The 56,533-nt window shown below is 67.2% G+C and carries 48 protein-coding genes and 1 pseudogene (2 of these 49 cut by a window edge); 25 read left to right on the forward strand and 24 right to left on the reverse strand.

What is annotated here, in order from left to right; all coding sequences use genetic code 11:
• The 4 genes from QP457_RS21300 to egtB all read right to left on the reverse strand — a co-directional run.
• A protein-coding gene (locus QP457_RS21300; RefSeq protein ID WP_205406412.1) for a DUF2628 domain-containing protein crosses the window boundary here: on the reverse strand, nt 1–525 show its 5' portion. The gene continues 261 nt to the left of window position 1, outside the view; the window shows 525 of its 786 coding nt (coding positions 1–525); its start codon is at nt 523–525; the stop codon falls past the left edge of the window.
• Between the two features lie 31 nt (nt 526–556).
• Complete coding sequence (locus tag QP457_RS21305) at nt 557–2,632, reverse strand: lytic murein transglycosylase (RefSeq protein ID WP_240196721.1); 2,076 nt, start codon at nt 2,630–2,632, stop codon at nt 557–559.
• Between the two features lie 197 nt (nt 2,633–2,829).
• Nucleotides 2,830–3,807, reverse strand: a complete 978-nt coding sequence (egtD, locus tag QP457_RS21310) for an L-histidine N(alpha)-methyltransferase (RefSeq protein WP_205406411.1) — start codon at nt 3,805–3,807, stop codon at nt 2,830–2,832.
• Nucleotides 3,804–5,075: an ergothioneine biosynthesis protein EgtB gene (gene egtB, locus QP457_RS21315; protein ID WP_180164837.1), complete on the reverse strand. Its 1,272-nt coding sequence runs from the start codon at nt 5,073–5,075 to the stop codon at nt 3,804–3,806. The genes egtD and egtB overlap by 4 nt, the downstream gene beginning before the upstream one ends.
• A 142-nt stretch (nt 5,076–5,217) precedes the next feature.
• Here egtB and QP457_RS21320 point away from each other — a divergent pair, with 142 nt between their 5' ends.
• On the forward strand, nt 5,218–6,519 hold the full coding sequence (locus QP457_RS21320) for a GGDEF domain-containing protein (RefSeq protein ID WP_205406410.1): 1,302 nt from the start codon (nt 5,218–5,220) through the stop codon (nt 6,517–6,519).
• Here QP457_RS21320 and QP457_RS21325 read toward each other — a convergent pair.
• Nucleotides 6,501–6,893 (reverse strand): YchJ family metal-binding protein, encoded by a 393-nt coding sequence (locus tag QP457_RS21325; RefSeq protein ID WP_205406409.1) that lies wholly within the window; start codon nt 6,891–6,893, stop codon nt 6,501–6,503. The two genes, QP457_RS21320 and QP457_RS21325, sit on opposite strands and share 19 nt — an antisense overlap.
• A gap of 72 nt (nt 6,894–6,965) precedes the next feature.
• On the opposite strand from QP457_RS21325, the gene QP457_RS21330 reads away from it, so the two are divergent.
• Nucleotides 6,966–7,745, forward strand: a complete 780-nt coding sequence (locus QP457_RS21330) for a TSUP family transporter (RefSeq protein WP_100554240.1) — start codon at nt 6,966–6,968, stop codon at nt 7,743–7,745.
• A 136-nt stretch (nt 7,746–7,881) separates the two neighbouring features.
• Here the strand turns inward: QP457_RS21330 and QP457_RS21335 are convergent, their stop codons facing one another.
• The 4 genes from QP457_RS21335 to folE all read right to left on the reverse strand — a co-directional run bounded on the left by QP457_RS21335 (nt 7,882) and on the right by folE (nt 14,157).
• Entirely contained in the window at nt 7,882–11,262 is a 3,381-nt protein-coding gene (locus QP457_RS21335) for an ATP-binding protein (protein ID WP_205406408.1), read from the reverse strand.
• A gap of 16 nt (nt 11,263–11,278) precedes the next feature.
• Nucleotides 11,279–11,980 carry a DUF4194 domain-containing protein gene (locus tag QP457_RS21340; protein WP_025875661.1) on the reverse strand — a complete coding sequence of 234 codons (702 nt, stop codon included), beginning with the start codon at nt 11,978–11,980 and terminating at the stop codon, nt 11,279–11,281.
• Nucleotides 11,967–13,436: a DUF3375 domain-containing protein gene (locus tag QP457_RS21345; RefSeq protein WP_180164831.1), complete on the reverse strand. Its 1,470-nt coding sequence runs from the start codon at nt 13,434–13,436 to the stop codon at nt 11,967–11,969. The genes QP457_RS21340 and QP457_RS21345 overlap by 14 nt, the downstream gene beginning before the upstream one ends.
• A 109-nt stretch (nt 13,437–13,545) precedes the next feature.
• Nucleotides 13,546–14,157, reverse strand: a complete 612-nt coding sequence (gene folE / locus QP457_RS21350) for a GTP cyclohydrolase I FolE (RefSeq protein ID WP_089241981.1) — start codon at nt 14,155–14,157, stop codon at nt 13,546–13,548.
• 602 nt (nt 14,158–14,759) lie between these two features.
• On the opposite strand from folE, the gene QP457_RS21355 reads away from it, so the two are divergent.
• The 6 genes from QP457_RS21355 to QP457_RS21380 all read left to right on the forward strand — a co-directional run bounded on the left by QP457_RS21355 (nt 14,760) and on the right by QP457_RS21380 (nt 20,483).
• A complete protein-coding gene (locus tag QP457_RS21355) occupies nt 14,760–15,215 on the forward strand; it encodes a MarR family transcriptional regulator (RefSeq protein WP_025875653.1) in 456 nt (151 codons plus the stop codon).
• 108 nt (nt 15,216–15,323) lie between these two features.
• On the forward strand, nt 15,324–15,533 hold the full coding sequence (locus QP457_RS21360) for a DUF1656 domain-containing protein (RefSeq protein WP_025875651.1): 210 nt from the start codon (nt 15,324–15,326) through the stop codon (nt 15,531–15,533).
• Entirely contained in the window at nt 15,530–16,447 is a 918-nt protein-coding gene (locus QP457_RS21365) for an HlyD family secretion protein (RefSeq protein ID WP_205406407.1), read from the forward strand. Before QP457_RS21360 ends, QP457_RS21365 begins: the two co-directional genes overlap by 4 nt.
• Nucleotides 16,444–17,904, forward strand: a complete 1,461-nt coding sequence (locus tag QP457_RS21370; protein WP_205406406.1) for an efflux transporter outer membrane subunit — start codon at nt 16,444–16,446, stop codon at nt 17,902–17,904. Before QP457_RS21365 ends, QP457_RS21370 begins: the two co-directional genes overlap by 4 nt.
• A gap of 3 nt (nt 17,905–17,907) precedes the next feature.
• On the forward strand, nt 17,908–19,947 hold the full coding sequence (locus tag QP457_RS21375; protein WP_205406405.1) for an FUSC family protein: 2,040 nt from the start codon (nt 17,908–17,910) through the stop codon (nt 19,945–19,947).
• Between the two features lie 137 nt (nt 19,948–20,084).
• Entirely contained in the window at nt 20,085–20,483 is a 399-nt protein-coding gene (locus QP457_RS21380) for a hypothetical protein (RefSeq protein WP_165378499.1), read from the forward strand.
• Between the two features lie 228 nt (nt 20,484–20,711).
• Here QP457_RS21380 and QP457_RS21385 read toward each other — a convergent pair whose 3' ends face one another.
• The 6 genes from QP457_RS21385 to recC form a co-directional block, all read right to left on the reverse strand.
• Nucleotides 20,712–21,626 (reverse strand): IS110 family transposase, encoded by a 915-nt coding sequence (locus tag QP457_RS21385; protein WP_205406424.1) that lies wholly within the window; start codon nt 21,624–21,626, stop codon nt 20,712–20,714.
• A gap of 417 nt (nt 21,627–22,043) precedes the next feature.
• Nucleotides 22,044–22,571, reverse strand: coding sequence for a hypothetical protein (locus QP457_RS21390; RefSeq protein WP_205404590.1), 528 nt, complete (start codon nt 22,569–22,571; stop codon nt 22,044–22,046).
• Nucleotides 22,572–22,687: 116 nt separating this feature from the next.
• Nucleotides 22,688–23,215, reverse strand: coding sequence for a hypothetical protein (locus tag QP457_RS21395; protein WP_205404591.1), 528 nt, complete (start codon nt 23,213–23,215; stop codon nt 22,688–22,690).
• Nucleotides 23,216–23,356: 141 nt separating this feature from the next.
• Nucleotides 23,357–25,237: an exodeoxyribonuclease V subunit alpha gene (recD, locus tag QP457_RS21400; protein WP_205404592.1), complete on the reverse strand. Its 1,881-nt coding sequence runs from the start codon at nt 25,235–25,237 to the stop codon at nt 23,357–23,359.
• Nucleotides 25,234–28,908 carry an exodeoxyribonuclease V subunit beta gene (recB, locus tag QP457_RS21405; protein ID WP_205404593.1) on the reverse strand — a complete coding sequence of 1,225 codons (3,675 nt, stop codon included), beginning with the start codon at nt 28,906–28,908 and terminating at the stop codon, nt 25,234–25,236. Before recB ends, recD begins: the two co-directional genes overlap by 4 nt.
• Nucleotides 28,905–32,246, reverse strand: a complete 3,342-nt coding sequence (gene recC, locus QP457_RS21410; RefSeq protein ID WP_205404594.1) for an exodeoxyribonuclease V subunit gamma — start codon at nt 32,244–32,246, stop codon at nt 28,905–28,907. Before recC ends, recB begins: the two co-directional genes overlap by 4 nt.
• A gap of 194 nt (nt 32,247–32,440) precedes the next feature.
• Between recC and QP457_RS21415 the strand changes: the two genes are divergently transcribed.
• The 6 genes and pseudogenes from QP457_RS21415 (at nt 32,441) to QP457_RS21440 (ending at nt 36,527) form a co-directional block, all read left to right on the forward strand.
• Nucleotides 32,441–33,229 carry an ATP-binding cassette domain-containing protein gene (locus QP457_RS21415; RefSeq protein ID WP_100554252.1) on the forward strand — a complete coding sequence of 263 codons (789 nt, stop codon included), beginning with the start codon at nt 32,441–32,443 and terminating at the stop codon, nt 33,227–33,229.
• The gene (locus QP457_RS21420; RefSeq protein WP_005414955.1) at nt 33,229–33,978 is read left to right on the forward strand and encodes an MlaE family lipid ABC transporter permease subunit; all 750 of its coding nucleotides are present in this window, start codon (nt 33,229–33,231) and stop codon (nt 33,976–33,978) included. The genes QP457_RS21415 and QP457_RS21420 overlap by 1 nt, the downstream gene beginning before the upstream one ends.
• Nucleotides 33,979–34,036: 58 nt before the next feature.
• A pseudogene (gene mlaD, locus QP457_RS21425) lies at nt 34,037–34,501 on the forward strand (outer membrane lipid asymmetry maintenance protein MlaD); the annotation flags it as partial.
• A gap of 56 nt (nt 34,502–34,557) precedes the next feature.
• Nucleotides 34,558–35,220, forward strand: coding sequence for an ABC transporter substrate-binding protein (locus QP457_RS21430; RefSeq protein WP_100554254.1), 663 nt, complete (start codon nt 34,558–34,560; stop codon nt 35,218–35,220).
• Nucleotides 35,210–35,521: an STAS domain-containing protein gene (locus QP457_RS21435; protein WP_180164817.1), complete on the forward strand. Its 312-nt coding sequence runs from the start codon at nt 35,210–35,212 to the stop codon at nt 35,519–35,521. The genes QP457_RS21430 and QP457_RS21435 overlap by 11 nt, the downstream gene beginning before the upstream one ends.
• 1 nt (nt 35,522) lies before the next feature.
• Nucleotides 35,523–36,527, forward strand: a complete 1,005-nt coding sequence (locus QP457_RS21440; RefSeq protein ID WP_205404595.1) for a VacJ family lipoprotein — start codon at nt 35,523–35,525, stop codon at nt 36,525–36,527.
• A 106-nt stretch (nt 36,528–36,633) separates the two neighbouring features.
• On the opposite strand, the gene QP457_RS21445 is transcribed toward QP457_RS21440, so the two are convergent.
• The 3 genes from QP457_RS21445 to rmuC all read right to left on the reverse strand — a co-directional run bounded on the left by QP457_RS21445 (nt 36,634) and on the right by rmuC (nt 39,336).
• Nucleotides 36,634–37,179 (reverse strand): glutathione peroxidase, encoded by a 546-nt coding sequence (locus QP457_RS21445; RefSeq protein ID WP_205404596.1) that lies wholly within the window; start codon nt 37,177–37,179, stop codon nt 36,634–36,636.
• Between the two features lie 126 nt (nt 37,180–37,305).
• Entirely contained in the window at nt 37,306–37,707 is a 402-nt protein-coding gene (locus tag QP457_RS21450; protein WP_180164811.1) for a hypothetical protein, read from the reverse strand.
• A gap of 60 nt (nt 37,708–37,767) precedes the next feature.
• The gene (rmuC, locus tag QP457_RS21455; protein WP_180164809.1) at nt 37,768–39,336 is read right to left on the reverse strand and encodes a DNA recombination protein RmuC; all 1,569 of its coding nucleotides are present in this window, start codon (nt 39,334–39,336) and stop codon (nt 37,768–37,770) included.
• 55 nt (nt 39,337–39,391) lie between these two features.
• Here rmuC and QP457_RS21460 point away from each other — a divergent pair, with 55 nt between their 5' ends.
• Nucleotides 39,392–39,997 carry a glutathione S-transferase N-terminal domain-containing protein gene (locus tag QP457_RS21460; RefSeq protein WP_180164807.1) on the forward strand — a complete coding sequence of 202 codons (606 nt, stop codon included), beginning with the start codon at nt 39,392–39,394 and terminating at the stop codon, nt 39,995–39,997.
• A gap of 292 nt (nt 39,998–40,289) precedes the next feature.
• Here the strand turns inward: QP457_RS21460 and QP457_RS21465 are convergent, their stop codons facing one another.
• A complete protein-coding gene (locus QP457_RS21465; RefSeq protein ID WP_205404597.1) occupies nt 40,290–41,297 on the reverse strand; it encodes a zinc-binding alcohol dehydrogenase family protein in 1,008 nt (335 codons plus the stop codon).
• 90 nt (nt 41,298–41,387) lie between these two features.
• Here QP457_RS21465 and QP457_RS21470 point away from each other — a divergent pair, with 90 nt between their 5' ends.
• Both QP457_RS21470 and leuE read left to right on the forward strand, forming a co-directional pair.
• A complete protein-coding gene (locus QP457_RS21470; RefSeq protein WP_205404598.1) occupies nt 41,388–42,362 on the forward strand; it encodes a LysR family transcriptional regulator in 975 nt (324 codons plus the stop codon).
• A 12-nt stretch (nt 42,363–42,374) separates the two neighbouring features.
• Nucleotides 42,375–43,004, forward strand: a complete 630-nt coding sequence (gene leuE, locus QP457_RS21475) for a leucine efflux protein LeuE (protein WP_165378510.1) — start codon at nt 42,375–42,377, stop codon at nt 43,002–43,004.
• Here leuE and QP457_RS21480 read toward each other — a convergent pair.
• Complete coding sequence (locus QP457_RS21480) at nt 42,942–43,910, reverse strand: LysR family transcriptional regulator (protein ID WP_205404599.1); 969 nt, start codon at nt 43,908–43,910, stop codon at nt 42,942–42,944. The two genes, leuE and QP457_RS21480, sit on opposite strands and share 63 nt — an antisense overlap.
• Before the next feature lie 99 nt (nt 43,911–44,009).
• Between QP457_RS21480 and QP457_RS21485 the strand changes: the two genes are divergently transcribed.
• From QP457_RS21485 to QP457_RS21495, 3 genes are all read left to right on the forward strand, one after another.
• Complete coding sequence (locus QP457_RS21485) at nt 44,010–45,098, forward strand: aldo/keto reductase (protein WP_205404600.1); 1,089 nt, start codon at nt 44,010–44,012, stop codon at nt 45,096–45,098.
• 46 nt (nt 45,099–45,144) lie between these two features.
• Complete coding sequence (locus tag QP457_RS21490) at nt 45,145–45,558, forward strand: hypothetical protein (protein ID WP_205404601.1); 414 nt, start codon at nt 45,145–45,147, stop codon at nt 45,556–45,558.
• A gap of 154 nt (nt 45,559–45,712) precedes the next feature.
• A complete protein-coding gene (locus tag QP457_RS21495) occupies nt 45,713–47,140 on the forward strand; it encodes an amino acid permease (RefSeq protein ID WP_205404602.1) in 1,428 nt (475 codons plus the stop codon).
• A gap of 70 nt (nt 47,141–47,210) precedes the next feature.
• Here the strand turns inward: QP457_RS21495 and QP457_RS21500 are convergent, their stop codons facing one another.
• A complete protein-coding gene (locus QP457_RS21500; protein WP_205404603.1) occupies nt 47,211–48,452 on the reverse strand; it encodes a dipeptidase in 1,242 nt (413 codons plus the stop codon).
• Between the two features lie 157 nt (nt 48,453–48,609).
• Between QP457_RS21500 and QP457_RS21505 the strand changes: the two genes are divergently transcribed.
• Together QP457_RS21505 and QP457_RS21510 are read left to right on the forward strand one after the other, a co-directional pair.
• On the forward strand, nt 48,610–49,428 hold the full coding sequence (locus tag QP457_RS21505; protein WP_205404604.1) for a protein klaA: 819 nt from the start codon (nt 48,610–48,612) through the stop codon (nt 49,426–49,428).
• Entirely contained in the window at nt 49,425–50,291 is an 867-nt protein-coding gene (locus QP457_RS21510; protein WP_205404605.1) for a hypothetical protein, read from the forward strand. Before QP457_RS21505 ends, QP457_RS21510 begins: the two co-directional genes overlap by 4 nt.
• 72 nt (nt 50,292–50,363) lie before the next feature.
• Here the strand turns inward: QP457_RS21510 and QP457_RS21515 are convergent, their stop codons facing one another.
• Nucleotides 50,364–51,533: a class I SAM-dependent rRNA methyltransferase gene (locus tag QP457_RS21515; protein WP_180164790.1), complete on the reverse strand. Its 1,170-nt coding sequence runs from the start codon at nt 51,531–51,533 to the stop codon at nt 50,364–50,366.
• A gap of 351 nt (nt 51,534–51,884) precedes the next feature.
• Here QP457_RS21515 and QP457_RS21520 point away from each other — a divergent pair, with 351 nt between their 5' ends.
• Complete coding sequence (locus QP457_RS21520; RefSeq protein ID WP_025875596.1) at nt 51,885–52,841, forward strand: TerC family protein; 957 nt, start codon at nt 51,885–51,887, stop codon at nt 52,839–52,841.
• 106 nt (nt 52,842–52,947) lie between these two features.
• Complete coding sequence (locus tag QP457_RS21525; protein WP_099819415.1) at nt 52,948–53,718, forward strand: rhomboid family intramembrane serine protease; 771 nt, start codon at nt 52,948–52,950, stop codon at nt 53,716–53,718.
• 149 nt (nt 53,719–53,867) lie between these two features.
• Here QP457_RS21525 and QP457_RS21530 read toward each other — a convergent pair whose 3' ends face one another.
• Nucleotides 53,868–54,983 carry a glycerophosphodiester phosphodiesterase gene (locus QP457_RS21530; protein WP_205404606.1) on the reverse strand — a complete coding sequence of 372 codons (1,116 nt, stop codon included), beginning with the start codon at nt 54,981–54,983 and terminating at the stop codon, nt 53,868–53,870.
• A gap of 222 nt (nt 54,984–55,205) precedes the next feature.
• Here QP457_RS21530 and QP457_RS21535 point away from each other — a divergent pair, with 222 nt between their 5' ends.
• Nucleotides 55,206–56,288, forward strand: a complete 1,083-nt coding sequence (locus QP457_RS21535) for a beta family protein (protein WP_240196453.1) — start codon at nt 55,206–55,208, stop codon at nt 56,286–56,288.
• Here the strand turns inward: QP457_RS21535 and QP457_RS21540 are convergent.
• Nucleotides 56,236–56,533: the 3' portion of a sce7726 family protein gene (locus QP457_RS21540; protein ID WP_205404608.1), read on the reverse strand. 290 nt of this gene lie beyond the right edge of the window; 298 of the gene's 588 nt are visible here — the last part of the coding sequence; the start codon falls outside the window, past its right edge — the gene reads right to left on this strand; it ends in the stop codon at nt 56,236–56,238. The two genes, QP457_RS21535 and QP457_RS21540, sit on opposite strands and share 53 nt — an antisense overlap.

The raw sequence follows: 56,533 nt of genomic DNA on the forward strand, positions 1-56,533 counted from the left end.
GATCGCGCTGGATGCCACCAGCACGCCGACCCAGATGGCGGCCATGCGGTACATCTTCCGGTACATCATCCAGATCACGCCAAACAGGAACCCCGGCCAGTGCCAGGTGCCCGCCGCGTTCGCGGTGCCTTGGTCCAGGCGCCAACGCTTGCGATAGATCGGGAAGTTGCCGCCGACAATGGCTGCATACAGACCCAACTGGCCGGTCAGTCCGGCGCCCAGTGGAATGACATCGGGCGTTGCCGCTGCGGTCGGTGCGCGGTATGGGTCATGGCTGGACGCTGCGGCGACGGCGGTCTCACTGGCAGGCGGTGCTGCCGGGCCGTCGGCGACGCCGTCGGCACCCGACGCTGGCGCTGCAGTCGACTGCAGCGACTGCAGCGGCTGCCAGCCAGCCATGCCCTCGCACCAGAGCAGGGTGTGGCCGGTGATGACGCCGTCCTGCTGCAGCCTCTGCAGGCCAGCCAGGTCCACTGGGCCTTCACTCTTGCCGTGGCGGGCGTAGTACCACTGTGCTTCCTGCATTGAAGATCTTCCTGTGTGGGTGTTGCGCGGTTTACAGGGATGCGCTGGACAGCGTCTGCACCAGCGTGTGGCGATCGCCGGGGGCGATGGTGATCACATCCGGCCCGGCGTTGGCGGCTTCCAGGCAGACGTAGTCGCGCCAACCGTCACCGACATCGGCCATCTTCGCGGCAGCGTCGGCGCCAGGGTTCCATGCCACCAGCGAGCGGCTGCCTTCGGTGCGGATGTCGATGCGGCGCTTGAGCACCGGGTCGCGCAGCACATAGTGCCCGCCGGCCTGGGTGTAGATGCGGTCGCTGCGGCCCGGATCACGCGGATCACGCAGCGACCAGGGGCCCTGCTGGCGGCGTGACTGGGCGTAGTTCTCGAACTTGTCGAGGTAGTCCAGGCCATCGACGCCGTCGACGTCGACCTTGCTGGCGTCACCAACACGGAAGTAGTTATGCAGCGCCTGGGTGATGGCGGCCGGGGCCTTGCCGGTGTTCTCGGTAACCAGCTGCTGGCGCAGTTCACGGCCGATACGGACGGTCATGGTCAGGCGCAGGCCGAGGTTGTCCAACGCGGGTGGGGCCAGGGTCAGTTCGACGCTGCCATCGTCGAGACGGCGCGCCTGCTGCAGTTCCCAGGGCAAGGTGCGCACGAAGCCATGGGCCGGCACGTCATCGCCCTGCCCCTGGCGGCCGAAGTACGGCCAGCACACCGGGCTGCCACCGCGGATGGGCGTAGGCAGTGCCGCGCGCTTGGGCGAGAGCCACATCACATCGGGTTGGCCCTTGGGCACGAACGAGAGCAGTTGGCCGCCGAACACACTGATGGCGGCGGTAGCCTGCGGGGTTTCCACCAGCCAGGCATCGAGTCCCTGGAACTGGCCGCTGCTGACGCCCTTTATCTGTTGCACGCTGGATCGACTCCGGATGGCCGGCGACTGCACGGCACTGTAGTTGGTGGGAAGGCTGAAGCGGGTGGGTGTGGCCGGAACCTTCGCCTGCGGTCCGCTCTGCAGCGCGCGCAGGATGCGCTGGCCGGCGCGACCATCGGCGTCGGCCCAACCGAGCCGGCGCTGCTCGACCTGGATGGCGCGACGGCTGGCGGTACCGATCATGCCATCGGCGGCGCCGATGTCGTGGCCGCGCGCCAGCAGCAGGGTCTGCAGCTGGCGGCGCTCGTCGCGGCCAAGACCGGGATCATCGGTGGGCCAGGCCGTCACCAGTCCATTACCCCCGCGCAGGCGATCGGCCAGGGTGGCGATGGCCAAGGCATAGCTCTCGGCCGCGTTGTAGCTGTAGATCGCGTCGTAGTTGCGGAACACCAGCAGCGCCGGGCCCTTGTTGCCGGCCGGCAGCAGCAGCGCGGCGCGTGCATCGGCGGGCAGGCCGGCCGGCGCCAGCGCGCTGCCGTCCAGGCCGGTCACGCCCAATGCGCGCCAGTCGGCCAGTGCGCGGCGCTGGGTGCGGCCGGCCTGGCTGGCGTTGAAGCCGGTGGGGACGCGGACTTCCATGCCCCAGGGTTCGCCGGTTCGCCAGCCGGCACGCTTCAGATAGTTGGCGGTGGAAGCCAATGCATCGGGAATGCTGCCGACCAGATCGCGGCGGCCATCGCCATCACCATCAACGGCAATGCGTGCGTAGGTGCTGGGCATGAACTGGGTGTGGCCGAAGGCGCCGGCCCAGGAACCGGTCAGACCCTGCGCCTGCAGGTCACCCTTGTCGATGAGCTTGACCAGCGCCAGCAGTTCGCCGCGGAAGAAAGGTTGCCGTCGGCCGGCACAGGACAGCGTGGCCAGCGACTGCAGCAGCGGACGCTTGCCGAACACACGGCCGTAGTCGCTCTCCACACCCCATACGGCGACGATGGTGACTGGATCGACGCCGTACTGCGCCGATACGCGCTGAAGTAGATCGCGGTGCTGCTGCAGCATGGCGCGGCCGTCGTCCACGCGCTGGCGATCGACCAGCGCGGCCAGGTAGTCCCAGATCGGTGTGGTGAACTCCGGCTGCGCGTCGAGCAGCGGCAGCACGGTGGGATCGGGCTGCAGTCCGGCGGTGATGGCCGTGAAACGGTCAGCGGCAATGCCCTGGGTGGCGGCAGTCGTCTGCAGGCCCGCCATGCAGCGGGCGAACGCGGGATCAGCGGTTGCCGCGGCTGTCGGCGGGGCCGCCGCTGGCACGGCAAGCGCGGCGGCGAGGCCGAGCGTGGTCAGAATGGGCATGGCGTACTCCGTGTTGCCGGTGCTGGAGCCATGGTAACGCGGAGGGGCGGCCAGGTTGGTCGTTGCTGCCGGCCAGCGGCCGGCACTACCGGTGGCTACGGTGCGGGGCGCAGCAGGCGCAGGCCGTACGCAGGATGGTCAGCGTTCCAGTGCGCCACCACCTCCAGCCCTGCCTGCTGCAGCAGATGGCCGAAGCTGGCGTCGGTGTACTTGTGGCTGTACTCCACGCGGATCGGTTCGCCCGCGCTGAAGTGGAAGGTGCGGCCGTCGAGATGGACGTCCTGCTCGCGCTGGCTGACCAGGTCGGTTTCGATGCGCAGGCGCGCAGTGCTGTAACGGGCCTGGTGACGGAAGCCGTCGAGATCGAAATCGCTGCCGACCTCGCGGTTGAGGCGCGCCAGCAGGTTCAGGGTGAAGGCGGCGGTGATGCCGTCGGCATCGTTGTAGGCGGCCTCGATCAGTGCCGGGTCCTTGTGCAGGTCGATACCGACCAGCGCCAGGCCGTCCTTGCCCATCGTCTGCCGCATTGCGCGCAGCAGCGCGATCGCGTCCTCATCAGCGAAGTTGCCCAGCGTGGAGCCCGGGAAGAACAGCAGCCGGCGCGCGGCAGGCCGGTCCGGCACGGGAACCTGCACCGGCCGGGTGAAGTCGGCACACACCGGCAGCATTTCCACGTCCGGCAGCGCCGGTGCCAGGTGGTCGATGCTGGACAACAGCGCCGCGCGCGAGATCTCGATGGGGGTATAGGCCACCGGATCCTGCAGAGCGGCCAGCAGGCGGGCGGTCTTGCGGCCGCTGCCACTACCCAGTTCCACCACATGTACGCGCGGCCCCACCGCCTGCGCGATCTGCGGCAGTACCCGATCCAGCAGGGCCAGCTCGGTGCGTGTGGGGTAGTACTCGCGGGTGTGGGTGATCTGCTCGAACAAGCGCGAGCCGCGCGCGTCGTAGAAGTACTTGGAAGGCAACTGGCGTGAGGCGTGCGACAACCCCGCCACGGCGTCGGCAAGGATCTGCTGGCGGCCGGGGGTAAGGTCGGTCAGCGCCTGCAGCGCATCCTGGACGGTACTCATGAAAGATCCCTTGCCAGGCGCATGCCTGAGAACTGCCAACGCGCCGGTGGCATGAAGAAGTTGCGGTAGCTGGCCCGCACATGGCCGCGCGGGGTGGCACAGCTGCCACCGCGCAGCACCCATTGGCCGCACATGAATTTGCCGTTGTATTCGCCGAGGTTGCCGGCGAACGGACGGAAGCCGGGATAAGCACCATAGGCGCTGCTGGTCCATTCCCAGACATCGCCGAACAGCTGGCGGATGCCCCTGCCCTGCCCTGCATGCGGATGCAGCTGGTCGTCATCGGCGAAGTGGCCTTCGACCGGCTGCGTGGCGGCAGCCGCTTCCCATTCGAATTCGGTGGGCAGGCGGGCACCGGCCCAACGCGCGCAGGCATCGGCTTCGTAGTAGCTGAGATGACAGACCGGTGCGTGCGGATCGAGCTGGCGCCAGCCTCCCAGGGTGAACTCGCGCAGCAGGTCGTCATCCCAGTACAGCGGATGCTGCCACTGTTCGGCCTCACGCAGCGCCCACCCCTCGCTCAGCCACCAACGTGGATCGCGGTAGCCACCCGCGTCGATGAAGGCGCGGTATTCGGCGTTGCTGAGCGGACGTTCGGCGAGTGCATGCGCGGGCAGCAGCACGCGATGCACGGGTGACTCATTGTCATAAGCGAATGCTGCGTGCTGCGGCCAGGCGGATGCACCGATACTGACGATGCGTTCGCCCTGTTCGACCCAGCCCTGCGCGCTGGGAGCGCTGACGGCGATGGGCAGGTCATCACGATACGGTGGCTGCAGCGGATTGCACCAGAAGGCGTGCTTGATGTCGGTGAGCAGCAGCTCCTGATGCTGCTGTTCGTGATGCAGCCCCAGCTGCAGGTGCTGCAGGGCGTCGCTGCCCAGGTCGCCGTCGCGCAGCTGTGCCAGCACCTGCTCATCCACGTGCCGGCGGTAAGCGTGCACCTGCTGCAGCGAGGGCCGCGACAGCAGACCGCGCTGTGGCCGTGCGTGGGCGGGGCCGAGACTCTTGTAGTAACTGTTGAACAGATAGTCCCAGGCCGGATCCCAGGGTGTGTAGCCGGGCCGACTGGCGAGGACGAAGCGTTCGAAGAACCAGGTGGTATGGGCCAGGTGCCATTTGGCCGGGCTGGCATCGGCCATGCTCTGCAGCAGGGCGTCTTCGGGGCTGAGCGGTGCGGCCAGCTGCACGCTGCGCCCCCGCACATGGGTGAAGTGGCGGGCGAGGTCATGCTGCGGGGCAGCGACGGCGGCGGGTACGCTGTCCATGCAACCAGCTTCGACCGCGGCCGGTGAGCGCGATGTCATGGCCCGGTGCCATGGTGTTCACATCAGGCGCCATTCAAGAAGGGAACTGCTGCGCCGCTAACGGCAGTGCTGCGGCCGCGTCGTGACCGCGCTGGAATTCCGTGTGGCCCATCATCCGCTCCGACAGCCTGTGCACTATCTGTTCGTGCTGCCCGCCGTACTGGTCGCACTGGTGCTGTGGGTGAGCCTGGAAAGCGATGATGTCGGCCGCGCCGGGCAGCGCATTCTGCCGTGGTTGCTGGCCTGCCTGGGTGCAGGACTGGCGCTGATGTACAACCAGGTGCGCACGTTGTGCCTGTTGCTGTTGGTGGCGCTGGCCTTCGCGGTGCTGCACCAGGATCTGGGGCACTACCTGCGCGATGGGCGGGTAGCGGCGCTGACCCCACTGCGCTTCCATGCGATCTCGACCTGGCTGCCGTTGTTGTTCGCCATCCATGCGTTGTGGCCCGAACGCGGGCGCCGCCGCCAGGACCTGCTGCTGAGGGCCACGATCAGCGGTGTTGCCGTGGCGGTGTTCATCCTTTTGGCCGCACAGCAGCCACAAGGCATGCACGACCTGCTGTCGAACCGGCACTTCCCGTGGCTGCCGAGCGACTGGAACGCGTTGGCGCAGCTGCCTGCCATGCTGTTCCTGCTGGCCACCGTTGCGCTGGGATGGCAGGCGTGGCGCCAGCCGCGGCCGCTGCATACGGCGATGCTGCTGGCCCTGCTGTGCCTGTGGTGGATGCTGCCGCGGATCTTCCTGCAGCCGGTGCTGCTGCCGGCGTTGAGCGTGGCGGCGCTGCTGCTGATGCTGGCCGCGACCCTGCAGGAGTCTTTCCACATGGCATTCGGCGACGAGCTGACCGGCCTGCCCGGGCGCCGTGCGTTCAACGAGACGCTCAAGCGTGCCACCGGCACCTACAGCATCGCGATGATCGACGTGGATCATTTCAAGAAGTTCAACGACACCCACGGCCACGACACCGGCGATGACGTGCTGAAACTGGTGGCGTCACGGTTGTCGCGGGTGGGCGACGGCGGCCGCGCGTTCCGATATGGCGGCGAGGAATTCGCGGTGGTTTTCCTCGATCGCCCGGCATCGGCCTGCGTGGATGCGGTGGAGGCGCTGCGGCAGGGCATCGAGCAGAGCCGGATGCAGCTGCGCGACCGCAGCACCCGCAGCCGTGACGATACGCTCGGCCAGCAGCAGCGCGGGCGCGGCGGTGGCGGTGCGGTGGTGCAGGTGACCGTCAGCATCGGCCTGGCCGATAGCCGCGTCGATCCGCGCCCTGCCGGGGTGGTCAAAGCGGCCGACCGGGCGCTGTATGCGGCCAAGCAGGAAGGCCGCAACCGCGTGTGTGCGCATGGCGGCCAGCGCGTGCTGGCAGTGCGCGGCAGCCACGCTCAGACGGCGTCGAGGTAGTACCAGCGACCTTCGATCCGCAGGAAGCGGCTGTGCTCGGTCATTTTCACTGCGCTGCCGCCGCCGACGCGGTAGCGGGCGGTGAAGCGGACCTCAGCGCTGTCGGTGCCGGTCACCAAGTGATCCTGCACGGTCAGGCCCAGCCACTGGGTACGCTGGCCGGGGGCATCATCGAGCGACAGTTCTGCGGGACGGGTATCCGGATGCCAGGTGGCACGCAGGTAGTCCGGCAGATGGCGCACATAGGCGCTGTAACGCGAGCGCATCAGACGCTCGGCATCGGGCGCGGCGTCGCCGGCATGGAAGCGACCGCAGCAGGCGGCGTAGTCGGCGGCCAGGCCACAGGGACAGGGATCGGGGGCGGTTCGGCTCATGCGGGTATTGTCGCGTGGGCGGGGGCAATGTGACAGGCGTATGCTGTCGCGCCCTCACTTCGATCGATCGCCGTGCTGGAAATGATTCCTCCTGAGTTGTGGTGGCTGGTGGCGATCGCCTTCATTGCCGGCCTGGTCGATGCGGCCGTGGGTGGTGGCGGACTGGTGCAGCTGCCGGGCCTGTTCACGGTGCTGCCGCAGCAGACGCCGGCGATGCTGTTCGGCACCAACAAGTTCAGCTCGATGTTCGGCACCGGCGCGGCGGCGTGGCGTTATGCACGCAACGTTCGCTTCCCGTGGAAGCCGGTGTTGTTCGCCGCCGGTACGGCCTTCGTGTTCTCTTTCCTTGGCGCTACGGCGGTCAGCCTGCTGCCCAAGGACGCCGTGCGGCCACTGGTGCTGGTGCTGCTGGTGGCGATGCTGGCCTACACGTTGTGGAAGAAGGACTTCGGCGCGCTGCACCGGCCCCGCGAGATCGGCCGCAACGAGTTGATGATCGCGCTGGCGATCGGTGCGGCAATCGGATTCTACGATGGCTTCTTCGGGCCCGGCACCGGCAGCTTCCTGATCTTCCTGTTCGTGCGCTTCTTCGGGCTGGACTTCCTGCGTGCGTCGGCAGCGTCGAAGGTGGTGAACCTGGCGACCAACGTGGCGGCGATCTCGTTCTTCGTGCCGACCGGCAACATCCTGTGGCTGTTCGCGCTGCCGATGGCGGCGGCCAACATCATCGGTTCGGTGGTGGGCACGCGGTTGGCGCTGAAGGGCGGCACGCCGTTCATCCGCAAGCTGTTCGTGGGCCTGGTGGTGGTGCTGATCGCGCGGATGGCGTGGGATACGTTCCGTAGTTCGTGAATGAGCGTGATGACGTGGTAGGTGCCAACCTTGGTTGGCACGCTGTTTCCGGTCGCGAAGAGCAGCCGAGCATGGCTCGGCTCTACAGGGGATTGCCGGCCAGCGGCCGGCACTACCAGGATGCCGGCTGAGGCGATCAGGCTTCGGCTTCTTCCGGTTCGTCGGCCTGCTGGCGGCTGCGTTCCGGCAGCTTCAGGCGCTTGCCTTCTTCGTCGTACTCGATGAGCAGGACGCCCGAATCGTGGCGGCCGCTGATCTCGACGAAGCAGGCGCCACCGATGAACGGCTCCAGCGTCATCACCGACTTCAGCGGGGTGGCAACCACCATCTGGAAACCGAAGTTGTCGAAGATGTTCATCGCCAGCGCGGTGAATTCGTTGTCGGCCTTGTCGAAGGCTTCGTCGAGCACGACCGCGGCATAGCTGGGCAGCTGGCTGTCGGCACCGCCGAGCTGGTAGCGCAACGCCGCCGCCAGGCAGGTGGTGGCCAGCTTCTGCCGCTGGCCGCCGGACTTGCCAGCGCCACTGCGGTAGATCTCGACCTGCTGGCGCGTTTCCACATCCAGTTCCACGCCGATGAACTCCACGTGCAGGCGCACGTCGAGCACAATCTCGCGCCAACGCTTGTCTTCGCCTTCCTGCGAGCCCAGGCGGTTGACCAGCTGGCGCAGGACGGTGAACTGCGTTTCGGCAACGTCGCGCTGCTCGGTCTGCTGCTGCGACAACACCTCGCGCAGCTGCAGGTGGAACTCCTGCACTTCCGGCAGGCGCCGGTCGTTCAGCTCGATGGTCAGCAGGGTGCCGCGGTTGAAGGGCACCTGCTCGAGGCTGGCGTTGACTTCGTCCAGGCGCTGGCCGATCGACTTGCGGGCCTCGGCACTGTGCCGCTGCAGCGCCAGCAGGTTGTTCTTGCTCTGGTTCTGCAGCAGGTCGAAGAAGCGTTCTTCGTGCTGCGGCAGGCCATCGCGTTCAAGACGTTCGAGGCGGGCGAGGAAATCCTCGGCCGAGGCCACCGACACGGTGAAGTCGCCCGATTCTTCCGGCCACTGCTGGATGAAGCGACGGAAGCAGCCCAGCAGCAGGTTCTCGACGCGGTTGACGTCCTGCTGCGAAGACGACAGCTGTTCGTTCAGCGCATTGCTGACCTGGCGCATGTGCGCTTCCAGCGTTTCCAGGCTGAGCGGGCCCTGCTCCTGCAGGCGCTCGGCCAGGCCGGCTTCCTGGTCTTCGGCCAGTGCCGGCAATACCAGTGCACGGCTCTGCTGGCGGGCCCGGTCCAGGCGGTCGCGTTCGCGCACCAGCTGGCCGCGCTCGACGCGGGTGTCTTCGTAAGTGCGGCGGGCCTGCTCGATATCGGCACGGGTGGCGTCGATCTGCTGGGCGATCCTGGCCAGATCGGCGTTGCCTTCGCGCAGGGCGTGCAGGCTGGCCTCGATGTCGGCCAGGCGCTGCTGCGGCGCGGCGACGTCGATTTCATTCCAGCTGATGCCGACCAGCTGGTGACAGGCCAGGCGACGTTCGTTGTCGCGGTCACGCTGGCTGCGCAGGCGCGCGATGTCGGTATCGCAGCTGGCGATACGGGCGGCCAGCTCCTGGGCTTCCTTCTCGAAGACAGCGAGCTTGTCGCGGTTGCTGAAACCCAGCAGCCAGCGGCGGCGATCATTCACCGCACTGCGATCGTCCTTCTCGAAGCGGTCGCCCGGATGCTTGACCTGGCCCTCGCGGGTGATGCCGCGGTCGACGTTGCGCAGCTGCTTTGCGTCCACGCATTCGTAGTCGAAGCGCTTGCCCAGCTCGCGGCGCAGCCAGCTTTCGAACACGTGGTCGCGCAGTTCCAGCTTGTGCAGCAGCGATTTCGCGGACGGTTCGCGGGCGAACGCGTCGTCATTGCGACGCACGCGGTAGTAGGTGAAACGCATGCCCAGGTGGGTGCGGTTCACCCATTCGGCGACGTCGTTGTAGTGCTTGTCGTCGACCAGCAGCGATTGCGCGAAGCCACCGAGCACACGCTCGATCGCGCCCTGCCAGCTCTGCTCTTCCGAGCGGACCTGGATCAGTTCGCCGACGAACGGCAAGGCCGCTTCGGAGATACCGGTTTCTTCGGCCAGGCGCGCGCGCAGCTTCTGCATCGGCGCAGGAATGCTGGAGGGCGTGCGCTGCATCGCCTCCAGTTCGCCACGCACGTCGGAGAAGCGCCGCTCGTCGTCGCGCTTGCCGCCCAGCCGTTCGCTGATGGCGTCGTCCAGGGCGCTCGAAGCACGCTGACGGTCTTCCAGTTCGGACTGCGCCTGCTCGACCAGCGCGGCGAAGCCATGCGCGTCGTCGGGCAACGCGGCCTGCAGTTTCTGTGCGGCGTCGTGTGCCTGCGCCTGCTTGGCCAAGCGGCGGTCGCGTTCGGCTTCGGCGCGGCCCTGCTCGCGTTCCAGTTCCTCGATGCGCTCACCACCCTGCTGGCGGCGCTGCAGTTCCAGCTCAGCCAGGCGTTCGGTGTGGTTGTCCAGCGCCGCACGGCGCTGCGCTTCTTCACCCAGCAGGCCACGATCGCGCGTGTCCATCTCGCGCAGGCGCGCTTCGATCAACAACTGGCGGCGGCTTTCACGGAAGCTGTCGATACCGAGCTTGAGCGCTTCGTCGTCGCCGCGACGGCGGCTCATCGCCTGCAGGTCGCGGTAATGTTCGCGCGCCGGCTGCAGGGTTTCGACCTGACGCCGCGCCGTGACCACGGCCTGGTGCGCGCCATCGAGTTCGGCGAAATCGCTGACCAGTCGTTCGGCAGCGTCGAAGGTCTTCGGCGTGTCGAGCATGAAGTCGCGCAGGAAGACGTTCAGGTCTCCGAGGTTCTTCGCGGACTGCGTCTTGTGCAGCAGCCGCAGCGCCATCTCGTTGTCGATGCCGAGCAGATGACGGAAGCGTTCGGCGTAGCCGGAGAACGTGTCGAAGTGATGGACGTCGGCCAGCTTCTGCTTGAGCTTGCGCAGATCCAGGTCGAAACCGCCGAGGTCCTTGGCGATGTCGAACGGGCGCTCGGCGATCATGTAGTGCTTGCGCACGTCACCTGCGGAGGTGCTGCTGCCGGCGATCCAAAGCAGGCGCACCAGGCTGACCACGCGGCCATCACCAGCGCGGTACTCCAGCACCAGCGCGGTCCAGGTGGCGCCCTTGCGCAGGTACTGGGTGGCGATTTCACCGGTGCCACTGTCCTGCTGGTCGGCCCACGCGCCGCGCACGTAGGACACCAGGTTGCGGTCGCGGCCGCTGCGTTCGGCTTCACGCGCAGCGGCGTTGAAGTCGACGATGGCCGGCGGCGTCAGCAGTGCGGACATGGCATCGAGCAGGGTCGACTTGCCCGAGCCGGAGCGGCCGACGAACAGGAAGCCGCGCTCGGCGATCGGCACTTCGGTCAGGCCGTTGAAGGTGCCCCAGTTGTGCACCTGCAGGCGGCGCATGCGGAACTGCTGCAGACGCGGGTCGGGCAGGCCGTCGTTGAACAGGGCGGGAGTGTGCTTGGAAATGGCCATGCGGTGCTCGGGTCTCTCAGGCTTCAGCGGCCGGGGTTTCACGCAGCTGGCGGTAGACCGCCGAAAGCTGGGATACGTCTTCGGCGGAGAACAGCAGCTTCAACGCCGGCGAGACTTCGTGGCGGTCTTCCTGGCCGCCGAGGCGGGTCAGGATGTGGTTGTCCTTCATCTTCTGCACCGCCGAGGCGACGCGCCGATTGAAGCCGGCGCGGTCGGTGGACAGGTTCTTCTCGTAGATGGCCAGCGCTTCGGCCATTTCGGCGTCGGCTACCACGGCGCGGTTGCCGCGTGCATCGGCTTCGCCCAGCTGCTGGCGCAGGTACAGCAACAGCACCGAATCAATGAAGGTCAACGGCGAGGTGCGCAGCAGTACCGGCGCATCGACGTCCTCGGTGTCGGCCTGGCGGGTGAACGCCACGCCACTGTCGCGGTCGAGCACCAGTTCCAGGAACAGGTCCGACAGCGCCGAACGGATGCCGGCTTCGCTGCGGATCAGTGCCGGCCACAGCTTGGCGTGGCGCAGCTGGTCGATGCTGGGGCCGATCAGCAGCTGGCACAGCGCGCGGCGCGCATCCAGCGGCAGGCGGCCGGTATCGCCCATGTAGTAGACGTCGTTGCCGCGCCGCGGCTGGGCCACGGTCGCCACCGGCTCGGCCTGGTAAGCGTCTTCGGCCAGGTCGGCATGCGGTGCGTCGATGGGGTCTTCATGCCAGCTCATGGCGTCTCTCCTGGGTAAACCAAACCAGCGGGATGCGGGCGCGACGGATCTGGCCGTCGCCACCACGCCATTCGGCAAGCTCCTGCTCGCCGGCGATCACGCTGCCAAAGCGCGTGCCCAGCGAGAGGTAGCCGATGACACTGCCCAACCCCTGCGGCGCTTCGCGCTGCGACAGGGCCTGGGCGATGCTGAGTTTCGGCTGCGCGTCGAGCAGGTCGTGCAGGTCGCGGCGCAGGGTGCGGAAGTCGATTTCCGACGACGCCACCAGGTCGCCCACGCTTTCCAGGCTGATGCTGGCCGCATCGTTGTATTCGACATTGCCATCGACCTGGGCGCTGCGCGGGTCGTGCAGCTTCCACTGCGACCACGAACGCAGGCGGCTGGTGGTCAGCTGCAGGTCGCGGCCGATCGCGCGCTGCGCCGGGAACTCATCGCGCAACGCCAGTGCTTCGGACTGCGCCTGCTTCAGCAGCTGGTTGAGGCGGCGCTGTTCCAGGTAGCCACGGCTCTGCACGAAACCGCGCAGGCTGCGCGCGAAGTTCTGCAGCACGTCATGCACCTGGCCACCGCGCTCGAGCATGGTGCTGGTGAAGCCACGCAGGAAATTGCGCTCGTTGCGGTCCAGCCGACGGGCGAAGCCGCGGGCCAGCAGCGTCTCCAGCGCAGCATCGAGCTGGGCGCTCTGTTCGGCGTCGTTGAGCAGGCGCCAGAACGCCTGGAAACTACGGCCCGCGTCGCTCTCGCCGATCACGTCCACGCCTTCGAACAGCTTGGACAGCACGTCGCCGCGCTCGCCCTCGTCATCGATGATGCGTTCGCGGAAATCACGGTTGAGCTGTTCGAAGTCGTCGCGCACGCGGCGGAAGTCTTCGGTCAGTTCGTCGGCCAGGCCGATGATCTGCCGCGTACGTTCCAGCGCACGCTTGCCGTCCAGGGCCGTCACACGGCCGGCGCCGACACGGGCGATCTCGGCATCGATGCGGTCGCGCTCGTCGCGCAGTGCGGACAGGCGTGCGTCGGGATCGGCCTCCGTCTGCGCAGCGAGCTGCGACAGCTGTTCGATCACCAGTGCCAGACGGCTCTCGGTGGCGGCCACACGGGCCTGCTCCATGCTGTCGGCGAAGCGGATCGCCTGCAGCGCCTGGGTCGAGAGCTCGTACTGCTCCTGGTCGGCGCCTTCGGGCAGCCGGCGTTCCAGCCAGCCCTGCGCCAACCAATGGGCAACGTAGGCCTGCGCGGTCCGCGGCAGCTCGCGCGACAGCTCGTCACCGTTGAGCTGGTCCAGCGCGCGCTGCAGGCGCTCGTTGAGGACCGATGCAGGCAACGTGCGATCGCCGTCCATCAGCAGGCCCTGCAGCAGGCCGATGATTTCCGGTGCGTGGTCGGCGGCGAGCAGCTTCCATTGCGGCTGTTCGCGCAGGTGGCGGTAACGGGTGATGCGTTCGCGGTGCTTCATGCAGCGAGATCGGTCCGAAGGGCGCGGCAGCCAGCGCGCGCGCGCAGGCGCGGCGCAGGCACGGCGAAAGCGGCGGCCACGCGGGGCCGCCACCGGGAGGCGACGGCGCTCAGCGCTTGCCGCCCACTTCGATGAAGCGCAGGAACTCGGCGCGGGTGCGGGCGTCTTCGCGGAAGCTGCCCAGCATCTTCGAGGTGACCATGCTGACGCCGCGCTTGTGGATGCCGCGGGTGGTCATGCACTCATGGGCGCCTTCGACGACGACACCGACGCCGACCGGCTGCAGCACATCCTGGATGCACTGGGCGATCTGCGCGGTCATCTTTTCCTGCACCTGGAAGCGGCGGGCGTAGGCTTCGACCACGCGGGCCAGCTTGCTGATGCCCACCACCTTGCCGGCCGGCAGGTAGCCGACATGCACGCGGCCGATGATCGGCGCCATGTGATGCTCGCAGTGGCTTTCGTATTCGATGTCGCGCAGGACGATCAGTTCGTCGTAGCCGGCCACTTCCTCGAAGGTGCGTTCCATGTAGGCGCGCGGGTCGTCGCGGTAGCCGCTGAACCAGTCGCCATAGGCTTCAGCCACGCGGCGCGGGGTATCCAGCAGGCCTTCGCGGGTGGGGTCCTCACCGGCCCAGCGCAGCAGGGTGCGCACGGCATCCTCGGCCTGGACCTGGGTCACATCGCCCTGCGGGGCGGCCTTTTCGTTGTTCTTGCTCATTGCATACAGCGCCCGAACGGGGGGCGAGCATCGTACCCGACCGGGGGGTGGGTCGTCCTCTGGGGACGGTTCATCGGGGGTCTCCTGCGGCGCCTCATGGCTGCTGAGCGAGAGGTGGAGGGGCAGGCAGGGCCGGACACGCCGCAAGTACGTCCTTGTAGGCTCGGCCACAGCATCCATGCCGTGGACGGTCCTGCCCTGCCTGCCCCTCCGCCTCTCCGACGGTTTCCGGTGGACGCGGTCAGACCGCCCGAAAGCGGGGGTCAAAAGCTGGGGTTCATGGCTGCGGAGACTGCGCGCGCCGCTGCCTTGGTGGGTGCTGACCGTTGGTCCGCACTGCTTCTGCACTTGCCTTTAAAGAGCCAACCCTCCGCGCTCGCGGGGTGATGGGTGGGCGGCGGAGGGCCGGGCGGGGCAGGGCCGTGAGGCGCATGGATGCGCCGATCGAGCTTACAGGGACGTACTTGCAGCGTGCCCTGCCCCGTCGGGCGCTCCGCCACCCCAACCGATAACCAGCAGGCGCAACGCTTTCCTCAACACACCCACCCATTCAGCAAAACCTATTGATAGGAATGAAATTAGTAGTATCCTATCTATTACTTATGGACCGACCCCTCGACGAGCGCACCGTGCTGCAGATGCAGCTCAGCTCCGGCCTGCTTTACGCAGGGCGGCAGTGGCAGCGCCTGGCCGACAGCCGGTTGGGCAGCTACGGCATCTCCACCGCCTGCACCATGCCGCTGTTGATGATCGGCCGCTCCGGCGGTGGCATCCGCCAGGTCGCGCTGGCCCAGCAGCTGGGCATGGAAGGCCCGTCGCTGGTGCGCCTGCTGGACAAGCTCTGCGCCAGTGGACTGGTCCGCCGCGAATGCGATGCCAGCGACCGCCGCGCCAACCTGCTGTGGCTGACCGAGGAAGGCCAGGCGTTGGTGCGCGAACTGGAAGATCAGTTGATCGGCCTGCGCCAGGACGTGTTCGGCGAACTGTCCATGGATGAACTGCACGCCGTATTGAAGGCGTGGCGCCTGCTGGCCGAGGCTGCCGACCGCATCACGTAAGCCCGCTGTCCGTGAACACCGCCGCTGCCGTGCATACGCCAGCGGCTTTCGCCCGTTGCCGTTGTTCTGTTCCACCTCCCCTTCCCCATATCGCCCCCGCCCCTTCCGATGCCCGGTGAATTCAGTCTCCACGGAGTGTTCGTCCCGACCCTGCTCGGGTTGATGGTGTTGGCCTACCTGGTCAACAGCGGCCTGCACGCGCTGCTGCAGCGTGCCGGCGCCTATCGCCACGTATGGCACCCGGCGCTGTTCAACCTGGCCTTGTACGGGATCGTGCTGGGCCTGCTGTTCCACCTCCTGCGTTGGATGCAATCGTGAACAAGATCGTGAAGAAAACCGTGCCGGTGCTGCTCACCTGTGCAGCCGTGATCGTCGCCCTGCTGGTGCTGCGCCAGCTGTGGGTCTACTACATGGATGAGCCGTGGACCCGCGATGCACACGTTGGCGCCGACGTGGTGCAGGTGGCGCCGGATGTGTCCGGCCTGGTCGAAACGGTGCAGGTGGCCGACAACCAGACTGTGAAGAAGGGCGATCTGCTGTTTGTGATCGACCGCGCGCGCTACCGCATCGCGCTGGAGCAGAGCCGCGCCAGCCTGGCCGAACGGCAGGCGTCGGTCGCGCAGCTGCGCCGCGAGATCGGCCGCGACCGCAGCCTGCAGGATCTGGTGGCCGCCGAGGACGCCGAAGTGCGCCGGGCCAAGCTGCAGGCTGCGCAGGCAGCACTGGCCACTGCGCAGGCCGCGGTTGACCTGGCCGAACTCAACCTGGCCCGCACCGAAGTGCGCGCGCCGGCTGATGGCCGGGTCAACGACCGCACCATGCGCGTGGGCGACTACGTGGTGGCCGGCAAGCCGGTGCTGGCGCTGCTGGATACCGGTTCGTTCCGCATCGATGGCTACTTCGAGGAAACCCGCCTGCGCGGCGTGGCCCCGGGGCAGCGCGTGGACATCCGCCTGATGGGCGAGGACACCCCCCTGCACGGCCATGTCGAAAGCATCGCCGCCGGCATCGAGGATCGCTACCGCAGCAACGGCAGCACCCTGCTGCCGAACGTGACCCCGGCCTTCGACTGGGTGCGGCTGGCGCAGCGCATTCCGGTGCGCATCGCCATCGACGAAGTGCCTGCCGGCGTGGAGCTGATCGCCGGGCGCACCGCCACGGTGACCGTGGATACCGGCCGCCGCGTGCAGAACAAGAAGGCCGGCGCTGCGCCGACACAGGCGGGCCTGTGAACGCCGCCCTGCCCCGCCTTGGCCTGATCGTCGCGCTGGCCAGCCTGGCCGCGTGCAGGACCGTCGGCCCGGACTATGCATTGCCGGAAGGCTCGGCGTTCAAGCGCCCGCAGGCCAATGCGGCCTTCATCGATACGCAGAACCCGCAGGTGGCCGCCAACCAGGCGCTGCCCGACCGCTGGTGGTCGCTGTACAACGACCCGGTGCTGGACGGCCTGATCACCCAGGCGCTGCGCGACAACGTGGAACTGAAGGCCGCCGATGCGCACCTGCGCCGTGCGGCGGCGGTGTACGAACAAGCAATGGACGCCGGTGGCTTCGAATACGAGGCCGAGGCGGGCGTCAGCCGCGCACAGCTTTCGGCCGAGTCGTTCCTGCAGGAGCACGAGCTGCCGGTGATCAACCTGGCCGATGGCAAGTTCGCGGTCAGCTACCAGTTCGATCTGTTCGGCAAGCTCAAGCGCGGCGCCGAAGCGGCCCGCGCCGATGAACAGTCGGTGGCCGCCGCACGCGATCTGGCCCAGGTCAGCGTGGTCGCGCAGGTGGCCGACAGCTACCTGGAAATCTGCCACGCCAACCACGAACTGCACGTGGCCGAGCATTCGCTGCAGCTGCAGCAGCGCAGCCGCGCGGTCACCCAGCGGTTGATCAGCGCAGGCCGCGGCACGCCGCCGGAACTCGCCCGCGCCAATGCCCAGGTCGCGCTGCTGGAAGCGGCATTGCCTCCGCTGCAGGCGCAGCGTTCGGCGGCCGCCTATTCGCTGGCCGCCCTGCTCGGGCAGACCCCCGGCCAGCTGCCGGCCGGGGTGATCGTCTGCGCCGATGCGCCGACCCTGGCGCAGCCATTGCCGGTCGGTGATGGCCGTGCGCTGCTGCAGCGCCGCCCGGACGTGCGCCAGGCCGAACGCAAGCTGGCCTCGGCCACGGCACGGATTGGTGTGGCCACCGCCGAGCTGTATCCGGACATCCGCCTGGGTGCCTCGGTGGGCGCTGCGGGCCTGCTGGAGGACTTCGGCACGCCGATGACCCAGCAGTGGTCGTTCGGCCCGCTGATCTCGTGGACGCTGCCGTCCTCGGGTACCCACGCCCGCATCCACGCCGCCGAAGCCGGTGCCGATGCGGCGCTGGCCGAGTTCGACCACACGGTGCTGCAGGCGCTGCGCGAAACCCAGACCGCGCTGGATCGTTATGCGCAGGATCTGCGTCGTCTGCAATCCCTGCGCGTGGCGCAGGAGCAGGCCGCGCTGGCCGCCGAGCAGAACCGCCGGCTGTACCAGGGCGGCCGCACGCCGTACCTGTCCAGCCTGGATGCCGACCGCAGCCTGGCCAGCAGCGATGCCACCCTGGCCGCGGCCGAAGCGCAGGTCTCGCGTGACCAGATCCATCTGTTCCTGGTGCTGGGTGGTGGCTGGCAGGCAACCGTCGCCGCAGCCGGCACCCCGACCGCAGCGAAGTAAGCCATGAACGCGCTGACCGACCGCCAGGCCTGGCTGTTTTCGATCAAGACCTACCTGGCAGCGATCGTCGCGCTGTACATCGCCATGGCCGGCAACCTGTCGCGCCCGTACTGGGCGATGGGCACGGTGTACATCGTCAGCCAGCCGCTGCTGGGCCCGACCCGGGCCAAGGGCGTGTACCGCATCCTCGGCACCCTGGCCGCCGGCCTGGCCACCTTGCTGATGCTGCCCGCGCTGGTGGAAACACCTCTGGTGCTGAGTGCGGCGATGTCGATCTGGCTGGCCGGCTGCCTGTTCATGGCCCTGCTCAACCGCGGTCCGCGCGGCTACGCGTTCCTGCTGGCCGGCTACACCACCGCCTTCATCGGCTTCCCGGCGGTGACCTCGCCGGAAACCATCTTCGACACGGTGGTGGCACGCAGCGAGGAGATCATCCTCGGCACGGTGGTGGCGGTGCTGTTTGCTTCGCTGCTGTTCCCGGCTTCGGTGCGGCCGATGCTGGGCGCGCGCATCGGCAACTGGATGGAGGACGCGGCGCAGTGGTGCCGGCAGATCCTCGAGCGCGGCCGTGCGCATGCGCCGCGCAACCGGTTGGCCGCCGACCTGGTGCAGTTCGAAGCGCTGATCGAGTTCCTGCGCCGCGATGATCCACGCCATGCCGGGTCGGCGGTGTCGATGGAGCGCCTGCGCGAGCGCATGCTGCTGCTGTTGCCGGTGCTGTCCTCGATCGCAGACCGCCTGAGTGCGTTGCGCAGCGATGCCCAGGCGTTGCCGGAAGGCCTGCCGACGCTGGTCGATGACATCCACGACTGGATCGACACGCCGTCCAGTGCCAGCGACTACGCGCGCCTGCGCGCACGCATCAGTGCGCTGAAGCCACAGGTGGACCGCGACCTGCAGCACCTGCAGCTGGCCAGCCTGTTGCTGCGCCTGGAAGAGCTGGTGGACCTGTGGCAGGACTGCCGCACCCTGCAGCACGCGATCGACCAGGGCACCGCGCCACTGGACCGCGCGCACTACCGCATCCGCACCGAACGCACCGCCACCGACAAGCACGTCGACTACGGCATGGCGCTGTTCTCCGCGCTCAGTGCCGGCGTGGCGCTGATGAGCTACTGCGTGCTGTGGATCGGCCTAGGCTGGGAGGGCGGTGGCAACGGCGCGATGATGGCCGCGGTGACCGCCGCGTTCTTTGCTGCACAGGATGACCCGGCGCCGAGCATGGTCTCGTTCCTGGTGTGGGCGATGGTGGCGTCACTGGTGGCCGGTGTGTACCTGTTTGGTGTGTTCCCCGCCGTGCACGACTTCGGGCTGCTGGCGCTGGTGCTGGCGGTGGTGTTCCTGCCGTTGGGCCTGCTGCTGCACCACCCGAAGAGCGCGCTGTTCGCGCTGCCGCTGACGGTCAACCTTGCGGCACTGCTGAGCCTGCAGAACACCTACAGTGCCAACGTCCAGACCTTCGCCAACTCGTCGATCGCGATGTTCATCGGCATTGGGTTTGCCGTGGTGATGACGCGGTTGTTCCGCTCGGTGGGTGCCGAATGGACCGCGCGCCGGCTGGTACGGCAGGGCTGGACCACGTTGGCTGAAGCGGCCGAGGGCCGCGGCCAGCAGGATCGCCAGCGCTTCGCCGCACGCATGCTGGATCTGCTCGGCCTGCTGGCACCGCGCCTGGCAGCGACCCCGGAAGGCAGCGACATCGCCTCGGTGGACATGCTCAACGAAGCCCGCATCGGTCTGAACATCCTGCAGCTGCGCCGCGCACGACTGGAACTGCCCGAGCGCAGCCGCGAGGCCGTCGAGCACATCCTGGAGGAAGTGGCCGCGCACTACCGTCGGCAGATCGCCGCGCGCAGGCCGATCGCCGCTGCCGAGGCGCTGCGCGAGCGGCTGGACACGTCCTTGGGGCGGGTCGGCAGCGTGGCGGCGTGCAAGGCCCGCGACGAGGCGCTGATGGGCCTGGTCGGCCTGCGGTTCGCGCTGTTCCCGGAGGCCAAGGCGTTGACGCTGGGGTTGGCGGACGCCGCAGCGCCGTCCGTCTGATGCGATCCGCCGGGCATGGCCCGGCGCTACCCTGTCCGCCTGATACGAATCGCCGGTCATGCCCCGGCGTACCCCTTATCCTCCGGTAGCGCCGGGCCATGCCCGGCGGCTTTTCACCCAGACAACAGGACGCTCCAATGAGTTACGACATGATGGTGTTCGAGGCCAGCGTCGCCCCGCGTGAGGCGGCGGCGTTCATCGCCTGGTTCGAGAAGCAGGCGCAGTGGGGCGAGCGCCACGAGTACGACGATCCGGCGGTCAGCAGCCCGGCGCTGCAAGCGTGGTTCGCGGAGATGGCGGCGGTCTTTCCGCCGCTGAACGGGCCGCTGAGCAACGACGATGACGATCGCGCCGAAGTGACCGAGTACAGCATCGGCCGCGATGTGATCTATGGCGCGTTCGCGTATTCGGTGGCCGAGCGCGCGCATGGGCTGGTGCAGGACCTGGCCGAGAAGCACGGCGTGGGATTCTTCGATGTCAGTGCGGACGAAGCGGCGATCGTGTATCCGGATGGGCTGGTGTTGATGCCGGAGTAGGTCTGGCGGCAGGGCTGCGCCCTGCACCTGCCGAATCAACGTCAACGTCAACGTCAACGTCAAATGCTGGGCTACTGGGGGTTGGCGGGGTGGGTCCGGTTGCGGGGGACGCCGTGAATCCGTCCATGGAGCAACTGTGTTGAGAGAGGGGCCTCGGCCCCTCCGACAGTCACGCACGGTAGTGCCGGCCGCTGGCCGGCAGCCTTTTGGGGCACGCGCAGACTGGCTTCAGGCGGGGATCGATCCGCCTTGAGCGTCACGCATGCGGGCGTTGAGAATCACCAGCATCTTCCGCATCACCGCCACGATGGCTACTTTTCCTTCTTTGCCTCGGGCTCGCAGCGACTGGTAGAAATCGCGCAGTCGAGGTTCATGCCGCATGGCCGACATGCTGGCCATGTAAAGCACCTGACGGATCTCGGCCCTGCCGCCATGGATGCTTCGTTTGCCGCGCATGGTTCCGCTGTCGTGGGACATGGGTGCTACACCGACCAGACTGGCGATGGCCTTGCCGCTGATCTTGCCCAGCTCCGGCAGATAGCTGGCCAATACCGCCTGCAGGACAGGGCCCACGCCTTTCATCGACTTCAGTACCGCCAGCTGAGGTTGCTGGGCAACCTGCTCGGCAATCTGCTGTCCCAAACGCCCAACCATCCTCTGCAGGCGGCTGATGTTGGCTTGCAGCAGTCGGCGCAACTCACGATCGGTCACCATCTCCTGCTGCTGGCGCGCTACGGTCAGGGCTTCCATCGTCTGTCGACGCGCCCGCACAAATTCCCGCAGCTTTTGCTGCCAGGGCTCCAGTGGCTGATAAGCGGGCAGTTTCACCAAGGCCGCCATCTGCGCCAATGCATAGGCATCCAGACGGTCGGTCTTGGCCACCTGGCCCATTCCCTGGGCCAGCCTGCGAGCCCGCAGCGCGTTGGCACGGACCACCGCATGACCGGCGTTGTGCAGGAAGTTCAGTACTGACTGTTCGTAGCCCCCAGTGGCCTCCAGCACGATCTGGCTCACCGGATGTTTCCTCAACCAGAGATCCAATTCAGCGAAACCCGAAGCGCTATTGCTGACCTGCAGCACCTCTCCATCCGTCGTGCCGACATCCAGTTGGCGCTTGCTGACATCAATCCCGATCCCGTTCATCACCGGACTCCGTATAGTCTGGAAGGGTCGAGAGCTCCCCCGCTTGCCCAGTCTTATTACTGCGAGTGTCAGCTCCAGCAACTGTTCGGGCGGATCAAGGGAGATTCCGGCGTGGGCGCCAAGCTCCAAGGCGATCGTCGAGATCCAGGCTTACACGGCGGCCCACGCCGGCTCTCGACACCTACGCTGCCAGATTCCAATCAGATAAGGCTTGGCCGCGGCATCCATGCCGCGGACACCCCCGCAACCGGACCCACCCCGCCTTCGACCGATTCCCGCGATCTGTCGGAATGGCATGGCCTGCTTCTGGTGGGTGTCGACCTTGGTCGACACGGTAGATCCACGCCATGCGTGGATGAACGCCAAAATGATCGAAGTGCGCGGTTGTAGAGTCGAGCCATGCTCGACTGCTTCTGGTTAGCGATTTCGGAACAACTCCATCATCTCATCCACTTCCTCAGGTGCGATCTGACTCAGCATCCGCGCTGCACCGAAGTTTCCATGTTCCAAGGCGAGTATTGTCAAAAGGCAGGAACTCATACTTTCATCATGGCTTCCCGTGACGATGCTCGCAGCAAATCGCGCGAGCTTCTGTAAAGCCTCCGAATACTCCGGCTCCACGAGCTCAGGAAGCGAAATGCTGGCTTCCCGCCTCTGCATTTCAATCGAGATTGGCAGTCCAACGAAGTCGAACATCAAGAGCTCTGGCTGCTGCACAAATACATCAACAATGTGCGGCACAGCCGCAAACGAAGCAATGTAGACATCCCCTTGGTGACACAGACTGCTCCACAGCTCGTGCCAGGTGTCTTCGATCGGATCGTCTTCCGATCGTTTACCCTTCGCAATACTCAGATTGGCCAGCAGCTCCGGGATATCATCCGCAGCCCCGTAGGCATGCTGCAGTTCGGCCCAGCGTGGGTCATCAAGGGCGATAAGCGCCATGCGCCGGTTCCTGTGTCGTGGGGGTAGATAGCGTGGGATAGACAGCGCTGGCGTAGGTACCAAAAATCAAATGACGCTGACTTCGCGTCGAAGTCGAGTCGATTTGAACAGCCGCTTCAGTGATTGCGGAACAGCTCGACAGCCTCATCAGCCTCGAAGTGCTCAATCTGATTGAGCATCCGGGCGACACTGGTGTTTCCGTGCTCCAGCGCAAGCACCGTCAGTAAACAGGAGCTCATGCTGTTGTCGTGCTTCTCTGAGACGATGCTGGCAGCAAACCAAGCAAGCTTCTGCAGTGCCGCCGAGTACTCTGGTTCTACGTACTCAGGGAGCAGGATGCCGGCTTCGCGTCTCTCCATTTCAATGGTGATTGGAAGCGCGATGAAGTGAACCGAAAGCAGTTCAGGCCTTATAAGAAGGGCATCGACGATATGGGGAACTGCGGCAAACGAGGCGCTGTAAACATCATCTTGATGACACAGACTGCCCCAAAGCTCATGCCAAGTATCGTCAATCGAATCGTCTTCCGATCTTTCACCCTTCGGGATGCTGAGATTGGCGAGCAGCTCCGGAATGTCATCGGCCGCGCCGTAGGCATGCTGCAGTTCGGCCCAGCGTGGGTCATCAAGGGCGATAAGCGCCATGTGCCGGTTCCTGTGTGTGGGGTAGCAACGCAGGATAGGCAGCGCCAGCGGCGTCATCAAAGGGCAAATGCGACAGAAGCGCTGCCGAGATCTGGATGGGGTCAGAGCCCTTTCCCGTTGGGAAAGGGATCCGACCCATGATCAGAACAACTGGCCCTGCACCGTGGGTTGTTCGATGCGCGTTGGTTCGTCGGTCACCTCTTCCGCGCCCAGCCGCCAGGCCAATCCACCGAGGCGGCTGGCATGCCGCTTCAACGCTGCCTCCAGCACGTCGGCACTGCCGGCTACCTGCAGTCGCTGGCGGGCGCGGGTCAGGCCGGTGTAGACCAGCTCGCGCGAGAGCACGCGGCTGTCCTGCCGTGGCAGCTGCAGCCACACTTCATCGAACTCCGAGCCCTGTGCCTTGTGCACGGTCATGGCGAAGGCGCTCTCGTGTGCAGGCAACGCTGCCGGGTGGAAGGCGCGCGGCTGGTCGGCGGTCTCGCCGGGGAACCAGGCCGCCATCGCACCGCTGCCATCGCGCAGGCAGATGCCGATATCGCCGTTGAACAGGCGATGGCGGTAGCTGTTCTCGGTGATCAGCAGCAGCCGGCCCTGGAAGTAGCCCGGGGTGTTGCCGGCCAGCAGCTGTTCGATGCGGCTGTTGAGGCCGCGCGCGCCCTGCGGGCCTTCGCGCAGTGCGGTCAGCACGCGCAGGCGACCGGCCTGCTGCAGCGCCTTCGCCGGATCCACCGCGTCGGCCAGCGCGCGCCAATGGTCGAGCAGATGCTCGCGCTGGCTGCGCAACGGATCGGCTTCGCCTTCATGGAAGCGGACGCCGGCCAGTTCACCGCTGCGCAGCAGGCGCAGGGCGGTGCCACTGTCGCCGCCGCGCACGGCCTGCGCCAGCGGTGCCAGGTCCAGCGCATCACTCTGCCGGTAGCCCCGTTGCAACTGCACGCGGCGACCAGCAAATGCACGCGGTGCTGCCTGCGGCTGCAGCGTGGCCGGTGCCAGCAGGCCATGCAGCGCCTGAGCATCGTCGGCGCGGGTGCCGATGCCATCGCCGCTGGCGCGCAGGATGGCGCTGAGCACATCGCCGGCTTCCACCGATGGCAGCTGGTCGGGATCGCCGAGCAGGATCAGGCGGGTGCCGCTGGCGATCGCATCGACCAGTTTGGCCATCAACGGCAGGTCGATCATCGAGGCTTCGTCGACCACCACCACGTCCACCGGCAACGGGTTGTCGGCGTGATGGCGGAAACGCGGTGAATCGGGAATCACCCCGAGCAGGCGATGCAGGGTGGTGCCGGTGCTGGGCAGCGCGGTGCACAGCGCCGGGTCCAGCCCCTGCTCCTGCAAGCGCTGTACGGCCATGCGCAGGCTTTCGGCCATGCGCTCGGCGGCGCGGCCGGTGGGCGCAGCCAGCGCTACCTTCGGCACGGGCAGGCCCTGGTGCACCGCCTGTGCGGCCAACAGCAGCAGCAGGCGGGCGATGGTGGTGGTCTTGCCGGTACCGGGGCCGCCGGTGACCAGAGCCAGCGGGTGGCGCAGGGTCACACCGGCGGCGCGTGCCTGCTGGTCTTCGCTGGTGGCGGCCTGCGGGAACAGGCGCGCGAACAACGGCGCCACGGCAGCCATGTCCGGTGCAGGCAGCGGATGGCGGCCGATGCGCTGCAGGCCAACCGCCAGCTGCCGCTCGTACTCGCGGTAACGGCGCAGGTACAGCAGGCCGTTTTCCAACACCAGCGGTGCTTCCTCTGCGGCGGCGCTGGCGTCCTGCGGCGTCGCCACCCAGGGCGAGGCCCGCAACTGCGCCAGCCACTGCGCAGGCTCGGGCCATGCTGGCACGCCGTCGATCAGGCGCTGTGGCTGGCGTGGATCGAATCCAGCGTGCCCCTGCGCCACGGCCAGCGAGGCCAGTGCGGCCGCCAGCGCCACGTTCTCCGGGGTGTCCTCGCGCAGGCGCTTGAGGCTGGTGGCCAGGGCGTGGTCCAGGGTGCGCAGCTGGCCACCGCGATGCAGATCGCGCAGCAGGCTCATGCGGTTTCTCCGCGCGCGCGCGCCGCCATATCGGCCTGGGCCGCTTCGCCGCCGGCAAACAAGGCATCCAGCGCATCCACCAGTTCCGGTGCGAAGCGCTGCACGTGCACGCCGTTGCCGGCAACCTCCAGACCCCGGCAGAACAGATAACGGATACCGCCCATGTCGCGCGCGTAGTCGTAGGCCGCGCCCAGGCGGAAACGCAGCCAGCGATGCAGTGCGACGGTGTAGATCAGCGCCTGCAGGTCGTACTCGCTGTGGCGCATGGCGATCTCCAGCAGGTCCGGGCTGTAGCCCGGCAGCCGGTTGGATTTGTAGTCCAGCACATACCAGCGGCCGTCACGCACGTAGGTCAGATCGATCTTGCCGGTCATCAGGCCTTCCAGCCTTCTGCGCAGGCCAAAGCCACGCCGCGCGCTGGAGATGCCGTGGTCGTGCAGCAGCTGCAGCAGCACCGGTACTGCGGTCGGTTCGATGGCGAAGTGGAATTCGATCTCGGCCCGGCGTTCGGTCTCAGGCACGCTGCACAGCGCGCCGCCTTCGGGCAGCGGCACGGTGAGGGTATGGCCCACCAGCGGCACCAGCACCGCCACGCCATCGTCCAGATCCTCGTCGGCATAGCCTTCGTCGTGCAGCGAGCGGCGCAGCACGTCGGCCTGTCCCTCCGGTGCCGGTTGCTCAGGCTGCCAGCCGGTCCACAGTCCGAAGTCGACGTTCTCCAGCGCATCGTGCAGGACGTTGCCGAAACGGCTGCCCATGAAGCGTGGATCCGGCGGCGCCATGTCTTCTGCAGCGGCTTCCGGCAATGCCGGTTCCAGCGGCAGCTCGGCACCGGCGGGTTCGTCGGCGGCCGGTGCCGGCAGTTCGGTGGCCGCCGCTTCGATATCGTCGCTGTTGCCAGCGTCGGCATGCGCCAGCTGGGTGAAGCTGTAGACCCACCAGTCATGTGGCACACGGCGGGTCAATGCGCGCACCGCAGGCAGCTCACCTTCGGTTTCGGCCAGCAGCTGCGGTAGACGACCCGGCAGTACGCTGTCATCCAGCTCCACGTCCGCGTGCGCGCGCAGCACCTGCAGATCGCCCAGCAACGGGGCCAGGCGGGTTTTCGCGTGGCCAGCCAGATCGCCGGTGGCGATCCACAGCGCATGCTCGGCGCGGGTCAGGCCGACGTAAAGCAAGCGCGCGTCTTCTGCACGCTGTTCGCGCTCGCGCTGGCTGCTGGCCGCTTCCCAGGCATCGTCCTTGTCCAGCTTCCAGTGCAGCTGACGCTCGCCCTGCAGGTGCACGGTGCAGTGGGAAGCGGTGTTCGGCGCGCCACCATCGATCCCCACGAACGGCAGGAACACCAGCGGGTATTCCAGGCCCTTGCTCTTGTGCAGGGTGATGATCTGCACCCGCCGCGCGTCGGACTCCAAGCGCAGCAGCTGCTGCTCATCGTCCTGGTCGGCGTTGGCCATCTGCCCCTGCAGCCAGTCCAGCAGGCCGTGCATGCCCAGTGCCTGCGCCGAGGCTTCCTGCAGCAGTTCGCCCAGCTGCAGGTAATTGGTCAGGCGCCGCTCGCCATCGATCAGCGCCAGCAGGCGCTCGCCCTGCGCCGCGCAGACATCGGCAACCACCGCGAACGGACCGCCACGCTGCCAGCGCTCGCGCCAGTGCAGCAGCTGCGCCTGGAACCCGCGCTGCAGGTCGCCCTCGCGCTCCATGCTGGCAATCGCACTTGCGCGCTGGCCCAGCAGCACGGTTGCCAATGCGGTGCGCAGGCGCCCTTCGTCGGCCGGTTGCAGCAGGGCCAGCAGCAGCGCACGCAGGTCACGCGCCTCGCTGGTGGCGAACAGGCTCTGCTTGCCGGCCGCCACGGCGGGAATGCCGACCGCAGCCAGCGCGCGCTGCACCAGCGTCGCTTCGCGATGCGAGCGCACCAGCACGGCGATATCACCAGGCTGCAGCGCACGCCCGCGCAGCAGTGCGGTGCCGGCACGCGCCTCCAGCAGGATCTGGTGGATCGCGGCCACGCAGGCCTGGGTCGCCGCGTCACGCGAAGCATCGGCGCCGAAGGCTTTTTCACCCTCGCTGCGCAACAGGCGCAGGGTGAGGGCGGGTGCGGCCCGGCCATCGCGCAGGTAATCCTCATCGGCACGCACGCCACCCGGGCGCACCGGCTCGAACTGGATGTCGCGTTCGAGGAACGCGTCTTCGCCCGCGTTGTCGTACAGCGCCTGCAGCGCGCGCAGCACGGCCGGGCGCGAGCGGAAGTTCTGGTCCAGCGCCGGCGCCTGCTCGGCCACCTGCTTGGCTTTCAGGTAGGTATGGATGTCGCCGCCGCGGAAGCCATAGATCGCCTGCTTGGGGTCACCGATCAGGAACAGCGCCGGCTGCAGCCCCAGTTCGTCCACCTCCGGCGAGGCGCCGAACACGGTATGGAAGATGCCCCACTGGCGGTCGTCGGTATCCTGGAATTCATCGACCAGGGCGATGCGGTACTGCGCACGCAGCTGCTTCACCAGGGTCAGCCGCTGCGGGCCTTCAAGTGCGCGGGCGACGCCGTCGATCAGATCGTCGTAGGTCTGCACGCGGCGCAGGCGCTTCAGGGCCGCCAGGCGCTGGCTGGCATCCTCGCGCAGCGCATGCAGGAAGTTCAGCGCACTGGCCCGCAGCCACTGCTCACGCTCGGCGAGCAATGCGACATAGCGCGCCAACGGGGCCTGCAGCGGCGAAGACGGTGTGCGCTCGGTGAACTTCTTGTTGGTCTTGGCTACGAGTGCATCGGGCAGCAGCGCAGGCAGGCGGTCGCTGGACAGCAGTTCGGCGGCGTCGCCGCGCTCGGCCCAGCCCAACAGCTGGCGACCCAGCGGGTGCAGCCAGCCCAGCTTGTAGGAGACGCCGTTGATCCACTTGTTGTCGACCGCTTCGCACAGGTCCAGGAAGAAGCGCTCACCGTGCTCGCGCACGGCCATCGACAGCTCCACCGCCGCGTCCTGCAGGGCCGGGTGCGGGTCGTCCACCGCCAGCGGCTGCGGCCGCGGGTGCAGGGGGGGCGAAGCCAGCAGCGCGCGCAGGTCAGCCGCCAGCGCATCCGGGGTGGACCACAGCCAGGTCAGCGGTTCCAGCGTGGCCGGGTCGTTGGCGTGCACACGCCAGAGATCGGCGGCCAGTTCTTCCAGCAGTTCGCGATCGCTGGCCAGCAGTTCCGGCGGGTCGAAGGTATGCCCGCTCTCCAGCGCATGTTCGCGCAGCACGCGGGTGCAGAAGCCGTGGATGGTGAAGATCGCCGCCAGATCGATTTCATCGGCAGCCATCTGCAGGCGCCGCTTCAACGCCTTGGCGCTTTCGGTGCCGTCCTGCAGATGGCGTTGCAGCACCTGCCGGGTCAGCGCCGCGTCGGGCGTTTCATCTTCGCCGGGCGGCAGATCGACCAGGCGTGCGGCCAAGGCCAGGCGTTCACGGATGCGCTTGCGCAGCTCCTGGGTGGCCGCGTCAGTGAACGTCACCGCCAGGATCTGGCCGATACGCAGGCCCTGCTCGACCACCAGCCGGGTGAACAGTGTCGCCAGGGTGAAGGTCTTGCCGGTGCCGGCACTGGCTTCGATCAGTCGCGTGCCGTGCAGCGGCAATGCCAGGTAAGGGTCGGGGAAACGCGTGTCGATGAAAGGGCCCTCGGCAACGCTGCTCATGCGTGGCCTGCCTGTGGATCAGTGCCGAAGCTGCGGCCTTCGCGCACGGCGCTGAAGACTACCTGGCTGTTGCGCAGCAGGTCGGCATAACTGGCGTCGTCGGCAAATGGATCGGCGCCACGCAGCAGCAGCTGCCACGCATCACTGTTGGCTTCTCCCCAGCTGCGGTCGCTGCCATGCCATTGCTTCCAGCCTTCGCTGCGCTGCTTTTCCACCGGCGCGTTGAACAGCACCCAGCCGGTGTAGGGCGCGAAGCGCAGCGGCTCGCGCAGGCCGCGCTGGCGCAGCTGCAGCAGCGCGCGCAATGCCGCGCGGGCTGCAGGCACGGTCAGCGCAGGCAACACATGCGGACCGGGGCCGGCATCACCACCATCGTGGAACTGCACCAGCGGCAAGGCATCGCCGGCGGCGTTGGCCAACAGCCAGTCCAGCCCTTGGCGGATCACCGCGTTGCCGTTGAGGGCGCCGGCGCGCAGTCGCACCAGGCCCTCCGGATGGCGATCGCCGACCCGGCCATGCAGGCGCACACCGTCGATCTCCACTTCATAGCGGCGGCTCTCCAGTGGCGTGCCCTGCAACCAGCCGAGCATGGCCGTGGCGTAGGGCCGCGTCTTGAGTTGCTCCACTTCGAACTGGCGCTCGCCGAGGATGCCCGACGGCAACAGTCCGCGTGCGCGCAACCGCGGGTACAGCGGCTCGCTGTCGCCGGCCAGGGTGGCCTGCACCACGGCCAACTGCACGCTGCGCTTCTCCGGCCCGCGTGAAGACAGCACCAGCGGCTCCAGGTCGTCGACGTCCTCAACGTCGTCAGCCAGGCGCAGGCCCAGCGACTGCGCGAGGAACTGGCCGGCCGGATCGCACAGGAAACGACGCAGGCTGTCCAGCGAGACCTCTTCTTCCACCGCGTCGTCCGCCGGTGGCGGCAGTGTGGTGTCGAACCACGGCAGCAGGCCGCCACGCTCCCCACCCAGTCGCCCGGCGGCAGGATGCCACTGCCGGCGGTAGCTGAAGCGGCGTGGGTCGCCATCACCGAAGGCGGCCGGCGAGAACGGCTGCAGCGCGTGGCGCACGGTGAAGTCCCGCGTGGCGGTCAGCGGATCCAGGTGATAGGCCGCGGCGGCATCGATCAGTTCGCTGACCAGCACCGAGGGTTCGCGCACGCTGCCATCGCGCGGGTCGGCGCCGAGATAGCTGAGGTAGAACACATCCTGGGCGGCAGCAAACAGCTGCAGGAACAGGAAACGATCGTCTTCGCGGGTGGAGCGGTCGCCCGGGCGGCGGCGCGGCGTATCCAGTTCGGCGGTGAGCTGGTTGAGGCCGGCGGCCGGGTCACGACGCGGGAAATCACCGTCGTTGAGGCCGAGCACGCAGATCACCCGGAACGGCAGCAGGCGCATCGGCACCATGCGGCCGAAGCTGATGCCACCGGTCAGCAGCGGCGCCCGCGTATCGGCTTCGGCCAGGGCACCGGCGAAATGTGCACGCACCACTTCCGGCGGCACGCCGTCGGCGAACCCGGCCTTGTACGCATCCTCGGCGAACTGGTTGAGCAGCTTGCGCAGGCGCTCCAGCGCACGCTGGCTGTTGGGTGAGCTGGGCGGCGTCGGCAGCAGCGCATCGAGCAGCGACAGCAGGCGTTGCCGCCACTGTGCCGGGGTCAACAGCTCGCCGAGCCGGCGCTGGTAGACGGCCAGCACGCGCAGCAGGCGCAGCAGCCGGTCCAGCGCATCCAGCGCCCCGCCTTCCAGTTCGATCCACGGCGCCACCCCGGCCAGGTCCACCTCGCTGCCGGTGGCGTGGCCCAGCAGCAGGCGATCCAGCGCGAACTGCCAGGTGTAGGCGTCATCGCTGGGGGCCTGCAGCTGGTCGCGATGGTCGGCATCCAGGCCCCACCGTGCGCCGGCCTGCTGCAGCCAGCCATGCAGTCGATCGAAGTCGACCGCTTCCAGCCCCGCCGCCTCGGCCAGCGGCGCACTGGCCAGCAGGTCCAGCACCTCGTTCAGGCCGAAGCGCGAAATCGGCAGGCCGAGCAGGTGCACGAACACATCGGCCAGCGGCTCGCCGGCCAGTGGACTGCTGTCGGCCAGCGCGTAGGGAATGTGCTCGTCGTCGCCACCACGTCCGCCGAACACCGCTTCCAGATAGGGCACATACGGATCGATGTCCGGCGCCAGCACGGCGATCTCGCGCGCCTGCAACGGCGGGTCGAAGCGCGGGTCCTGCAGCAGGCTGCGCAGCTGGTCGTGCAGCACCTGCAGCTCGCGCAGGCGGGTGTGGCAGGCATGCACCTGCAGGCTCGGGTCGTCGCTGCGCAGGCCGTCGCGCAGTTCGCCCGAGGGCAATGCGCGGCGGTGGAACAGGTCGCGCTGCAGGCGGTGCAGCAGGCTGTCGGACAGCCCGCCCTGGTCCATGGTCGCCCGCGTATCTTCCTCGGGGTCGGAATAGGCCGCGATCTCACCGGCCGGATGCACCACTTCGTAGCTGCCCAGCACCGCCATGAAATCGCGGCCGGCCGCACCCCACGCTTCCAGCAGGCGGTTCTCGCCGGCGGCCTCGCCGAACGGGTCCGGCGCGCCGCTGCGCAGGCGCTCTGCCAGGGTCTGCAGGTCGCCCCAGTAGGACTGCACCGGCGTGGGCAGATAGAAATGCAGTTCGCCCACCCGCGACTGGGTGGCCATCACCCGCAGTACGTCGGGTGAGATGTTGAGGGTGGCGAACGCCGACATCCGCGGCGGCAGGCCCTTCGGCAGCGGCTGGGCGGCGCCCTCGAAGCGGTCCAGGTAGGCCTGGATGCGGCGCGCGCGGTAACCATGACCAGCGGCGATGCTGCGCCAGAGGATGGCCTGCGGGTCGGCCGCATCGGCGCCGGCTTCCCAGCGCAGCAGCCAGTCGCGGCGCCAGGCCTGGTACTTCTCGAACACCGAGGCCAGTTCGCCGGCCAGGGCCCAGGGTTTGAGCGCGTCGCCACCGGCAAGATAGGACTGCAGCGCACGCATGGGGGGCTGCGCCAGCAGGTGCGGGTCGCGCAGGGCCTGGTACAGGCGCCAATGCAGGGCGGCCGCGTCCAGGTCGTCGGCTTCGCCCTCGACATTGGCGTTCAATGCACGGGCGACGAACTCACCGGGGGTGAGGAATTGCAGATTGGCGGCCACGCCATACTCGGCAGCCAGGGTCGCCTGCAGCCAGCGCCGCATCGCCACCTGCGGGATCAGCACCACCTCCGGCGCCAGCAGCGGCTGTCCCGGCACCGGCACACGCACATTGCGCGCCAGCAGGGCAGCCAGCACGTCCAGCGAATTGGAATGGTAGAGGCGGAAGTCGCTGCCCGGGTCACTCATCGTGCACAGTGTGCAGCACAGCCGGCCGTATTCAATGCCGGGGGACGGTGATCGCGACGGATTGTTCCGGTCGTTTCAGGAATTGTCCCGGTCTGGCGGCGGTCCGGCCGTGCAACAATACTGGACCGTCCAGTCTGCTTATGTTCAGCAGTCTGACCCGATGCTTCAATGTCGAAAAAACGTTAAGGGTGCCCATGTCGGCTTCCACCTCCAGTCTGGTGCAGTTGTCCAACGTCCGCATCGACCGGAGCGGGCGCACGATCCTGCGCGACGTTTCGCTGCAGGTGCCCAAAGGCAGCATCACCGCCGTGCTGGGGCCGTCCGGCAGCGGCAAGTCGACCCTGCTGGCGGCGCTAACCGGCGAACTGCGCCCGGTTGCAGGCGACATCACCCTGTTCGGCAAGCCGATCCCGCAGCGCACCTCCGAACTGCTGGAGATGCGCAAGAGCGTTGGTGTACTGCTGCAGGGCAATGGCCTGCTGACCGACCTGACCGTGGCCGAAAACGTCGCCCTGCCGTTGCGCACCCACACCCGCCTGCCGGCACCGGTGCTGCGCCGGCTGGTGCAGATGAAGCTGCATTCGGTCGGCCTGCTGGCCGCCGCCGATGCCTGGCCACGTGAACTGTCCGGTGGCATGGCCCGCCGCGTGGCACTGGCCCGCGCATTGGCCCTGGACCCGCCGCTGATGATCTACGACGAGCCGCTGACCGGGCTGGACCCGATCGCCTCGGGTGTGATCATGAGCCTGATCCAGCGCCTCAACCACAGCCTGGGCCTGACCAGCATCATCGTCAGCCACCACGTGCACGAGACCCTGCCGATCTGCGACCAGGTGATCGCGATCGCCAACGGCGGCATCGTGTTCCAGGGCACGCCCGAAGCGCTGCAGTCCAGCCAGGACCCGCTGCTGCGGCAGTTCCTGCACGGCCAGCCCGACGGTCCCATTCCGTTTGATGCCGCACCGCGCGCGAGGGTTGCCTGATGCCGTTCGTGCAAGCCACCCGTTCGCTGGGCCGTGCCGGTCTGTTCTCGCTGACCGTGCTGCGCGGTTCGCTGCCGACCCGTGATTTCCTGGCCGAGCTGACCCGCGAGATCTACAAGATCGGTGCGCGCTCGCTGCCGATCATCGCCGTGGGCGGCGCCTTCGTCGGTCTGGTGCTGACCCTGCAGGGCTACCGCACGCTGACCACCTTCGGTGCGGCCGACGCGCTGTCGACCCTGCTCGGCCTGTCGTTGTACCGCGAGTTGGCACCGGTGCTGACCGCGCTGTTGTTCATCGGCCGCGCCGGCAGCTCGATCGCCGCCGAGCTGGGCCTGATGCGCGCCACCGACCAGATCAAGGCGCTGGAACTGATGGCCATCGACCCGGTGGCCAAGGCCGTGGCGCCGCGCTTCTGGGCGGCGGTACTGACCGTGCCGCTGCTGACCGGCATCTTCTGTTCGCTGGCGATCAGTGCCAGCTATTTCGAAGCCGTGCACGTACTGGGCCTGGACAACGGCGTGTTCTGGTCGGCGCTGCGCAACAGCGTGGACTTCTGGGACGACTTCGGCGTGGCGATGCTGAAATCGGCGATCTTCGGTGGCACCGCCGCACTGGTTGCCGCCTATGTCGGTTTCCACGCCGAACCGACCATCGAAGGCACCTCCGTCGCCACCACCCGTGCGGTGGTCAACGCTTCGCTGCTGGTGCTGATGTTCAACTTCGTGCTGTCGGCAATGTTGTTCACCTAACCCCTCCATCGGCGGTGCGCATCGGCGCGCGGCCACCACGACTGATCAGGTAATCCACATGGCCATCCGCGGTCCCAGACTCGAATTCTCCGTCGGCGCTTTCCTGCTGCTGGCCCTGGCCTCGCTGATGGTGCTGGCCGTCGCCTCGACCAACCAGCGCTGGAGCTGGGGTGGCGAAGGCTATGAACTCAAGGCCCGCTTCTCCCAGGTCGGCCAGCTGCGCAAGCAGGCGCCGGTGAAGATCGGCGGCGTCACCGTCGGCCAGGTCGCTTCCATCGAACTGGACCCGGTGAAGTTCGAATCGATCGTGACCCTGCGCATGGACAGCAAGGTCAAGGACCTGCCGGCCGACACCTCCGCCGGCATCTTCACCAGCGGTTTGCTTGGCGAGAGCTATATCGGTCTGCAGCCCGGCGGTGATCCGGACGTGCTCAAGCCCGGTGAGGAAATCGTGTTCACCCAGCCGGCCGTGGACCTGCTGCAGCTGGTCGGCAAATACATGTTCAGTGGCGGCGCCGGTGGTGGCGCTGCTCAGAAACCCAACGATGGCGAGCAGTCGCCTGCAACGGAACCGCAACCATGAAAATGAAACTGATCCCGGCCCTGCTCGCCTCGTCGCTGCTGCTGGCCACCCCGTTCCTGGCCCAGGCGCAGGCCGCCCCCGCCGCTGCCGCCGCCCCCCAGGGCCAGGCCGGCAAGGTTGTGATCGACGCCAGCAGCCGCATCATGTCGACCCTGCAGCAGCGCCGCGCTGAGTTCACCAGCAACCCGGCCAGCCTGCGCAGCTACATCGACAGCGAACTGACCCGCACCTTCGACCGCGACTATGCCGCGCGCCTGGTGCTGGGCCCGCACGCCCGCGGCGCTTCGGATGCCGACATCAAACTGTTCGCCGATGCGATGGCCGACAGCCTGATGCAGCGTTATGGCTCGACCCTGCTCAACATCCAGGGCAAGCCGAGCTTCCGCCTGAAGGGCGAGAGCCCGCTGCCGGGCAACCGTGGCGTGCGCGTGGCCACCGAACTGGTGCGCGCCGCCAACGAGCCGACGCCGGTTGAATACTGGATGCGCAACGTCAACGGCCAGTGGAAGATCTTCGACGTGAACATCGAGGGCATCTCCTACGTGCAGACCTTCCGCAACCAGTTCGATGCCCCGCTGCGACAGAAGGGCATCAAGCAGGTGGCCAACGATCTGCGCAGCGGCAGCATGCAGGCCGGACCGGCCGGCAATGGCAAATAAGGCGCTGGCGCTGCTGGAAGGTGACACCCTGCGCCTGCGCGGGGTGCTCGACCGTGCAGCGGTGATCGCGCTGTGGCCGCAACTGCAGGCCCTGCCGGCGCAGCTGTCGCGACTGGACCTGGCGGAGGTCGAGCGCGTGGACAGCGCCGGCCTGGCGTTGCTGGCCGAGCTGGCCGCGCGCGCGCGCCAGGGCGGCCATCCGCTGACGATCTCCGGCGCCCCCGCCGGCTACAACGAACTGAGCGCAGCCTACCGGCTGTCGCCCGACCTGGACTTCAACGCTACTTCTGCTGCGAGCTGACATGAACGTCGTGCGCGTTTTCCCTCTGATCCTCCTGGCCGCTGCGCTCAGCGCCTGTGCCGGCAAGCCGGCACGCAGCGACGCGCCGGTGGCCGATACCGTGGTTCCGTCGACTGCTGCAGCGCCTGCCGCAGCCACTGCTGCTGACACCGAGCCGGCCAGCCAGACGACGCAGGCCGACACGCCGCCCGCTGCGACGGCCGTGGACACCGGCAACCGTGCCCCGACAACCAATGCCGCCACCGACGCGGCGGCGACCGCACCGGGCGGCGACAACGACTTCGATGCGCTGTACGGCACCAGTGACAACAGCCGCAGTGCTACCGCCTACGACCCGTGGGAACCGTTCAACCGCAAGGTGCACGGCTTCAACAACGCCGTCGACCGCGGTATCGCCCGCCCGTTGGCCACCGCCTATACCCACGTGGTGCCGCGCTTTGCACGTACCGGCGTAAGCAACTTCTTCAGCAACCTGCGTGCGCCGCTGACCATCACCAACCAGCTGCTGCAGGGCCGACCGGCCGATGCGTGGGACAGCCTGGGCCGGTTCCTGATGAACAGCACGCTGGGCATTGGTGGCCTGTTCGACCCGGCCAGCAAGGCAATGGTGCCGCGTCGCAACGAGGACTTCGGGCAGACCCTGGGTGCCTGGGGCTGGCGTCGTTCGCGTTATGTGGAACTGCCGTTCTTCGGCCCGCGTACCGTGCGTGATGTGTTCGGCCTGGCCGGTGACATCCCGTTGTCGCCGATCCGCCGCATCGAAAGCGACAAGTACCGCATCGGCCTGCAGGGCCTGCAGCTGGTCGACACCCGTGCACAGCTGCTGGCGATCGACGACCTGCGCGATACCGCGGTGGACGAATACGCCCTGGTCCGCGATGCCTGGATGCAGCGCCGCAACTACCAGATCGAGAACGATCTGCGCAGCAAGCGCGAGCGTGGCAGCGACGATGCGAACTCGCCGATCCCGGTCGATGCGATGCCGATGCCGCAATGGACCAACTGACCGCTGCCGGCAACGCATGAAAAACCCCGCCTCGGCGGGGTTTTTTGTTTTTTACAGGCATCCACCAACCTTCCGGTGGGTGCCAACCTTGGTTGGCACGTCGTCTTCAGGCCGCCAGCGCCGCCTCGACGGCTTCGCGCAGGCGCGCATCATCGGCGGCAACGTCCGGGGCGAAGCGGGCGATGACCTTGCCATCGCGGCCGACCAGGAACTTCTCGAAATTCCACAGCACCGCCGGTGCCGGGTGGATCGGAATCTCCTTGCTGGCCAGGCGCTCGCGCAGCGGGCCTTCGCCGATCGCCTGCGGCTGCGCGGCGGTCAGCTGCTGGTACAGCGGGTGGGTGTCTTCACCGGCCACGCTGATCTTGGCGAACATCGGGAAGCTCACGTCGTAGGTCAGCTGGCAGAACTGCTGGATCTCCGCCTCGCTGCCCGGCTCCTGGCCGAGGAAATTGTTGGCCGGGAAGCCCAGCACTTCCAGGCCCTGCGCGTGCTTCTCCGCGTACAGCGCCTGCAGGCCTTCGTACTGCGGGGTCAGGCCGCACTTGGACGCCACGTTGACCAGCAGCAGTACCTTGCCCTGGTAGTGAGCAAGCGAGGACGGCTGGCCGTCGATGGTGGTGAGGGAAACATCCTGGATCGAGGTGCTCACGCGGGGGCTCCGGCTACGGCTGGGAAAGGCCCACCAGCATACCGCCGCATGCGCTGTTGTAGAGCCGAGCCCATGCTCGGCTGATGCCACGGCAGCCGAGCATGGGCTCGGCTCTACAGGACATCCTCAATCCACGCAGATCGTGCCCTGCGCCTTGCCACCGTCGATGCGCTGGCGGCAACCAAAGTTCTGGCTGACATCACGCTGGCAGGTGCCGGTCGCCATCGCGCCGGCAGCGACCTCGCCCGTGGCCAGGCACTGTCCGCTGCAGTCGCTCTTGTTGCCGCACGACTTGCCAGCGTCGGCATAGGGAATCACGCATTGCAGCCGTTGCAGGCGGCCCAACGGCTGCAGCGTACCGCCAGCTGCGCGGCAGTCCACATCGCGTGCTTCTTCATAGGCTGCAGCAGCTTCGGGGCTGTCGGCCGCCGTGGATGCCGTGCCTGCACCATCGCTGGCCGGTGGCGCACTGCTGCAGGCGGCAAGCAGCGCGCCCAGGGCAAAGCTGGCAAGGAATCGGAGGCGCATGGCGGTACCTGAAGGGTGTGGACGGCGCCAGCATACGCACCCGCCCATGCAGGTGGCGTGTCAGCCGGCGTTGCCGTCGTCCTCTCCGTCGGTGGAGGTCAACTGCTGCATCGGATCGGGGGTCAGCTCAGGGGGCAACGCGCGCTTTGACTTGCTGCCCAGTTCGGCAAGCCGGCGGGCACGGCTGATGGCCGACTGCGGCGAATCGATCAAGCGGTTGCGTGCGTCGGCGTAAGCCTTGCCTGCATCATCAAGCTTCTTGCCCATGGCATTGAAGTCCTGCAGGAAGCCAGTCAGGGCGTCCAGCACCAGTCCACCGGCTTCACTGATCTTCAATGCCTGCTTCTGCACCTTGTCACGTGTCCACAGTCGCTCGGCCACCCTCAACAGCGCCATCAGCGTATTGGGCGAAGCGAACACCACGCGGTTGTCGAAGGCATACGCCTGCAGTGCACCGTCCGCGCCCAGCGCCGCCGACAGTGCGCCTTCGATGGGAACGAAAGCGATGGTGATATCCAGGGTCTCGCTGCCAAGAGCCTTCGGATAGTTCTTATCGCCCAGATCCTTGACGTGCTGGCGCAGCGCCACCGCATGGCGGCGCAATGCATCCTCGGACTGTTCCGGCGTGGCGGCATTCATCGCCTCCTGCCAGGCGATCAGGTTGACCTTGCTGTCGATCACCACGCTGCGCTCATCGGGGAACTGCACCACCACGTCCGGCCGCAGGCGCGCGCCCTCATCATCCACGGCGTGCTTCTGCCGCTGGTAGTGAACGCCCTCCTCCAGGCCTGAGCCACGCAGCACGTTGTCGAGCATCAGCTCGCCCCAGTCACCGCGCACCTTGGCGCTGCCTTTCAGCGCATTGGTCAGCGCCGAGGCCTGTGCAGCCATGTCCTGGTTGAGCGTCTTCAGTTCACCCACCGCGCCAAGCAGGCTGGCACGCTGCCTCGCTTCTTCCCCGTACAGCGTGTCAACCCGGTTGCGGAAATCCCCCAGCCTGTCGGCAAAGGGTTTGAGCAGCCCTTCGATATCCGCGCGCGACTGCACCGTTGCCTGGCGCACGTTCTTTTCGAACTGTTGTCCGCGTTCGTCGAACACCTTGCCCGCCAGTTCGGCGAAGGCGCCGGAGAGCTTTTCCTTGGCAGTATCCAGATAGCTGCGCAGCTCGGCACTGGCGCGTTCGGAATGCTGCAGGTTGGCCAGCGCGCGAGCATGTTCGCCATGCAGCTGCTGGTAGCGCTGCTGCGCTTGTTGCAGCTCCTTGCTGGACTCGGCCAGACCGGCCCGCACCTGCGCCAGGGCAGCTTCGCGCTCGGCCAACATCGCTTCACGACTGGACGCCAACGCGGCCTCCCGCTCCACGCGTGCGGTCAGGGTAGTGACGAGCTGGGCGTGCTGCAGGCTTCGGCCACGCTCGCTTTCCAGCTCTGCCAGCAAGGCTTCCAGCCGACCTCGCAGTTGCCCGGCGTCAACCAGGGCCAGGCGATGCTGCTCGCGTTCGGTAACCAGCTGTTGCTGTGCTTCAGCAGCGGGGGCGCTGTTGGATGCCCGACGCCACAGCAGTACCAGCACCAGCAACGTCGCCAGCAGCAGCACCACGGCGACAATCATGAGGACTTCGATGTTCATGCGACCAGTGTAGCCCCGCTGCGCTAGCCTTGGTCGGACCACATCGGACCCGACCATGCTTGTTCTCTACGGAAAGCCCACCTCGATCAACGTGCGCAAAGTGCTGTGGCTGTGCGCCGAACTCGACCTCCCGCTTGCGCATGAACCAACCCCCGCGCCGGACCTGCTGGCCACGCTGAATCCGAATCGGCAGGTGCCGGCGCTACGCGACGGCGACTTCGTGCTGTGGGAGTCCAACAGCATCTGCCGGTACCTGGCCGCACGCCAGGGCCGCGATGACCTGCTGCCCGCCACGGCACAGGGCCGCGCCAAGGTCGAGCAGTGGATGGACTGGCAGGCCACCGACCTCAACAGCGCCTGGCGCCACGTGTTCATGGCCCGCGTCCGCCAGCACCCTGACTTCGCGGACGACGCGCGCGCGGAGGCCAGCCTGACGCACTGGAATCATCTGATGACACTGCTCGATGCACAGCTGGCGACGACCGATGGCTACGTGGTGGGCAACACCTTCACCCTGGCCGACATCGTGCTCGGCCTGTCCACCCAGCGCTGGCGCAGCACACCGGGCAACAAACCGGCGCTGCCCCACGTGGAAGCCTGGTTCGAGCGCCTGCGCCCCCGCCCGGGCTTCGCTAAACATGTGGACAACGGCGTGGCGTAGGGGGGTCCGGCAGGGCTGCGCCCTGCACCCGCAGAGGCAACGTCACATCGAAAGGCAGCATTCGGTGGGATGGCGGGGTGGCATGGATTTGCGGGACACGCCGTAAACCCATCCATGGGGGCTCGTAGGCGCCATCCATGGCGCCTGCGGTCCCGCAAACCCATGCCACCCCGCCTTTCACGGACTTCCGCGATCTGCAGTAGATCCACGCCATGCGTGGATGAAGCTCAGAAGGATCGATACGGGTTTCTTGTAAGGGAGCACCCGCTTTCACTTTGCTTGGCCGGAACCCTTACCAGCCTTCCAACACGATCTTGCCCTTCGCCCGATGGCTCTCCAGCAGCGCATGAGCACGCCGCAGGTTGGCCGCATCGATGCGCCCGAAGTGCTCACCCAGCGTGGTCTGCAGCACACCGGCATCGACCAGTTCGGCCACCCGGTTCAGCAGGTCATGCTGGCGCTGCATGTCCGCGGTCTTGTACAGCGGCCGGGTGAACATTGATTCCCAGTGCAGCGACAGCGCCTTGCGCTTGAGCGCCATCACATCGATCTGGCCCGGATCATCGATCAGCCCCAGCTGCCCCTGCGGCGCCAGCAGCTCGACGATCTGCGCGTAGTGCTGGTCGGTGTGGGTCAGGCTGGCCACGTGGTCCACCTCGGTGATGCCCAGCCGGGCCAGGCCCTCGGCCAGCGGCAGGCTGTGGTCGATCACATGGTGCGCGCCCATCGCCTGCACCCAGTCCTGGGTCTCCGGGCGCGAGGCGGTGCCGATCACCGTCAGCTTGGTCAGCCGACGCGCCAACTGCACCAGGATCGAACCGACGCCGCCCGCTGCACCGATCACCAGCAGGGTCTGGCCGTCGCCGCCGCCTTCGGCAATGCGCAGGCGGTCGAACAACAGTTCCCACGCGGTGATCGCGGTCAGCGGCAGCGCCGCCGCGGCGGCATCGTCCAGGCTGGCCGGCTTGCGGCCAACGCTGCGCTCGTCCACCAGCTGGTATTCGGCGTTGCTGCCCGGGCGATCGATCACACCGGCGTAGTACACGGCGTCGCCGGGTTGGAACAGGGTCACCTCGCTGCCAACCGCATCGACCACACCAACCGCGTCCCACCCCAGCACGCGTGGGCCGTCGGTGGCAGCGCCGCGTCGCACCTTGGTGTCAACCGGGTTCACCGCCACCGCGCGCACCGCCACCCGCAGGTCGCGTGGGCCCGGCTGCGGCAGAGGCAGGTCGAGGTCGATCAGGGCCTGCGGGTCGTCGATCGGCAGGCCGGCATGGGTATAGGCAATGGCGCGCATGGGGGGAGATCCAATGAGGAGAGGCCACAGCGTGCGCCGTGCGCAGAGGGGCAGAAAGGCGCAGAATCGGTCAACACTTTCACTGCAGCAATGAAAATGGTCCGTTTCGACGATCTGCAGCTGTTCGTCCGTACCGCCGCGCTGGGCAGCTTCTCGCAGGCCGCGCGCGAGGCCGATCTGCTGCCGGGCCAGGTGGCCGCGGCGGTGGCACGGCTGGAACGCGAACTGGACCTGCGCCTGTTCGTGCGTACCACCCGCAGCCTGCGGCTGACCGCCGAAGGCGCGCTGTACCTGCCCTACGCACAGGACGTTCTGACCACCCTGCGCGAAGGCCAGGCGCGGGTGCAGGGCGAGGATGCCGAACTGCACGGCACTCTGCAGCTGTCTGCGCCCTCGGACTTCGGCCGCAACCTGCTGCTGCCGTGGCTGACCGCGTTCCGTGCCGCACATCCACGGCTGCGCCTGCACCTGCGCCTGTCCGACGAAGTGGCCGACGTGTTCCGCGACCCGGTCGACGTGGCGATCCGCATTGGCCACTTCGACGACGCCAGCTATGTCGCCCTGCCGTTGCTGGAGGGCAACCGGCGCGTGCTGGCCGCATCGCCGGAGTACCTGCGTCGGCGTGGCACGCCGACCCGGCTGGACGACCTGCGCGAACACGATTGCCTTGTCTACCAGCTCGGCGGGCGTGCCTACGATCGCTGGTCGTTCGAGCTGGAGGGGCGCCGCGTAGTGATCCCGGTGCGCGGGCCACTGGTCTGCGACGACGCCGACGTGGTGCGGCGCTGGGCGGTCGCCGGCGAAGGCATCACCTACAAATCCTGGCTGGACGTGCGCGAGGACGTGCTGGGTGGACGCCTGCAGGTGCTGTTGGATGGCATCGGCAGCCACATCCCCCTGCAGCTGGTGTGTCCGCACCGCAAGCAGTTCTCACCGGCGGTGCGGCAACTGCACGCGCAGCTGCGCCAGTACCTGCAACCGCTGCTGTCGGCGATGCCCGGCCATGGCGGCCTGCACCTGTCGCCTGCAACGCCGCTGGCCGACAATGGTGCTCCCCCGTTGTAAGAGAATCGCGCCATGCCGTGGATGGGCATCCAGGACCTGTGGACCTTCCTGCTCGCCGTGCTGGTGTTTCTGGCCCTGCCCGGGCCGGGCACCTTCACCCTGCTGACCGCCACCGGTCGTGGCGGTGTACGCGGCGGCTACACGGCGCTGGCCGGCCTGCTGGTCGGCGACCAGATCCTGATGTGGCTGGCATTGGCCGGCGTGGCCGCGCTGCTGAAGGCCAATCCGACGGTGTTCCATGCCGTGCAGTATCTCGGCGCGGCGTACCTGGTGTGGGTAGGCATCAGCCTGCTGCGCACGCCCAAGGGCGACGGTGCCGAGGTTGGCCCGGTGCGCATGCAGCCGGGCCGCTACTTCCACCAGGCGATCCTGGTCAGCCTGCTCAATCCGAAGGCGATCCTGTTCTACATGGCCTTCCTGCCACTGTTCATCGACCCGAAGGCCCACCAGGGCATCGCCACGTTCGCCGCGCTGGCCGGGATCATCTTCGTGGTCAGCATCGCCTACTGCTCGCTGCTGATCTGGGTCGGCAACCTGGCCCGCCGTCGGTTGATCCAGCACCCGCGGGTCAGCGATGCGCTACGGCGTGTGGCCGGCCTGTTCCTGGTCGGCTTCGGCATCCGCCTGGGCCTGAACGGCTGAGAGCCCGTCGGCGCGGAGGGCCGCGCGCAGGTGGTCGATGAACACCCGCAGCTTGGGCGCCATATGCTCGCGCGCCGGGTAGTACAGATGAAAGCCGGGGAACGGCGGCTGCCAGTCCTCCAGCACGCTGCGCAGGCGGCCGGCGGCCAGGTCGTCGGCGACCAGCGAAGCAAAGCCCTGCGCCATGCCGAGCCCAGCCAGCACCGCCGCATAGGCCAGTTCGGCATCGTTGAACACCAGCCGCCCCGCGACGGCTACGTCCAGGTCACGCCCCTCACGGCTGAATTCCCAGGGCATGAGCCGGCCATTGGCGCGGCGATGGACGATGCAGTCGTGGCGCTGCAGCTCCTGCGGGCTCAGCGGCACCCCGTGGCGCGCGAAGTAGCCCGGCGTGGCCACCACCACCTGGCGCTCGGGTGGCCCGATCGGCACCGCGATCATGCCCTGCGCCAACGATTCACCCAGGCGGATGCCGGCGTCGAACCCCTCGGCGACCAGATCGGTCAGCGCCGGCTCCACGCACAATTCCACCTCTACCTGCGGATACCGGGCCAGGAAGGACGGCAGCGCCGGCAGAACCCGGCGTTCGGCAACGATGCGTGGCAGGGTGATGCGCAGCCGACCGGCCGGCACGGACCGCGCGCTGTCCAGGTCGTCGAAGGCCGATTCGATCTGTGCCAACCCGCCACGCACGCGCTGCAGGAAGCGTGCGCCGTGCTCGGTCAGACCCACCCGGCGCGTGGTCCGTTGCAACAGGCGCACGCCCATCCGCGCCTCCAGCGCACGCACGCTCTGTGACAGCGCCGAGGTCGAGACGCCCAGGGCATCGGCGGCACGGGTAAAGCTGGCGTGGTCGGCCACGTGGACAAAGGCAACCACCGCAGACAGCGGTGCGGAGGGATCCATTGTGAAGCCTTCCTTCATTGTCAGTTCGACTGCATCCAGTTTATCCACAAGATCATCGGACGGATGCTTGGCCTCCCGGCGGAACACCCGCCTCCTCCGATGGAATGCCACATGTCACTTGATCACTACCGCCTGCTCGGCCGCTCCGGCCTGCGTGTCAGCCCGATGGCGCTGGGCACGATGACCTTCGGTGCCGACTGGGGTTGGGGCGCGGACGAAGCCGAGGCCCGCCGCATCTTCGATGCCTACGTCGAACGTGGCGGCAACTTCGTCGATACCGCAAACAACTACACCAATGGCAGCGCAGAGACCCTGCTCGGGCGGTTCGCCCAAGGCCGCCGCGAACGGCTGGTGATCGCCAGCAAGTACACCCTGGCGACCGTGCCGGGCGATCCGAACAACGCCGGTAACCATCGCAAGAGCATGATGCGCTCGGTGGAGGACAGCCTGCGCCGGCTCGGCACCGACTACCTGGATCTGCTGTACCTGCACGCCTGGGACGACACCACCGGGGTGGACGAGGTGATGCGCGGTTTCGACGACCTCGTGCGCAGCGGCAAGGTGCTGTACGCCGGCATCTCGGACACGCCAGCCTGGCAGATCGCGCGCATGCAGACCCTGGCCGATCTACGCGGCTGGTCGCCACTGGTGGCACTGCAGATCGAATACAGCCTGATCCAGCGCAGCGTCGAACACGAACTGCTGCCGATGGCCGATGCGCTCGGGTTGGGCGTGGTGGCGTGGTCGCCGCTGGGCAGCGGCGTGCTGACCGGCAAATACAGCGCGGCGGACCTGGCCGCAGCCGAGACCGCCGAGGCCGCGCCGGGTGGTTCCAGACGCAATGTCGCGCTCATCAATGGCGCGTTGACGCCGCGTTCGTTGAACATCGCCGGGGAAGTCGCTGCGATCGCGGCAGAGCTGTCGCACTCGGCTGCGCAGGTCGCTCTGGCCTGGTTGCTGCAACGACCTGCGGCCGGGGCCATGCCGATCGTCGGTGCACGCACCCTGGACCAGTTGGAACACAACCTGGCGGCGCTGGATCTGGCGCTGCCGGCTGAGGCGTTGGCACGGCTGGATGCGATCAGCGCGGTCGCGCCGGCCTTTCCGCACGACTTCCTGCAGATGCCGCTGCCGCGCATGCTGATGAGCGGTGGTACGCGTCTGCAGCCACGCGCACCGGGCAGGTAATACCGGGGGCGCGCTATGCTGGCGCCCCATGCTGGAAGGAGGCGCCATGACCGCAACACCAACGCTCGCGGTCGCTGCAGCCCTGGTGTTGCTGCTTGCCAGTGGATCGGCCACGGCCGCACCTGATCACCGCTGCCTCACCGGCGGTGCCAACGGCACGATCCACCTGGAATGGCGCTGGCTGGACGATGGCCGCGCCGATGTGCGCTACGCCGGGCACCGCGAGCGCCTGCCGCTGCACCGGGTTTCCGAAGAGACCACGGTGCTGGACGAAGACCGCCCCTACCAGTTCGATACCGTCTGGGAAGAGCGCGTGGAGGGCCGCATCAACGGTCACTACACGCTGAGCACGCAGGGCGCACGGATCTACAGCTTCAGCTACGTGCGGGCCCGAGACGGTCGCCGCACGGATTTCGAAGAAGACTTCAACGCCTTTCAGGACGACGGCTGTCACTGGTAGCCGCCTGGACTGAGGCCGTTTGTGCCGATTCCGGCAGCGTGCCCACAGTCCAGCGCGCGCTGTGCCGGCCATGACCCCCGTCAGTGGCAATGCTGCGCTGCGTTCGGTCACACTCGGGGACTTGTCGTTCTCAGTCACCCCTTCCGAGGCCTGCATGTCCCTGCTCCGGCGCAAGTCCCTAGATTCCGTCACCGTCCATGAAGCCGGCCGGCGCCTGGTCCCGACCCTCAGCTGGCCGCACCTGATCGCGCTGGGCATCGGTGCCATCGTCGGCACCGGCATCTATACCCTGATCGGCGTCGGTGCCGACCGCGCCGGCCCCGCCGTGCTGATCTCCTTCGCCATCGCCGGCGCGGTGTGTGCCTGCGCGGCACTGGCCTACGCCGAACTGTCCACGATGATGCCGGCCGCCGGCAGCGCCTATACCTACAGCTACAGTGCCCTGGGCGAAGTCTTCGCCTGGGTGGTGGGCTGGAGCCTGATCCTGGAGTACTCGCTGGTGGTGAGTACCGTGGCGGTCGGCTGGTCCGGCTATTTCGTCGGCTTCCTGGAATGGGTGCATACCCAGTTCGGCTGGGACCTGCGCCTGCCGGCCATGCTCGCAGCGGGCCCGCACGTCGATGGCGGCATGATCAACCTGCCCGCCATCGTCATCACCTGGCTGGTGGCACTGATGCTGATGGCCGGTACCAAGGAGAGCGCCACCCTCAACGCGATCCTGGTCGTGTTCAAGCTGATCGCGCTGGCCATCTTCGTGGCGGTGGCCCTGCCGGCGTTCGACGCCAACAACCTGCAGCCGTTCATGCCCTACGGGTTCGCCAAGACGCTGGGACCGGATGGCGTCGAACGCGGCGTGATGGCCGCAGCGGCGATTATCTTCTTCGCGTTCTACGGCTTCGATGCGATCTCCACCGCCGCCGAAGAAACCAAGAACCCTGCGCGCGACCTGTCCATCGGCATCATCGGCTCGATGGTCGGCTGCACCATCGTGTACGTGCTGGTGGCGCTGGCCGCGATCGGTGCGATGAGCTACACCGTGTTCGGCCAGAGTGCCGAGCCGCTGGCACTGATCATGCGCCAGCTGGGCCAGCCAACCGCCGCGATGCTGATCGGCGTGATCGCCATCATCGCCCTGCCTACCGTGCTGCTGGCCTTCCTGTATGGCCAAAGCCGCATCTTCTTCGTGATGAGCCGCGATGGCCTGCTGCCACGTGGCCTGTCCAAGGTCAACGCACGTACCGGCACGCCGGTGGCGACCACGCTGTTCACCGCCGTGGTGGTGTCGGCGCTGGCCGGTGTGGCGCGCCTCGACGAGATCGCCGCACTGGCCAATGCCGGCACCCTGGCCGCGTTCACCGCCGTTGGCATCTGCCTGGTGGTGCTGCGCGTGCGTGAGCCGAACCGCGAACGTACCTTCCGCACGCCGTTCGCCTTCATCGTCGGCCCGCTGGCGGCGCTGGGCTGCATCTACCTGTTCGTCAGCCTGCCGCACACCACCCAGCTGTACTTCCTGGCGTGGAACGTGGTCGGCCTGGTGCTGTACTTCGCCTACAGCCGTCGCAACGCGCTGATCGGCCGGTAAAGGTAGCGCCGGGCCATGCCCGGCGGTCTTTGGGGATTGCCGGCCAGCGGCCGGCCCTGCCGCAGGGCGGCTAGCCGCCCTGCTTTGCCGCGTAGTCCTGCGCCTGGCGCATCACCCGCAGCAGGTTGCCGCCCCAGATGGCGGCGATCTGCTGCTCGGTGTAGCCCTTGCGCAACAGCCACGCGGTGATCTTCGGCAACTGGCTGACATCAGGCAGGTCGCTCAGGCCACCGCCGCCATCCCAGTCCAGGCCGATGCCGACGTGCTCGGGACCGACGACCTTCAGGATGTGCTCGAAGTGGGCGAAGAAGTCGTCCAGGCTGGCATGGCGCACCGGATGTTCGTGGTCCAGTGCCTGCTCGGCCTTCTGCAGGGCAACGCCCTGTTCGATGGTCATGCCTTCCCAGCCACCCAGCTGCTTGCTCAGGGCCTCTTCGGCCTGCTTGCGCTCGGGCGACTTGGCGGTGTCGATCAGGTAGCCGCCATACGCGTTCACCTGGATCACCCCGCCGGCCTTGGCCAGCCTGCGCAGGCGCGCGTCATCGAGGTTGCGTGGGTGGTCGTAGATCGCCTTGGCCGAGCTGTGCGACAACACGAACGGCACCGGCATCATCGCCAGCAGATCGTCGAACACGGCATCGGAGGCGTGCGACTGATCGATGACGATGCCCAGCTTCACCGCCTGCCGCACCAGGTCCTTACCAGCCGGGCTCAGGCCTTTCCACTCCGCGCCCTTGGGGTCGGTGGCCGAATCGGCGAACTCGTTGTTGGCGAAGTGCACGGTGCTGAGCAGGCGCAGGCCGGCGCGGTGATAGAACGACAGCATGCTGGGATCGGCCACCAGCGGGCTGGCGTTTTCCATGCTGATGTAGACCACACGCTTGCCGGCGGCCTTGATGCGCGCTGCGTCATCGGCGGTCAGCGCCAGCGCGAAGCGCTCGGGATTGGCGGCCAGCATTTCGCGGATCTCCAGCAGACGCTGCAGGCCGTGGTCGCGCTCGGCCAGATGCGCAGCGGTAGTGCGATCGCCCTGGTCGGTGTAGATCGCAAAGAAGCCGCCATCCAGCGCGCCTTCGACCATGCGCGGGTAATCCACCTGCGAGAGCGCATTACGGTCGTGCCGCTGCTCGATGTCGAAGCCGTCGCGGCCGAAGTTGGCCGGCGTATCCAGATGGCTGTCCAGGGTCAGCAGGCGCTGCTGCAGTGCCTTGGCCCGGGCCAGTTCCTGCGCGCTGAAGTCGATGGCATGGGCGGACAGCGGCGCACTCAGCGCCAGCGCGAGCAGCAGGGAGAGACGACGCAACGACGGCATGGGCATCCACCGGCAATGGGAAGGACACGACCATAGCGCCGGGACGGCCAACGCGGGTAGTGCCGCATTGGCCAGCCAGCTCCATTACACTCGCCCGCAGCCGATAAGGGCAGCGTGCAGCACCGCGTGCTGCGTCGACCATGGAATGGAAACACCGATGTCGAAGTCCCAGCCTCCGGCGCTGCCCGTGCAGGGCCAAGCGCCTGTCCCCGCCAGCGTGGTCACTGTCGAGCAGCTCAAGCGTGATGTGCTGCCACCGTTGTTTGCCGGGCGCACCGACATCGGCCGCTATGGCCCGGCCGACTTGGCCAGTGCCAGCGCCGAGCCGGCCTGGCAGGATGGCAGCGCCAACGCACTGGCCCAGGCGCTTGCCGAACTGGTCAGCCGGTTGTCCGAGCACGATCCCAATGCCCTGCTTCAGCGCGCGGGCTGGTGGCAGCGGTTCACCGGTGCCGATATCGAAGAACGCCTGCACCGGCGCATCGCCATGGGCAGCAACGGCGATGTGCTGGCCAGGATCGAGCGCGAGGCCATCGCCGTGCGCGCCAGCGTCGATCGACTGGATGCGCAGCTGCTTGAGCATGACGTACAGGGTGTGCGACTACAGATCTACATCGATGCAGGCATGCAGTTCCTGCAGGAACTGCCAGCAGCCGTCGACAGCGCCGATGATGCGCCGGTACTCGACCGCCCGGCTGAGCGGCTGCAGCGTCGTGTGGCCAACCTGACCGCCCTGCTTGCCAGTCATTCGATGAGCCGGGTGCAGGTGCAGTTGGCACGCAGCAATGCCATCGACCTGCTGGACCGCTACAGCGAGACCGTGCAGATCCTGCTGCCGATCTGGCGCCAGACCATCCAGGCGCTGCACAACAGCGACAACGCCAGCCCACAGATGATCGCCAGTGCTGCGCAGGCGCAGGACCAGCTGAAGCAGGCGCTGCAGCAGTTGCTGCGCACGTCGGGGGTGCCGGCATGAGCGCGCCGGTACGCGATCCGCTGCAGATCCCGCCGGACCTGCAGGCGCGTGCGGAAGCCGTTCCGGGTCTGCGCGCGTTTTACCGACGGGCCTCACTGCTTCGGGTCTTCGGCCTGGCCTGCATTCCGCTGGCGGCCACGGCACTGGCCTACATGGCGCTGGCATTCACCGGCACCGAACTGGGCCCGCCCTCGTGGGCGCACGTGCCGGCCGGCTATGGCGCGAAGGACACAGGCAAGCAGCTGGTCATCCTGCTGGTCATGACGCCCTTGCTGCTGGTGTGGATGTTCTTCGGTGTGCGGGACCTGCTCGGCCGCCATCGCGTTCGCCGCTTCGCCTGGTCGTTCGCGCTGGGTTCGATGCTGCTGTGCGGTGCATTGGGAAGCATGGGCATCACCGCACCCGCCATGGGCCAGGGCGATCGACTCGACCATCGCCAGCTGGACGCGCTCATCGCCAGTCCAGACTTCAGCAGCTTCAGCCCGCAGTGGCAGGCCTATCTGCGTGCACAGCAGGAGCTGCCTTACGGCGTGGCTTCATCGGCCGTTGTCGCCACCGCCCGTGCGCTGGCCAATGGCGAGGACATCGGAGTTCCGGTATCGCCGGCAATGCAGTCCCGCTTCGAGAAAGCAGCCGGCCTGCCGCGCTCCGAACGGTCACAGCGATGGCATGACCAGCGTCTGCTGAGCTGGCTTCTGTTCGACGTTGGCTGGGTACTGGCGCTGCTCGCGGTACCGGCGCTGCTGGCGCTGGGTACGGTGGCGATCGTGCTCAGTCGCCACCTGCGTCGCAGGTCCGACGTGATCAACGGGCTACTGCAGCAGCTGCAGCCGGTTCCTGCGCCGCCGCGCGCGCAGCCCTGAGGCTGGCGCGCGCGGACAGTCTTCCGCGCTGTGCACGGGAGCCGAGCATCACTCGGCTCCACGCGCCGTGGATCAATCCACCACGCGGCAGAACACGGCCTTCAGGTAACGCGATTCCTGCACGTGGGCCATGAACGGATGGTCCGGACCGGCGCCGGCCACCTTCAGGATCTGGATGGTGCGGCCAGAGAAGTACGCCGCACGACGCAGCATGTCCAGGAACTGGTCCTCGGCCACCAGGCCGGTGCAGGAGAACGTGGCGAACAGGCCACCGGGCTTGACCACGCCAAGCGCCAGCTTGTTCATGTCCAGGTACTTCTTCAGCGCGGTGATCACCTGCTCGCGGTCGCGGGTCATCTTCGCCGGGTCCAGGATTACCACGTCGTACTTCTCGCCGCGGTTGGCCGCATCACGCAGCCACGGGAAGATGTCAGACTGGACGAACTTCGGGCGCACGTTGTTCAGACGCGAATTGCCCTTGGCGATCTGGATGACGTCTTCATCGATGTCGATGCCGACCACTTCCGATGCACCACGCGCGGCCGCATACACGGCGAAGCCGCCGGTGTTGCAGCACAGGTCGAGCACGCTCTTGCCTTCCACCTGCTGGCTCAGCCACTCACGGTTCTCGCGCTGGTCGGCGAAGAAACCGGTCTTGTGCGCACCGGCCGGGTCGGCGCGGAACTTGATGCCGTACTCGGTGATCACCGACGCTTCGGTGGTGGTGTTGCCATGGAAGTCGAAGCTTTCCTGCTTCTGCACGTGTTCGTCGGCGAAGCTGTGGAAACGGCAGCCCGGGAACTGTTCGCGCAGGGCGTCGTAGATCCACTCGCGGTGGCGGAACATGCCGGCGGCGAAGAACTCCACCACCACCAGGTCGTTGTAACGGTCCACCACCAGGCCGGACAGACCGTCGCCTTCGCTGTGCACCACGCGCCAGGCGTCGGACACCGCATCAAGCTTCAGCACCTCACGACGCAGCGACACCGCCTGGGCGATCTTGCGCGAGAACCAGCCGGCGTCCACCGGGGTCTGCGGGTCGGTTTCGAGGATGCGTACGGCAATACGCGAATGCCCGTTGTAGAAGCCACGGCCGATGAACTCGCCATCCACGCCGACGACGTCGACAAGGGAGCCGGGCTTGGGCCGGACGGTCGGCTTCTCGACCAGTTTCTGGAAGATCCACGGGTGGCTGGAACGCCACGCGTTCTTGAGGCGGACAACGGGAAGGGGGGTATTCATCCACTTATTGTAAACCGGGCGCCGGGGTCAGATCCCCACAGGGGCTCTGACCCCGGGCCGGTGTGCCAACCAAGGTTGGCACCTACCAGAGCTGGCCCCCCGCCCCAGTGCATTTGACGCCGGCCCGGCCAGGCCGCAGAATCGGCGGCAGAAGGGGAGTAGCTCCCAGACGTTGTCGCCGTCAATTCGAGCCCGCAGGCTCCGGTGCAACGGCAGTTCCGGCCCATCGGAACTGCGAGCGAGACCTTCGCCGTACTGGCGAAGCTCTGTCCCTGGATCCCCTCCCGATCCTCCGTTGCAGATCCTCGCCGTCCGGCTTGAGGCATTTTTCATTTCCCAACGGACAAACCCATGCAGACGATCGGTAATTTGTGGTTGTGGGGCGGCTTCGCAGCGGTGGTGGTCATCGCCCTGCTGGTCGACCTCGTATTGATGCGCCACGGTGGCCCGCACAAGGTCACCTTCAAGGAAGCCCTGTGGTGGTCCATCGGCTGGGTCGCGCTGGCGCTGGCCTTCAACGGCGGGCTCTGGTTCTACCTGAACGAGACCGCCGGCCAGGTCGTGGCCAACAAGGTCGGCCTGGAGTTCCTGACCGGTTACCTGGTCGAGAAGGCGCTGGCGGTGGACAACATCTTTGTCTTCCTGATGATCATGAGCTACTTCGCGGTGCCGGAGGAACAGCGCCAGAAGGTGCTGATCATCGGCATTCTGGGTGCGATCGTGCTGCGTACGATCATGATCTTCGCCGGCAGCGTGCTGATCACCCAGTTCCATTGGCTGCTCTACGTGTTCGGCGCCTTCCTGCTCTTCACCGGTTGGAAGATGTGGTTCGCCGCGGGCCAGGAGCCTGACCTGGAAGCCAATCCGGCCCTGCGCTGGATGCGCAAGCACCTGCGCCTGCTGCCGGATTACGAAGGCAACGCGATGAGCGTCAAGCGCGACGGCGTGCGCTGGTTCACCCCGCTGTTCGCGGTGCTGATCCTGATTGCAGTCACCGACGTGATCTTCGCGGTGGACAGCATCCCGGCGATCTTCGCGATCACCACCGACCCGTTCATCGTGCTGACCTCCAACGTGTTCGCGGTGCTCGGCCTGCGTGCGATGTTCTTCCTGCTGGCCGGCATGGCTGACCGCTTCCACCTGCTGCCGTACGGCCTGGCCCTGGTGCTGGCCTTCATCGGCATCAAGATGATGATCATTGACCTGTTCAAGATCCCGACCCCGATCTCGCTGGGCGTGGTCGCGGTGATCATCGCTGCTACGGTGGTGCTGAGCCTGAAGAATCCGCCGAAGGAAGGCGGCGCCTGATCCAGGCGGATTGAAGGATGCGGCCGGGGGATTGTCCCGCCGGCCGCAGCCACTCTCCCGCAGCGGTGGCCTTGGTTTCGCGCCGGCCACCGCCATTGCTGAGGGTATGAACACGAACGCGCCCCTGCCCGCCGGCGACGCGCCGGCCGACCGCAACGACCGCACGCGCATCCTGCGCGCCTTCAACGCCAGCCTGGCTGCCGTGCTGGTGCTGGTGGCCGTGTTCGCCCTGCAGGACCATTTCGACTGGCGACCCTGGGCCGTGGCACCGCTGGAAGCCAAGGGCCTGCTCGGTCTGATCGGCGGGCCGCTGCTGCATGCCTCGGTCGAACACATCGCCGCCAACAGCGCCGCGATCCTGATCCTCGGCACCCTCGCCGGCAGCGTTTATCCGAAGGCCACGCTACGTGCCCTGCCCCTGCTGTGGGTCGGTTCGGGCATCGGTGCGTGGATGCTGGGCAACCCCGGCAGCTTCCATCTCGGCGCCAGTGGCGTCACCCACGGCCTGATGTTCCTGCTGGCCAGCCTCGGCCTGCTGCGCCGCGACCGCGCGGCCATCGCCACCGGGTTGATCGGCATGCTGTTCTACGGCGGCATGCTGATGACCGTGCTGCCGCACGCCGACGGCGTGTCCTGGCAGTCGCACATGGGCGGTGCCTTCGCCGGCATCATCGCTGCGCTGCTGTTCCGCAACGCCGATCCCTTGCCGCCGCGCCCGCGTTACAGCTGGGAAGACGAGGAAGAAGAGATCGAGCCGCTGGCCGACGACGAACTCGAGCCGCCGTCGCCGCAGCGCGTGCCGGTACTGTGGCAGCCGCGCGAAGGGCAGGACTATGTGGTCGTCCCGTTCCGCCGGCCGGAAGACCCGCGCGGTTGAGCGGTGGCGGGGTCGGATCCCCGAAGGGGCTCTGCCCCCGATCACCGATGACCCGGTGGCCGCCGACCTTGGTCGGCGCTCCTGCCTCCGGCGTTCATGCCCCCGCAGCGACCGCGTGCCAACCAAGGTTGGCACCTACCACCGTCGCATCAATCCGCCGCGTTTCCCGCCGCGCCCATTCCATCCACCGCCTGCCGGCCGAGCGCCGGGTCATCGGTGAAGAACGCATCGATGCCGGTCGCCAGGTAGGCGCGCATCTCGGCGATCGACCCTTCCGCATTGCGCGCATTGTCCGCGCCCTTGCGCAGGTTGCTGGCCTGGAAGTGGTTCTCCGGGCGGAACGTATACGGGATCACCATCAGACCCACCGCGTGCGCATCGCGCACCAGCGACGTCGGCGTGCCCAGCGCACCGTTGGCATCCAGCGGGATGATCGAGCGCAGCTCCGGGCCGATGCCATCGGCATAGGCCGCGACGTCCTTCAGACCCGCCGGGGTCATCATCTGCGCATAGGTCAGCGCGCCGCCGGCCTTGGCGATGTCGGCCGGCTGGGTATCGCCCTTCCACAGCAGCTGCAGCAGGCGGATGTTGCTGCCACGCGGGATCTTGCCGCGCAGGTAACGCAGGTTGGCGGTCTCGAACGACTGGATGGTGACCGGGCCTACGTTGGTATAGGCGTTGCCACGCAGCGCAGCCAGCACCTTGTCTTCCATCGGCAGGCCGATCGACTGGAAATAGGTCGGGTGCTTGATCTCCGGCACCAGGCCGATGCCACGGTTGGCACGACCTGCCTGCTGGACCAGGAACGCCAGGATCTCGTCCAGGCTGGCGATGCGGAACTGGCCGTCATAGGCGGTGCTGCGGAACTCCGGCAGTCGCTCGCGGGCGTACAGGGTCTTCAGCTCGGCGAGAGTGAAGTCTTCGGTGAACCAGCCTTCGACCGTCTGCCCGTCGATGACCTTGCGGGTCTTGCGCTTGGCGAATTCCTTGTGCTCGGCCACATCGGTGGTGCCACCGATCTCGTTCTCGTGGCGGGCCACCATCACCCCGTCCCTGGTCATCACCAGGTCCGGTTCGATGTAATCGGCACCGTCGGCGATGGCCTGCGCATACGCCGCCAAGGTGTGCTCGGGCAGCAGCGCGCTTGCGCCACGATGACCGTAGACCGACACCTTGGACGCGGCCGGAGGGGGAGATTCAGCACTCATGGCCACCGATGGTGCCACGGCCAGCGACAACAGCAACACACGACCCCACGACTTCACTGCGACTTCCCCAAAGCGGTTTGTGATGGGCGTCAGTATGCGGCGGGAATGTGACAGGTTGGGGGAACAGGTATTCGGCTGCCTGCCTGCGGTCGGCCAATGATCGTGCTGCCCCCAATTGGATTCGATTCTGCAATTTTTCCGATTGAACCGCGGAAAGGATGGGCCATAGCCTCGACTGACCAACACCGATGTTGGGAGGATCAGACCATGGAGAAGACAATGTACGTGCCCATCCTGAAATGGCGGCAAGGTGAGTACCTCGCTGTAGGTCGTACACGCGAGACCATCAAGGACTGGATGTATCCCCTGTTCGAGATCCCGGTCGAACAGTGGGACTTCGAGAACGATGCACCCGCCAAGTCGCTCGACGACCATCTGAAGAATGTCGGCAAGCGATTGAGCACCAACTGGAAGAAGCGCAGCTGCCTGTTCGATTCACCACATCTTGCCGGCGACGACACGATGGCCAATGGAGACCATCACCTCGCGCACGTCTTCGATCTCGCGCGGGCGTCGGCCTGCCAAGCCATCCCGGTCACCGGTCTCGGGCGGCATCTGGCGTATCAACAGGCGGTCGCCAGCATCATCGCGCAGGATAGTCGTGGCTGCGCACTGCGCTTGATTCCCGATGACCTGGAAGGCAATCCTTCGGCAAAGATCGACGGCTTGATGCATCTCCTGGGCGTAACACCAGAACAGGTGGACATCGTTCTGGACAGTGCGGCAGATGTCGCAGATTCTCCGACCCTGCAGGCATCGATCTGGCAGGCATGGATCGCGGGACTGCCATACATCAGCCGGTGGAGATCGCTCACCGTGGCCGGCGGAAGCTTCCCCGCAAGCCTGAACCCGTCAGCAGGGTATCGTCCTCATGGAGATGTTCATCGTCGCGAATGGCGTGGGTACACCCGGCTCGCTGCCAGTACCCCGCTGCGTCAGCCATGGTTCGGTGACTACGGATGCGCGTCACCACAGACCGAGATGATGGACCCACGTCTGTTCGACCCGAATGCAAAGATCAAATACACGATCGATGACCAGTGGCGGATCATCGTCGGCACCCAGGTCAAGCGCAATGGCCGCGACCAGTATCGCGACCTGTGCAGGCACCTGATCTCTGATCGACCTGTAGTATTCATGGGGCGAACTTACAGTGCTGGCGACGAGTACATCGAAGATTGCGCCAACAGCGTCGCCAGCACGGGCGGAAGTTCAACCTGGCCAACGGTGGCGACCAACCACCACCTGACTAAGGTTGTTCGCGACCTCGCCAATGTGTCCGGCGCTTCAACTGTTCCCTGACCAGCGTGCGGATCTCGGCGAGGCTGTATACCTCTCCAAGCCGCTCGCACAGCGCTGCGCGGTTGCCGCGCAGCGCTGCCTTGTCCGGATTCCTTGCACAGATCAGTGTCGTGATCTCATCACGCCAGAGAAGGGCGGCAACGTCCATCCCATTGACCGACGGATTGAGCCTCGCGGGTCGTAAAAGCTCCATTCGCACCGCATTACGCGCGCCGCGCGATACCGTTCGTACCCCCCACCACTCC

It is taken from the genome of Stenotrophomonas sp. As-7 (assembly GCF_030291015.1).
Classification (GTDB): Bacteria; Pseudomonadota; Gammaproteobacteria; order Xanthomonadales; family Xanthomonadaceae; genus Stenotrophomonas; species Stenotrophomonas lactitubi.

What these genes read in the sequence shown, in the direction of transcription:
- QP457_RS21305 (WP_240196721.1), bottom strand. Translation starts at nt 2,632, where the DNA reads ATGGCGGGCCTGCAGACGACTGCCGCCACCCAGGGCATTGCCGCTGAC.
- egtD (WP_205406411.1), bottom strand. Translation starts at nt 3,807, where the DNA reads ATGAGTACCGTCCAGGATGCGCTGCAGGCGCTGACCGACCTTACCCCC.
- egtB (WP_180164837.1), bottom strand. Translation starts at nt 5,075, where the DNA reads ATGGACAGCGTACCCGCCGCCGTCGCTGCCCCGCAGCATGACCTCGCC.
- QP457_RS21325 (WP_205406409.1), bottom strand. Translation starts at nt 6,893, where the DNA reads ATGAGCCGAACCGCCCCCGATCCCTGTCCCTGTGGCCTGGCCGCCGAC.
- QP457_RS21335 (WP_205406408.1), bottom strand. Translation starts at nt 11,262, where the DNA reads ATGGCCATTTCCAAGCACACTCCCGCCCTGTTCAACGACGGCCTGCCC.
- QP457_RS21340 (WP_025875661.1), bottom strand. Translation starts at nt 11,980, where the DNA reads ATGAGCTGGCATGAAGACCCCATCGACGCACCGCATGCCGACCTGGCC.
- QP457_RS21345 (WP_180164831.1), bottom strand. Translation starts at nt 13,436, where the DNA reads ATGAAGCACCGCGAACGCATCACCCGTTACCGCCACCTGCGCGAACAG.
- folE (WP_089241981.1), bottom strand. Translation starts at nt 14,157, where the DNA reads ATGAGCAAGAACAACGAAAAGGCCGCCCCGCAGGGCGATGTGACCCAG.
- QP457_RS21355 (WP_025875653.1), top strand. Translation starts at nt 14,760, where the DNA reads ATGGACCGACCCCTCGACGAGCGCACCGTGCTGCAGATGCAGCTCAGC.
- QP457_RS21360 (WP_025875651.1), top strand. Translation starts at nt 15,324, where the DNA reads ATGCCCGGTGAATTCAGTCTCCACGGAGTGTTCGTCCCGACCCTGCTC.
- QP457_RS21375 (WP_205406405.1), top strand. Translation starts at nt 17,908, where the DNA reads ATGAACGCGCTGACCGACCGCCAGGCCTGGCTGTTTTCGATCAAGACC.
- QP457_RS21380 (WP_165378499.1), top strand. Translation starts at nt 20,085, where the DNA reads ATGAGTTACGACATGATGGTGTTCGAGGCCAGCGTCGCCCCGCGTGAG.
- QP457_RS21385 (WP_205406424.1), bottom strand. Translation starts at nt 21,626, where the DNA reads ATGAACGGGATCGGGATTGATGTCAGCAAGCGCCAACTGGATGTCGGC.
- QP457_RS21390 (WP_205404590.1), bottom strand. Translation starts at nt 22,571, where the DNA reads ATGGCGCTTATCGCCCTTGATGACCCACGCTGGGCCGAACTGCAGCAT.
- QP457_RS21395 (WP_205404591.1), bottom strand. Translation starts at nt 23,215, where the DNA reads ATGGCGCTTATCGCCCTTGATGACCCACGCTGGGCCGAACTGCAGCAT.
- recD (WP_205404592.1), bottom strand. Translation starts at nt 25,237, where the DNA reads ATGAGCCTGCTGCGCGATCTGCATCGCGGTGGCCAGCTGCGCACCCTG.
- recB (WP_205404593.1), bottom strand. Translation starts at nt 28,908, where the DNA reads ATGAGCAGCGTTGCCGAGGGCCCTTTCATCGACACGCGTTTCCCCGAC.
- recC (WP_205404594.1), bottom strand. Translation starts at nt 32,246, where the DNA reads ATGAGTGACCCGGGCAGCGACTTCCGCCTCTACCATTCCAATTCGCTG.
- QP457_RS21415 (WP_100554252.1), top strand. Translation starts at nt 32,441, where the DNA reads ATGTCGGCTTCCACCTCCAGTCTGGTGCAGTTGTCCAACGTCCGCATC.
- QP457_RS21420 (WP_005414955.1), top strand. Translation starts at nt 33,229, where the DNA reads ATGCCGTTCGTGCAAGCCACCCGTTCGCTGGGCCGTGCCGGTCTGTTC.
- QP457_RS21430 (WP_100554254.1), top strand. Translation starts at nt 34,558, where the DNA reads ATGAAAATGAAACTGATCCCGGCCCTGCTCGCCTCGTCGCTGCTGCTG.
- QP457_RS21435 (WP_180164817.1), top strand. Translation starts at nt 35,210, where the DNA reads ATGGCAAATAAGGCGCTGGCGCTGCTGGAAGGTGACACCCTGCGCCTG.
- QP457_RS21440 (WP_205404595.1), top strand. Translation starts at nt 35,523, where the DNA reads ATGAACGTCGTGCGCGTTTTCCCTCTGATCCTCCTGGCCGCTGCGCTC.
- QP457_RS21450 (WP_180164811.1), bottom strand. Translation starts at nt 37,707, where the DNA reads ATGCGCCTCCGATTCCTTGCCAGCTTTGCCCTGGGCGCGCTGCTTGCC.
- rmuC (WP_180164809.1), bottom strand. Translation starts at nt 39,336, where the DNA reads ATGAACATCGAAGTCCTCATGATTGTCGCCGTGGTGCTGCTGCTGGCG.
- QP457_RS21460 (WP_180164807.1), top strand. Translation starts at nt 39,392, where the DNA reads ATGCTTGTTCTCTACGGAAAGCCCACCTCGATCAACGTGCGCAAAGTG.
- QP457_RS21465 (WP_205404597.1), bottom strand. Translation starts at nt 41,297, where the DNA reads ATGCGCGCCATTGCCTATACCCATGCCGGCCTGCCGATCGACGACCCG.
- QP457_RS21470 (WP_205404598.1), top strand. Translation starts at nt 41,388, where the DNA reads ATGAAAATGGTCCGTTTCGACGATCTGCAGCTGTTCGTCCGTACCGCC.
- leuE (WP_165378510.1), top strand. Translation starts at nt 42,375, where the DNA reads ATGCCGTGGATGGGCATCCAGGACCTGTGGACCTTCCTGCTCGCCGTG.
- QP457_RS21480 (WP_205404599.1), bottom strand. Translation starts at nt 43,910, where the DNA reads ATGGATCCCTCCGCACCGCTGTCTGCGGTGGTTGCCTTTGTCCACGTG.
- QP457_RS21485 (WP_205404600.1), top strand. Translation starts at nt 44,010, where the DNA reads ATGGAATGCCACATGTCACTTGATCACTACCGCCTGCTCGGCCGCTCC.
- QP457_RS21490 (WP_205404601.1), top strand. Translation starts at nt 45,145, where the DNA reads ATGACCGCAACACCAACGCTCGCGGTCGCTGCAGCCCTGGTGTTGCTG.
- QP457_RS21495 (WP_205404602.1), top strand. Translation starts at nt 45,713, where the DNA reads ATGTCCCTGCTCCGGCGCAAGTCCCTAGATTCCGTCACCGTCCATGAA.
- QP457_RS21500 (WP_205404603.1), bottom strand. Translation starts at nt 48,452, where the DNA reads ATGCCGTCGTTGCGTCGTCTCTCCCTGCTGCTCGCGCTGGCGCTGAGT.
- QP457_RS21505 (WP_205404604.1), top strand. Translation starts at nt 48,610, where the DNA reads ATGTCGAAGTCCCAGCCTCCGGCGCTGCCCGTGCAGGGCCAAGCGCCT.
- QP457_RS21510 (WP_205404605.1), top strand. Translation starts at nt 49,425, where the DNA reads ATGAGCGCGCCGGTACGCGATCCGCTGCAGATCCCGCCGGACCTGCAG.
- QP457_RS21515 (WP_180164790.1), bottom strand. Translation starts at nt 51,533, where the DNA reads ATGAATACCCCCCTTCCCGTTGTCCGCCTCAAGAACGCGTGGCGTTCC.
- QP457_RS21520 (WP_025875596.1), top strand. Translation starts at nt 51,885, where the DNA reads ATGCAGACGATCGGTAATTTGTGGTTGTGGGGCGGCTTCGCAGCGGTG.
- QP457_RS21525 (WP_099819415.1), top strand. Translation starts at nt 52,948, where the DNA reads ATGAACACGAACGCGCCCCTGCCCGCCGGCGACGCGCCGGCCGACCGC.
- QP457_RS21535 (WP_240196453.1), top strand. Translation starts at nt 55,206, where the DNA reads ATGTACGTGCCCATCCTGAAATGGCGGCAAGGTGAGTACCTCGCTGTA.